Origin of the sequence: Streptomyces sp. NPDC052042, from assembly GCF_044548345.1 — a bacterium.
Taxonomy (GTDB): domain Bacteria; phylum Actinomycetota; class Actinomycetes; order Streptomycetales; family Streptomycetaceae; genus Streptomyces.
The window spans coordinates 1-56,298 of sequence record NZ_JBIUBU010000018.1; the positions used below are offsets into that span (position 1 = coordinate 1).

Here is a 56,298-nt window from a genome sequence, read left to right on the forward strand (position 1 = left end):
CTCGGAACTGCATGCCGCCTTGCAGGTCAGAGGGTCTTCACCCTTCTGACCTGCTACAGCTCAGGGCCCCATGTTGTTCATGGCGCTCAACCTATTCCCGTGGGGGCCCGGGGGTGCCGGTACCCACGCCGACGACTTAGTGGAATATTCAACCATCACTCCTGGTTGCAGCAACTGTCACGACGGCCGGACCTTCCCGGTCCGGGGCTGGACGGGGCCGGGACACTCCACGAACGGTCCGTGAACGAGGAGATCACATGAGCAACAGCTATTTCGAGTACGGGACGGCCGCGGACCGCTGGGACCGCGCGCAGATGTTCTTCGAGTCCAAGCAGTACATGACCGCCGCCCGGATCCTCGAAGGGCTGGTCGAGGAGGTGCCGGAGCAGGTGTCGCCGCGGCTGCTGCTGGCCCGCGCCTACTACCACTCGGCGCGGCTGCGCAGGGCCGAGGAGGAACTGCGCGCGGTTCTGGAGCGCGACCCGGTGGAGCCCTACGCCCGGCTGATGCTCGGCCGCACTCTGGAGCGCCAGGGGCGGGACGCGGAGGCGTCCGGCCATCTGCGGATGGCGGCGGCGTTCTCCGGGGAGTTCGAGACCGAGCCGGACCGCATCGGCCGCTGAGCGGCAGCTGAGGCTCGGACAAGGACAGCGGACGGACGGCGAGGAACGAGGGCATCGGACGCGCCGCAAGGGGTGGGGGCGGGACGCGGAGGCGGATGACGCCTCCGCGTGCGGCCCGGCACCGGCTGTGGTGCGGCGCGGGAACGGACACCGGAGCCCGCCGGGAGAACCCGGCGGGCTCCGGTGTCCGTCTGCGGCGAGGGCTGGGCCGTCAGCCGGCCGCCGTGGCGGTGCGGCCCGGCCCGGCGCCTCCGGCCCTGGCCGCGTCGGCACCCGGAGCGAGGAGCCGTTCGGTCAAATGCCCGAAGACCAGTCCGAAGACGACCCAGAGGGTGGTCTGCACGGCGAGGGTCGCCAAGCGGAACTCCCACAGCAGGGTCGCCGGGAAGTCCGCTCCGACCTCGTCGAACGAGGGCAGGAACGCACAGGCGATCCCGATCAGCGCCACGTACGCGGCGGACCCGGCGACCGTCGCGTTCCAGTTGCCCAGGCGCGGGGCCAGCCGCCTGGCGAGGATGAGCGCGGCGACGGCCAGCAGCACACTGAGCGCGACCATCAGGAAGAACAACCCGGTGCGTCGGCCGATGGTGTCGGGGTTTCCGACGGCCGGCGGGTTGGCCGGGTACTTCAGGAACGGGACGACGTACACGGTCAGCAGGGCCGCACCCGCGATCAGCGCGGCGGTGGCGCGCGGCCCGAACCGGCCGGTCCGGCCGAGGGCGTAGCAGAAGACGAGAGCGGCGATACCGCCGATCGCCACGCCGAAGACCAGCACCCCGGTGGCGAGTCCGGCGGTGGACTGGAGGGTGCGGCTGACGAGTTCCTCGCCGCCGTGGTCGTGGCTGTGCGCCTCTTCGAGCGCGATGGCCGCGTCCACTCGGGACTCGCCGAGGAAGTACGCGACGGCCAGCGCGAGCGCCCCCGCGACCAGGCCGGCCAGCATGCCGCGGACGAGGAGGGCTCTGACGGATATGGAGTTCATGTGGGCTTCCCCTGGTTCGGACAGTGCGTCAGTGGCAGGGGAAACCGAGGAGGTGGCGTCCGTCGTGGACCCACTCGTGAACGCCTTCACCGGAAATGAGCGAGGTGGCGCCCTGCTCCGCGCCGACGAAGTACAGCAGGACGAGCATGAGGATGCCGAAGAAGACCGCCCAGGGGGCGATGGCCTTCAGGGAGATGGGGGTGATCGCCGGTGCGGCGGTGGTGGGAGCGGCAGCCGTCTGTGCCATGGCAGAACCTCCTGGGGGAACACGCGTCCCGATCGTGGTGCCGAGGCGAAGGTGCCGGGTCTGACTTCCCGTACGGGTACGGGTACACAGTGGCGCGACCGTGCCGGACTCTCACCGGACTTCCGTCACACCTTCGTCATGTCCCTGGGACGATACCGCCTGGGAGCGGGCACGGCCATGGGCCTCAGAGGATCGGGAACGGCTCGTTCCTGGACCGGGAGCGGCCCCCGCCCAAGGCCGGGGTAGGCCCCGACCGAGGCGGGAAGCGGCCCCTACCCGAACGGCCGGGCCCCTCATGTCATGGTGTGCGCACTCGACGTCCATGGTTCAGGGGGATCGTTCCGGTCATGACGGTGCATTTGATGTCGGTCTCACCGGCTCTCAATCCCGCGCTGCGCGAGGCCCGTTTCGACGGCGACTCCCCGCTCGACGCTGCCGGAGTCCGGCAGGCCCGGGAAGCCGCCGCGGCGGTACCGGCCGCCGACCTGTATGTGCGCACACCGTCGGAACGGTGCGCCGGCACCGCCGACGCCCTGGGGCTGCGGGCCGATCCCGAACCCGCCCTGCGCGGCTGGGACCTGGGCCGTTGGAGCGGACGGCAACTGGCGGAGGTCAGCGGGCGCGAACCCGAAGCGGTGTCCGCGTGGCTGACCGACGCCTCGGCGGCCCCGCACGGCGGTGAGTCGTTGACGGGGTTCTGCACCCGGGTGGGCGACTGGCTGGAGCACGTGGCCGACCGTACCGGCGGCGGGGGCGTCCGGGTCCTGGCGGTCGTCGACCCCTCGGTGGTCCGGGCGCTGATCGTCCGGGCGCTCGGCCTGCCGACCGAGTCGTTCTGGCGGCTGGACGTCGCCCCGCTGACTCTGACCGGACTCAGCGGCCGGGCCGGGCGGTGGAACCTGCGGTGCGGACGGCCGCTGTAGCCGACCGTCCACCACGCGGACGGCTCATGGCCGGAGTTCGAGGTGGCCTTCGGCTCGTGGCAGAGCGCGACACCGGACGTGGGCACGGCCGTCGGCGTCGCCGCGGCGGGCGCCTTCGCGCGCCCGGAGACCGGGCCGGCGGTGGTGGGCGGCGGGCCGGCGGTGCCGACCGGTATCGCCGCGCCGCACCCGGTGCGACGGCCGTGCTCCGCCCGGGCACAGGCCATGGAGTTCCCCGGCGCGCCGGGATCGACGGCCGGGTCCGAAGGTGCCGGCCGTCCCAGCCGAAACCGGTGCCGCCGCTCCGGGTGACGACCCGGCACCCGCCACCCGGGGGCTACGCGTCCCGGTACGCCTCCAGCAGCCGCAGCCAGACCTCGCTGATCGTCGGGAAGGAGGGGACGGCGTGCCACAGCCGGTCGATGGGAACCTCACCCGCCACGGCGATCGTCGCTGAGTGGAGCAGTTCGCCGATGCCCGGTCCGACGAAGGTGGCGCCCAGCAGGACCCCGCGGTCGAGGTCGACGACCATGCGGGCCCGGCCCCGGTAGCCGTCCGCGTACAGGCCGGCGCCCGCCACCGCGCCGAGGTCCTGGTCGACGGCGCGTACGCGGTGACCGGTCCGTTCGGCCTCGGCGAGGCTGAGACCGACCGAGGCGGCCTCCGGGTCGGTGAAGACGACCTGGGGAACGGCCGCGTGGTCGGCCGTGGCCGCGTGGGCGCCCCAGCGGCCGGTGTCCGTCGGTGTGCCGTGGGCACGGGCGGCGATCGCGGCACCCGCGATGCGCGCCTGGTACTTGCCCTGATGGGTGAGGAGCGCCCGGTGGTTGACGTCACCGGCCGCGTACAGCCAGGTGAAGCCGTCGACGCGGCAACTGTCGTCGACGGTGAGCCAGGAGCCGGGGGCCAGACCGACGGTGTCGAGCCCGAGGTCGTGGGTGCGCGGGGCTCGGCCGGTGGCGAAGAGGATCTCGTCGGCCACGACGCGCTTCCCCGTGCCCAGTTCCACGGTGACCGGGCCGTCCGGGGCGGGGCGGCGCACGGCGGTCACCGAGGTTCCGGTGCGGATGTCGGCACCGGCCTCCGTCAGGGCCCGTGCGACGAGTTCGCCCGCGAAGGGTTCCATCCTCGGCAGCAGTGCCCGGCCCCGGACCAGCATCGTCACCTGGGCACCGAGGGCCTGCCAGACGGTGGCCATCTCCGTGCCGACCACACCCCCACCGACGATCACCAGGCGACCGGGCACCTCCTTGGCGCTGGTCGCCTCCCGGCTGGTCCAGGGATGGGCCCCGGCCACACCGGGCAGGTCGGGCACCAGGGCGCGGCTGCCGGTGCACAGGGCCACGGCGTGGCGGGCCGTGATCCGGTGCTCGGTGCCGTCGGGTGCGGTGACGGAGACGGCCCGCTCGCCGGTGAGCCGGCCCCGGCCGCGGAAGATGTCCGCCCCGATCCCCTCCAGCCAGGTGACCTGTCCGTCGTCCTTCCACTGCGAGACGTACTCGTCCCGGTGGGCGAGGACCGCGTCGGTGTCGAGCGGTCCCCGCACGGCGTCGGCGAGGCCGGGGGCGCGGCGGGCATCGGCCCGGGCGACGACGGGGCGCAGCAGCGCCTTGCTGGGAATGCAGGCCCAGTACGAGCACTCTCCACCGATGAGTTCCGACTCGACGACCGCCGTGCTCAACCCGGCCGCGCGTGTCCGGTCGGCGACGTTCTCGCCCACCGGCCCGGCTCCGATCACCACGACGTCGTACTCGGCGTTCAGGGAGGGATCTGTCATGGGGACAGTGTGGGCGCGGGTGTGGGCGGCGGCCACACGGGCAAGCGGAATAGGACCCGCACCGGTGCCGTTGTGCGGGGCAGATCCGAGCCGTACAGGAAGAAGGGCAGAACATGAGCACCATCGAGCTCACCAAGGAGAACTTCGACCAGGTCGTCAGCGAGAACGACTTCGTGCTGATCGATTTCTGGGCCTCCTGGTGCGGCCCGTGCCGTCAGTTCGCGCCCGTGTACGACGCGGCGTCGGAGCGCCACGAGGACCTGGTCTTCGCCAAGGTCGACACGGAGGCGCAGCAGGAGCTGGCCGCCGCGTTCGACATCCGTTCCATTCCCACGCTGATGATCGTCCGGGAGAAGGTCGCGATCTTCGCACAGCCCGGGGCACTGCCGGAGGCGGCGCTGGAGGACGTCATCGGTCAGGCGCGGAAGCTGGACATGGACGAGGTCCGCAGGTCGATCGAGGAGCAGCAGCAGAAGCAGTAGCGGGGGCGGTGAGGCTCCGTGCCCGCGCGAGCGGGGTGAGGCGGCTCGGCCGGTCGGCGGTCGGGCCGTCTTCTCGCGGCAAGGACGGTCGGTGCCCTGTGCGGGTGACCGGCGTCCGGCCCGGTGCGGGCGTCCGGTCCGGCGCGGACGGCGAGGTCGCTCAGTCGCCGGCCCGGCTTCCGGGGGCGTCGGCGGACTTCTCCTTGACACGGACGGAGAGCCCGTAGTCCAGTTCCGCCCCGTCGACCAACAGGGCCTCGACCGTGCGTGTTGCCGGGTCGATGTCCGCCACGACGCCTTCTCCCGCGTACCGCGGGTAGCCAGACGCCCCCGTCTCACCGGTCGCCGCGACGACCGCCGAACGGAGGACGACGATGTCGTTTCCCACGGCATCGTTCCCCGCGGTGTCGTTCTCGGATGTGCCGGTTCCGGAGTTTTCGGTACCGGCGGCGCCCTCCCCGGAAGTTCCCGTCCCGGCCGTGCCGGCCACTGCCTGGGCGAACCCCGGGACGAGCAGGATCTCGTAACTCTGCGGATGGCTCATGGTCACGACGCTAGGCAAGCGGCACGCGGTGCGCATGTCGCCGCCCGCGCGGGCCCCACGACGCTCCCCCGGGGCCCGCGCGCGGTGGGCCCCGGGGGAGCCCGGGAGGTTCAGCTGGACTCGCGGTGGACCACCGCGGCCCGGAGCAGGTCATGGTGCTCGGGTGCGGCCCCCGGGCGCCGCACCAGCCGGTCGACGAGATCCGCGAGCGGCTGGTCCGTTGCCGGCTCCGTCCGCACGGTGCTGAGCCGGGGCCGCAGCAGTCTGCCGAGCACCAGGTCGTCGGCACCGATCACGGCCGTCTCGCCCGGCACATCGACCCCGGCGTCCTCAAGCGCCCGCATCAGGAGCATGGCGTACGTGTCGTCGTACGCGAACACGGCGTCGAACCCCAGGTCGCGCCAGCGGGCGGCGAGCCCGACGGCCGCGTCCTCCTCGTACCGCAGCGGCACCGGCTCGACGAGGGCCGCGTGGTTCCGTGCGCCGTCCCGGGCCCCGGCCAGCCGGGGTTCGGCGTACGGGCCGAGGCCCCGCTCCTCGGGCATGATCACGCCGATGCGGCGGCGGCCCCGGGCCAGCAGGTGGGCCACGGCCCGTCCGCCGATCTCCCGTTGGTCCATGACCAGCGCGTGGGCACCGGTCACCGGCCGCGGCCCGAGGGTGATGACGGCTCTGGCCCCCGAGCGCCGGAGCGTGGATATGCCGCGCGGGGTGAGGGGGATGGTGCCCGGCGCGACGACGGCCACGGGGCGCAGTTCGGCCCAGGCGCGGGCCGCCTCGTCGGCGTCCAGGCCGGTGCTGCCGTACTGGACCACGGTGTAGTCGAGACCACGCAGTCCTGATTCGAGTTCGTGGAGGAAGTGGTGGTGGAGCGGGCCGGCCGGGAGGTCGACGGTGGGCAGCAGCACCGTGCGGCTGTGGCCGGCGCGCAGACTGCGGGCGGCCGCGTGCGGCACGTAGCCGAGTTCGGTGGCCGCCGCCCGGACCCGGCGCCGGGTGGGTTCGCTGATCCGCACGGTCGTGCTGCCGCTCATGACGTACGACACGGTGGCGCGGGAGACGCCGGCGAGTCGTGCGACGTCGGCGCTGGTGGGGACGGGGCCCTCGGTGGGTTGATTCGGTAACTGGCTCATGGCGTCGGGCAGTCTCCCAGACCCGGGCGGCGTCGATGTCCCGATCGCGCCGAACCGGTGCCTGGTGGGACACCGGATTGCTCCCGAACGGCCGTCAACCCGACCCGCCTGCCGGGTGGTTCCGTTCGGCCTCTACGGTGTGGGGATGAACACGCGACACCCTGACGACACCGACGGCGCGGCCTTCGTCCCCGGTCAAAGCGGTCCCGCCGCGACCCGTGAGGCCGACCCGCGCGACGTGGGCCCGGTCCGCACCTCGTACGCCCCCGACCGGGACGGGACTCCGGACCCCGGGGAGATCGTCTGGACCTGGGTGCCGTTCGAGGAGAACGACGGGCGTGGCAAGGACCGCCCCGTGCTGGTGGTCGCCCGGGAGGCGACGGGCACCCTCCTCGCCGTGCAACTGTCCAGCAAGCAGCACGACATGGACCGGGAATGGGTGGCGCTCGGGGCCGGGCCGTGGGACGGCTCGGGTCGCCCCTCGTGGGTCAACCTGGACCGGGTGCTGCGGGTCCACGAGAACGGAATGCGTCGCGAGGCCTGCGCCCTGGACTGCGAGCGGTTCGACCGGGTCGTCGGCCGGCTGCGGGAACGCTACGGCTGGGGCTGACCGCCGAACACCCGGGCGAACGCGGACCGGGTGGCGGTAGCCGGGCCGCGGTCGAGGATGCCGAAGACGATCTGCTCGAAGTGCCCGGCGAACCGCCCGCCGTCGAGGAGCAGCGACCGGAACACCCGGGCCACCTGCTCCGGATCATTGCGGAACACCCCGCACCCCCAGGCGCCCAGAACCAGCCTGCGGTAGCCGCGCACCGCCGCGACCTCCAGGACCCGTTCGGCACGGGACGCGAGCGCGGCGGGGATGCGATGGGCCTCCCTGGGGGTGCGGTCGCGGACGACCCCGGCGTTGGGCGCCGGAGAGGTGAGGAAGCCGACGGTGTACGGGGTGTCGAGCAACCGCCCCCGGTCGTCGCGGAAGACCGGCACTCCCGGTGAGTGGATCACCCGGTCGGTGTAGAAGGCGCTGCGCTCCGCGCGGTGACGGGCGTAGTACTCGGGCGCGCGCAGCAGAGTGGCGTACAGGGCCGAGGACCGGCACAGGGCCTCCTCCTGGGCCTGTGCTCCGTTGAGGTAGCCGCCACCGGGGTTGCGGGCGGAGGCGTAGTTGAGGACGGCGATCCTGCCGGGACCCTCGCCCGTCATCCGGTGCGCCGCTCCCAGGCTGCTCTCGCCGGTCACCTCAACGGCGGGGACGCGGTCGTTGTCGAGCACCGCGACGGGCACCGGCTCCGGGCCGTAGAGCCTGGTCCCGGAGAGCGCGGACGTCAGCGCGCGCTCGATGCCCACCTCGCGCCCGCCCGGTGTGCGGTAGCGGCCGGCCGCCACGATGCCCTCGGTCTCGCGCGCGATGGCGCGCAGCCGTGCGCTCATCGATACTCCCCCGTGTGGTGCATACCCGGCATCGTCGATGGGCCGACGGCACCCGCGCAACCGGGTTTCCGCTGCGGAAGGGCGCCCTTGTGTGATCCCCCCGCAGGGGTTTGGGTGGTACGGCCGACCGAGCAGAAGGAGGTCCCGACATGTCATCCGACGGCGTATCGGTGGACCACGGCCCGCCTGTCCATGCCCCGCCTCTCGACGAGGTCGGGGCGGAGGACTTACTGCGCTGCATCTGTTTCAAGACCGGGCCGCCCCGCAGTGTCGGGGTCGAGCTCGAATGGCTCATCCACCACCGGGACCGGCCCCGCGTCCCGGTACCGCACGAACGTCTCGACGCCGCCCGGGCGGCGCTCCGGGAGCTGCCGCTGAACGCGGCGCTCACCTTCGAACCCGGCGGCCAGCTGGAACTCAGCTCGTGCCCCGCGGACTCCCTGATGGCCTGCGTGGACGCCATGGCCGCCGACCTCGCCACGGTGCGCGACGCCCTGGACCGGCTTGATCTCGCGCCGGTCGGTTACGGTCTCGATCCCTGGCACCCCCCGCGCCGTCTGCTGCGCGAGCCCCGCTATGACGCCATGGAGACCTCCCTGGACCGGTCGGGACCGGCCGGGCGCGCCATGATGTGCACCACCGCGTCCGTCCAGGTCTGTCTGGACGCCGGGGAGGAGGAGCCCGGCCCGCTCGGCTACGGGCGACGCTGGCGGCTGGCGCATCTGCTGGGCGCGGTGCTGGTGGCGGTCTTCGCCAACTCGCCCCTGCGCCGCGGCCGGCCGACGCCGTGGCGGTCCGCCCGGCAGGCCCTCTGGGCCGATCTCGATCCGCGGCGGTCGCTGGCACCGGCCGGGCATCCGCCGCCCCGCGACGCCTGGGCGCAGCACGTCCTGGACACGCCGGTGATGTGCGTCCGGGACGACACCGGACCGTGGGCCGTGCCGGACGGTCTGACCTTTCGTGACTGGATCCGCACCGGCGCTCCGAGACCACCGGTGCGCGCCGATCTGGACTACCACGTCAGCACCCTCTTCCCGCCCGTCCGCCCGCGCGGGCACCTCGAACTGCGCATGATCGACGCGCAGCGCGGCCCCGACGGGTGGCTGGTGCCGCTCGCCGTCACGGCCGCCCTGTTCGACGATCCGGAGGCTGCCGAGACCGTGTACCGCGCCGTCAAACCACTGGCCGAGACGGCGGGCCCCGGTCCCGCTCCGCGTAATCCGCTGTGGTCGGCCGCCGCCCGCGACGGGCTGACCCACCCGGAGCTGCGGGCCGCGGCCACCACCTGCTTCCGGGCCGCACTGGAGGCTCTGCCCCGGATCGGGGCGACCAGGGCCGTACGGGACGCGGTCGCGCAGTTCGACGACCGCTACGTCGCACGGGGCCGCTGTCCGGCCGACGATCCGCCCGAGCTGCTCTCGCCGCAACCGGCTCACGGCTCCGGCCACTTCGAGGGGTTCCGCTCATGACCCACTCCCCCGCGTCCGACTCGTCCCGTCCCCCCGCCTCGGCGCAGCCCGGCGCGTCCGGGCCCGGATCCCCGGTACGGGGCGCCGCGCACCCGACGGACCCCGAGGCGCTCCGGCAACGGGCCCTGGCCGCGCTGCTCGCCGCCCGGGAACGGACCACACTGCTCACCGACAGCGTGGATGACCGCGAACTGGCCGCTCAACACTCGTCGTTGATGTCCCCGCTGGTCTGGGACCTCGCACACATCGGCAACCAGGAGGAGCTCTGGCTGCTGCGCATGGTGGCGGGACGGGAGGCGATGCGCCCGGAGATCGACGGGCTGTACGACGCCTTCCAGCACTCCCGGGCGTCCCGCCCCTCGCTGCCGTTGCTGCCGCCCGCCGAGGCCCGCTCGTACACCGCGGAGGTGCGGAACCGCGCGCTGGACGTCCTCGACGGGACGGCACTGCGCGACGATCTGCCCCTGCTCCGGTCCGGATTCGCCTTCGGCATGATCGCCCAGCACGAACAGCAGCACGACGAAACCATGCTGATCACCCATCAGCTCAGGTCCGGCCCCGCGGCGCTCACCGCGCTTCAGCCGCCCGCGCCCACCGACTCGGGGCTCCTGCCCGCCGAGGTCCTCGTCGACGCCGGCCCGTTCACCATGGGCACGACGACCGAGCCATGGGCCCTGGACAACGAGCGCCCCGCCCATGTGCGCGACGTTGCGGGGTTCTTCATCGACACCACCCCGGTCACCTGTGGCGCGTACCTGCGCTTCGTCGAGGACGGCGGGTACGCCGAGCGGCGCTGGTGGAACCCCGAGGGCTGGGCGATGGTCCGCGAGCACGAACTGACCGCCCCGCTGTTCTGGCGCCGAGAGGCCGGGCAGTGGCTCAGGCACCGCTTCGGGGTGACGGAGCCGGTGCCCGAGCACGAGCCGGTGCTCCACGTCAGCTGGTACGAGGCGGACGCGTACGCCCGCTGGGCGGGACGCCGGCTGCCCACGGAGGCGGAGTGGGAGAAGGCGGCGCGCCACGACCCGGCGTCGGGACGGTCGCGGCGCTATCCGTGGGGCGACGGGGACCCGTCCCCCGAACACGCCAACCTGGGCCAGCGTCATCTGCGTCCGGCCCCGGCGGGCGCCTACACGGCCGGCCAGTCCCCCCTCGGCGTACGGCAGTTGATCGGCGACGTGTGGGAGTGGACGGCGAGCGACTTCCTGCCGTATCCGGGCTTCTCCGCGTTCCCGTACCGCGAGTACTCCGAGGTGTTCTTCGGACCGGCCCACAAGGTGCTGCGCGGCGGTTCGTTCGCCGTGGACCCCGTTGCGTGCCGGGGGACGTTCCGCAACTGGGACCTGCCGGTACGGCGCCAGATCTTCTCCGGGTTCCGCACCGCGAGGGATGTCTGATGTGCCGTCATATTGCTTACCTGGGAGCCCCGGTGGCGCTGGGCGAAGTGCTGGTCCGGCCGCCGCACGGCTTGGTGCGCCAGTCCTGGGCGCCACGCCGTCAGCGGTACGGCACGGTCAACGCGGACGGTTTCGGGGTCGGCTGGTACGCGGACGGCGATCCGGTGCCGGGACGGTACCGGCGCGCGGGCCCCGTCTGGGGCGACGAGACGTTCGCCGATCTGGCCCGGGTGGTGCGTACCACCGCCCTCCTCGCCGCGGTGCGCGACGCGACCGAGGCGGGTGCGGACGGCGAGGCCGCCGCCGCGCCCTTCACCGGCGGCAACGTGCTCTTCAGCCACAACGGCGCGGTGACGGGCTGGCCCGGATCCCTGGCACCGCTCGCCGCCGTGCTGCCTCCGGCCGAGTTGCTGTCCCTGGCGGCCCGTTGCGACTCGGCCCTGCTCTGGGCCCTGGTGCGGCACCGTCTGGCCGACGGGGACGCGCTGCCGCAGGCGGTGGCCGACACCGTGCTCGACGTGGCGTCGGCGGCGCCCGGTTCACGACTGAACCTGCTGCTCACCGACGGCGCCTCCATCGTGGCCACGGCCTGGGGCGACACCCTGTGGTATCTGACCGGTCCCGGTCCGCGCACGGTCGTGGCCTCGGAGCCGTACGACGACGACCCCCGCTGGCGCGAGGTCCCCGACCGGACGCTGCTGACGGCGGGCCGCGCCGACGTCCTGCTGACCCCGCTCAAGGAGCCGACCCAGTGAGCCCCTTTCTGCTGACCCGCACCCTGCCGGAGGACGCCACGGAAGCGGCGCTGCGCGCCGACGTGCTGCACGGCCTGACCCGGCACCCGAAGACACTGCCGCCCAAGTGGTTCTACGACGCGCACGGCAGCGCGCTGTTCGAGGAGATCACCCGGCTCCCCGAGTACTACCCGACCCGTGCCGAACGGGAGATCCTCGTCGACCGCGCCGAGGAGATCGCCCGGGCCTCCGGCGCCCGGACCCTGATCGAGCTGGGGTCGGGGTCGTCGGACAAGACCCGGCACCTGCTGGACGCGCTGCCCGCCCTGCACAGTTACGTGCCGGTCGACGTCAGCGAGAGCGCGCTGCGCGGCGCGGCCGAGAAGCTGCTGGTCCAGCGGCCCGGCCTCTCGGTGCACGCGCTGATCGCCGACTTCACGGGCGGTCTTGCGCTGCCGGGAACCCCGGGGCCGCGGCTGGTCGCGTTCCTCGGGGGCACGATCGGCAATCTGCTGCCGGACGAGCGGTCGGTGTTCCTGAGGTCGGTGCGCTCGTTGCTCTCCCCCGGGGACACGCTGCTGCTCGGCACCGATCTGGTGAAGGACGAGGAGGTGCTGGTCGCCGCGTACGACGACGCGGCGGGGGTGACGGCCGAGTTCGACAAGAACGTGCTGCGGGTCGTCAACCGGGAGCTGGGGGCGGACTTCGACCCGGCGGACTTCGAGCACGTGGCTCTGTGGGACCCGGAACGGGAGTGGATCGAGATGCGGCTGCGGGCCCGTTCGGCGCTGAGCGTGAAGATCCCGGCCCTGGATCTGGTGGTGCCCTTCGAGGCGGGCGAGGAGATGCGCACGGAGGTGTCCGCCAAGTTCCGCGAGGAGGGTGTCCGGGCCGAACTCGCCGGGGCCGGGCTGAGGCTGGATCAGTGGTGGACGGATTCCGGTGGGCGGTTCGCGCTGTCGCTGGCGACGGCGGTCTGAGCGAGGCGGGCCAGGGTGCGGCGGTCCGACCGGTCGCCCGCCGGCATCGGCGGCAGCAGGTGGATCTCCGCGGTCAGTCCGGCGGACCTCACCACCCGCCACAGGGAGGCGGTGAGCGGGTCGTCGCCGACGAACGCGGCGGCACCGGCCGGGGCGGCGCGCTGCGCCGGTCCGGGGCCGCCGGGCCTCCGGACCGGTCCGCCGTGTCCCGACGTGCGCGGCGGCCCGCTCCGGTAGCCGATGCGGATCGGCCGGACCTCGGCTTTCGCGTCGATCGCGGCCTGGAACACCGCGGGGCCGAACCGGCCGCCGCCGCGCCCGCACCAGGTCGTGCCCTCCGGGAAGGCGACCACCCGCGAGCCGGTGCGCAGCACCGCCGCGATCTCGCACACGGTGCCGGGCAGGGCCCGCAGCCGGTCGCGTTCGACGAAGAGGGTGCCGCCCGCGGCGGCGAGCCGCCCGAGCAGCGGCCAGTTCCCTATCTCCCGCTTGGCGAGCATCCGGCCGGGAAGGGCGGCTGCGACGAGAGGGATGTCCAGCCACGAGACGTGGTTGGCGACGACGAGCGTGCCCGGTTTCCCGGGCGCGGGGCGGGGCGGTACCGGATCGCCGGTGACCCGCACGCGAACGCCGAAGGCCCGGACGATCGCGTGCGACCAGCGGCGGATCAACCGCTCCCGCCATGACGGGCCCAGCAGCAGCGCGAAGGGCGCGCACAGCGCTCCCGCCACGAGGAGGGCGCAGCCGGCGCACAGCAGGCCCACGGCCCGTGGGCGCGAACGGCTCGGGCCGTCGTGTCCGGCGCAGGCGCGCGGTGTGCAGGGCGCGGCCGGCAGCCAGGGGTTCACCGCGGGGCGAGGGAGAGAAAGTGGCGCAGGTACCGGGGGTCCGTGCTGCTCAGCGACAGCAGGACGTACAGGTCGGCAACATTGAAGTCGGGGTCGAGGGCGGGCGCCCCGCACACCCGCGCGCCGAGCCGCAGATAGCCGCGGAGCAGGGGCGGGAGCGTGGCGAGCCCGGTGGGGAGGTCCGCGCGCCCGGTGACGGCCTCGTCGGCCTGCCAGAGGCGGTGCGGCGTGACCCAGTGGTCCTCGGGCGCCAGGTACTTCGTCCGTACCGTCTCCCACGCCCCGGCCGCCGCGACACCGCCGTCGGCAAGGGGTATGGAGCAGCAGCCGGCCAGCCAGTCGTGCCCGGTGCGCTCCATGTAGCGGGCGAGCCCGGCCCAGATCAGCGCGATGACGGCGCCGTCCCGGTGGGCCGGGTGGACGCAGGACCGGCCGACCTCGACCAGGTCGTCGCGGATCGGAGCCAGTCGCGCGAGGTCGAACTCGCCCTCGGCGTAGAGTCGTCCGGCGACGCGCGCCCGGTCGGGCGGCAGCACGCGGTAGGTGGCGACGACTTCACCGGTGGACTGTTCCCGTACCAGCAGGTGGTCGCAGTAGGCGTCGAACGCGTCGCTGTCCAGGCCCGGTTCGGAGCCTTCCAGTCGGGCACCGAGTTCACCCGCGAAGACGAGGTGGCGCAGCCGCTGGGCGGCGCGCACCTCCTCCTGGTTCGCGGCGAGGGACACCCGGTAGCGCGGTGCGGGCGCAGGAGCGGGCTGCGCCGGAACGGCCGGGGCGATGGGCGGGGAGATGACAGGCAGCGCGTTCATGACGGACTCCGGGGACGGATCGGCAAGGGCGGCCGCCGGGCCGTCGCACCACTGCGAGGACCCGGCCCCTTACTTCTTCCGTGGCCGGCTGGATTCGACATGACCGGACGGGAGAGCCCGGATGTGCGACACCTGAATCCCGGGTGCGGCCGGATCCGTGCGCCTGCCTGCCGGGCGTGCCCGGGGGTCTGCCACACGCGCGCAGGCGGACCGGGTGCCACGGCCGGGCCCGCCGGTACGCGGGACGGCGACGTGCGCACCGCCGGACGGTCGGCCCCGGGCGTACGCGCCGGGGACGCGGGGACCGGGTGGCGTGCGCCGCATCGGTCCGGGTGGTCCCGGCGGCGTCCGGCCCGATGGCGCGCGCCGGTCAGCTGCCCGCGAGCAGTTCGGAGATCTTCTCCGAGGCCTTCCTCGCCGCCTTCTGCGGGTCGCCGCCCTCCAGGACGACCGTCATGTACGGCTTGATCGGGTTGTCGGCCTCGACATCGGCCCATTGCGGCGAGTTGGGCGTCGCGCGACCCTTCGTCGCGCCGCGTGCCATCGCAGCCGTGCCCGGCTGTCCTTCGATGACGTGCGCGAGCTCCGGCTTGTTGGGCACGTAGCTCATCTCCCTGGCGACCTCCTCCTGCCAGGCGCGGCTCGCCAGTGCCTTGACCACCTCGATGCCCGCGGCCCGCTGACCCGCCTTCTGCGGAACGATCAGATCGGATCCGCCGGTGAACACCGAACCGGGGGTCTTCGCGGTCTTGCCGGGAATCGGGAAGTATCCCAGTTTCCCCTTCAGTTCCGGGTTGAGCCGCTCGATCTGCTCGGCGTCACCGGGCACCGCGATGATCTGTCCGACGTCGCCCTTGGCGAAGACCTCGGCCTGGGGGGGCTTCGCCTCGTCCGAGTTCTTCGGTCCGTCACCGAGTGCCTGGAGCTCCTTGTAGAAGCTCATGCCCCGCAGCGCCTCGGGGCTGTCCAGAGTCCCCTTCCACTCCCCGGTTTCGTCCTCGGCGAGTTCACCGCCCTCGTCCCAGATGAATCCGGCGAGGACGTACCAGTTCTGGCCCGCGAGGTAGATCCCCTGGTTGCCGTTCTGGTTGAGCTTTTCGCTGTCGGCGATCCACTCGTCCCTGGTCTTGGGCGGCGAGGCGATGCCCGCCTGCTCGAAGAGTTCCTTGTTGTAGATCACCACGCGGTTGGCCGCGTACCAGGGAATTCCGTACTGGACCCCGCCGATGCTGCCCGGGTCGGCGAGTCCGGGCAGCCAGTCCCCGCCGCCCAGATCGCGTACGGACTCCAGCGTGAGGTCGCGCAGACCGCCGCTCTGCGCGTACTGGGACACCTGGGTGTTTCCGACCTCGATGACGTCGGGGGTGTCCTTGCCGTTGAGCGCGTCCATGACCTTCGGGCCGATGCCGGTCCAACTCTGGATCTTGAAATCCAGCTTGACGGAGGGGTGCTCGTCCTCGTACGCCTTCTTGAAGCGCTTGAGGAAATCGGCTGACACGCTGTTCTTCATCAGCCAGATCGTGACCTTCTTGTTTCCGGATCCCTCCGCGCCTGAGAACACTCCACACCCGCTCAGCGCGACGGCTGAAACGAGCGCGACGGCTCCGACGAACATGCGGTTCTTCACCAGGTCCACCTCTGTGAATCGGCACGACGAAATCCAGAACCCGGTGTGGGGGACTGCGGGCTGCGCTCGCACGGGCGTGGCTGGATTTTGGTATGGACCACTGGTTCGGTCAAGCCCCGTTCGTCACATTCTGCACACCAATCTCTCGCGTACTCGGGCAGGGTGGGGCACCTTGGGAGAAACGAGGAGGCGACAAGACATGTCAAATCACACATATCGGGTCACCGAAATCGTAGGAACCTCCCATGAAGGCGTCGATGACGCCATCCGCAGGGGCATCGCGAGGGCTTCGGAAACGTTGCACAATCTCGACTGGTTCGAGATCACCGAGGTTCGCGGAGACATCCGCAATGGCCGGATCGAGCACTATCAGGTGGGACTGAAAGTGGGATTCCGGCTCGACGAGCCGGGCTGAACCGCCGCGGCTCCGGGACCGGGGCGGCACCCGCGCGCCACTCGGCCGCACCGTCCGCGGCCCGGCAGCGCGCCCGGCGACCGCGGAGACCAGGAGCGCCCCTCATGCCCCTGCGCGACCTCGAACGGGGGCAACACCGCGGACCGACGTGCCCCGACCGCCGCGAAGCCGGCCCGTTCCGCCGCCTCGCAGACGCGTGCGTCCTCGTCCACCAGCATCCGCACCTCGCGTTCACGTCCCAGCCGCTTCAGGACCTCCGGCTCGGTGTGCCGGGCCGGCCTGCGGTCGTCGTTGCGGCGCATGTGCAACGCCCCCTCGGGCAGCCCGCGTTCCACCAGCCAGGCCCGGGGGTCACGGCGGCACCGTTCGGGCCTCCCGGTGAGCTGACCGATCTCGCACTCGTCCGCGCCGGCCAGGAGGAGCCATATGCCCTCGGGAGGCGGCGGGTTGTCGACGGCCGCGGCGAAGAAGGCGTTCCAGTCGCGCCGGGGCCTCTCCGGATGATGCCGACGACGGCCGGCGTCCGCGAGCGTGCCGTCCAAGTCGAATACGGCCAGGGGCCGGTGGTCGTCTCCCACCGCTCCATCACATCAGACGGCCGGCACGCCGGGGCGAGCCAGGACGACCACCACGGCCGGCGCCGCGACGACGGACGGCGGACGGCGGACGCGCCTCCCCTCCGGGACCGCGCCCCGTGCTTCCGGGACGGCCGGCAGTCCGGTCCCGGCGGCGGCTGATGTGCCGGGCCGCTTCGAACCGACCCCGGACCCACGGATCTTCCGCATCAAACCGGGCGCGCCCGCGAGGGGATGCGCGATCCTGTACGTTCGTTCCGTACCGTTGGCAAAAAGTTGTACAGGATGCTTATGGAACCTGACGCATTCGTAAAGCTATATTCAGGTTTGTGGCATCCAACGTTCAACATGTGAAGCGAATACTCCTGCGTTCCGGGAAGAGTCCGTACGACGTCGTCTCCGTCGAGCGCGCTCTGCATGAGGACGTGTTCGCCACCAACGCGGGGAACCTGATCTTCAGTGATGCCGCGCACAAGATCCTGGAGACGCCCCGGGCCGAGGTGGTGTCGAACGGCATCTCCACCCGGGTCGCCGACGCCGAGCTCATCAACAACGAGTACGACGCGTTCGTCGTCCCGCTCGCCAACGCCTTCCGGCCCTCCTTCGAGCGGCAGTTGGCGCGGTTGACCCAACTCATCACGAAGCTGAGGATCCCGGTCGTCGTGCCGGGCGTGGGCGCCCAGACCGGGGTCAACTACTCCGCGGAGCGGCTGCGCCCGATGAAGGAGACGGTCTACGCGTTCGTGTCGGCGGTGCTCGACCACAGCGCCTCCATCGGCGTGCGGGGCGAGTTCACCGAACGGTATCTGCGGGACATGGGCTTCCGCGACGTGGAGGTCATCGGCTGCCCCTCGTTGTTCGCCAACGGCCCCCGGCTGGACATCCGGGAGAAGGACGCGCCGCTCGGCCCCGGGGCACGCATCGCCGTCAACGGGTCGCACGACGCGGTACGCAAGCACAAGCTCGGGCAGATCATCGACCGCGCCCACGCGCGCTACCCCCACCTGCGGTTCATCGGCCAGAACCTGTCCGACGCGCGCCAGCTGCACTGGCGTGACCTCTCCCACCCCAACGCCGAGATGACCGGCATCCCCACCCACCCGGACCACCCCATGTACGGGGAGGACAAGGTGCGGGTCTACATCGACCCGGTCACCTGGGTGGAGGACCTGCGCGGCTTCGACTTCTCCTTCGGCTCGCGGATCCACGGGAACATCGCGGCACTCCTCGCCGGCACCCCCGCCACCGTGCTCTGCGGCGACTCCCGGACCCTGGAGCTGTGCCGATACTTCGACATCCCGCACCGGATGCTGCCGAAGCTGCCCGGCGACACCGACCCCGCCGACCTCTACGAGGAGGCGGATTTCGGCCCGCTGAAGCGCGGCCACCAGGAGCGCTTCGACCGGTTCATGGGCTTCCTGGAGAAGAACGGGCTGGAGAACACCTTCTCCCATGGCGACGGCGGCGCGGCGTTCGAGGCCCGGATGAGCGCGCTGGCCTTTCCCCCGGGCGTCCGGCCGTGGATCGGCGAAGACGCCGCCGCGATGGGGCAACGCCTCAACTGGTTGCAGACGCGACTGGCGGAACTCGGCGCGCAGAACACCGAGCTCAAGCGGCTGCTCGCGAAGCGGACGGTGCCCAACCAGCGCTCCACCTACCAGCGCGCCCGCAGCGCTGTCGGGCGCCCCATCAAGCGCGCACTGCGCGGGGCGCGCTGACGGCGCCCCGCCCCGGCCACCGGCACGTCCCGGGCCCTCGCGCCGGACGCCGGAGGCCCCGACGCCGTTCGAGGACGGCCATCGGGCCCCCGTGTGCATGGCCTGACACGGGGGCCACGCGTTCCCGCGTGGAATCCGCATCTACCTAGAATCAGAGTGTTTGCCCCTGCACCAGCTTTGATCCGATGCGTACGGAGTTCCGCGCCATGACCACCCCCCACGATCCGTACGTCCGGGTGCGCGGCGCCCGCGAGCACAACCTCCAGGACGTGTCGGTCGACATCCCGCGCGACACCCTCACCGTGTTCACCGGCGTCTCCGGCTCCGGGAAGTCCTCCCTCGCGTTCGGCACCATCTACGCGGAGGCGCAGCGCCGCTACTTCGAGTCCGTCGCGCCGTACGCCCGGCGGCTGATCCACCAGGTCGGCGCGCCCGCGGTGGGCGAGGTCACCGGGCTGCCGCCCGCCGTGTCGCTGGAGCAGCGCCGCTCGGCCCCGGGCGCGCGCTCCTCCGTCGGGACGGTGACCACGCTCTCCAACTCGCTGCGCATGCTGTTCTCGCGGGCCGGTGACTATCCGGACGGTGCCGAGCGGCTGGACTCGGACGCGTTCTCGCCGAACACGGCCGCCGGGGCGTGCCCGGAGTGCCACGGTCTCGGTCTGGTCCACCGCACCACCGAGGAACTGCTCGTGCCGGAGCCGTCGCGGTCGATCCGGGACGGCGCCATCGCCGCCTGGCCGGGGGCCTGGCAGGGCAAGAACCTGCGCGACGTGCTGGACGCGCTCGGGTACGACATCGACCGGCCGTGGCGCGAGCTGGACGCGCGGGACCGAGAGTGGATCCTGTTCACCGACGAACAGCCGGTGGTGACGGTCCATCCCGTGCGCGAGGCCGGACGCATCCAACGCCCTTATCAGGGCACGTACATGAGTGCCCACCGCTATGTGATGCATACCTTCGCCGACTCCAAGAGCCGCGCCCTGCGGGCCAAGGCCGAGCGTTTCCTGACCAGTTCGCCCTGTCCGGCGTGCGGGGGCAGCCGACTGCGCCCCGAGGCGCTGGCCGTCACCTTCGCGGGCCGTACGATCGCGGAACTCGCCGCTCTCCCGCTCGGTGCGCTCGCCGGGCTCCTGCGCATGGCGGACGGCGGGGACACGGCACGGGTGCTGACGGCCGATCTGCTGTCTCGGATCGAGACGGTCACCGAGCTCGGCCTCGGCTATCTCAGCCTCGACCGCACGGCCCCGACGCTGTCGTCCGGCGAGCTCCAACGACTGCGTCTGGCCACGCAGTTGCGGTCCGGCCTGTTCGGTGTGGTGTACGTGCTGGACGAGCCGTCGGCCGGTCTGCACCCGGCGGACACCGAGTCGTTGTTGACGGTCCTGGGCCGGCTGAAGGAGGCCGGGAACTCGGTGTTCGTGGTGGAGCACCAGATGGACGTGGTGCGCCGGGCGGACTGGCTCGTGGATGTGGGGCCGCTGGCGGGCGAGCACGGCGGCCGGGTGCTGCACAGCGGTCCCCCGGCGGGCCTGGCGGACGTTCCGGAGTCGGCGACCCGGCGCTTCCTGTTCGGCCGTGGGCCGGCCCCTGCCCGGAGGCGACGCACACCGTCGGGGTGGCTGCGGCTGAACGGGGTCGACCGCCACAATGTGCGGGACGTGGACGCCGCGTTCCCGCTCGGTGTGTTCACGGCCGTCACCGGTGTCTCCGGCTCGGGCAAGTCGACGCTGGTGGGCCAGGTGCTGGCCGGAGTGCTGGCCGAGCGGCGATCGGCCGCCGACGCGCCCGCCGGCCTCCCCGCGCCCGGTTGCGTCTCGGCCGAGGGCCTGGATGCGGTGGACCGGCTCGTGCAGGTCGACCAGAGGCCGATCGGCCGTACCCCCCGGTCCAATCTGGCCACGTACACGGGGCTCTTCGACGTGGTGCGGAAGCTGTTCGCGGCCACGGACACGGCACGTGAGCGCGGCTACAGGGCGGGGCGGTTCTCCTTCAACGTGGCGGGCGGTCGGTGCGAGACCTGCCAGGGCGAGGGGTTCGTCTCGGTGGAGCTGCTCTTCCTGCCCAGTACGTACGCCCCCTGCCCGGACTGCCGTGGCGCGCGGTACAACCCGGAGACCCTGGAGGTCACCCTGCGCGGACTCGACATCGCGCAGGTGCTGGACCTGACGGTGGAGTCGGCGTCCTCCTTCTTCGCCGGAACGCCTGCCGCCGAGCGCAGTCTGCGCACGCTGCTCGACGTCGGTCTCGGCTATCTGCGACTCGGCCAGCCCGCCACCGAACTGTCGGGCGGCGAGGCGCAGCGGATCAAGCTCGCCGCCGAGCTCCAGCGGACCCGCCGGGGCCACACCGTGTACCTGCTGGACGAGCCGACGACGGGACTGCATCCCGCCGATGTCGAGGTGCTGATGCGGCAGTTGCACGGCCTGGTCGACGCCGGTGACACCGTCGTGGTCGTGGAACACGACATGGCGGTGGTGGCGGGCGCCGACCACGTGATCGACCTGGGCCCCGGCGGCGGCGACCGGGGCGGCCGGATCGTGGCGGCCGGCGCACCCACCGAGCTCGCCCACGCCGAAGGCAGCCGCACGGCTCCCTACCTCGCCGCCGCGCTCGGAATCCGCTGAGCACCCAGCTCGACTCAACTCCCGCCTTTTCACACTGAGTTGCTGCTTCAGGCAAGCAATCGGAAATGAAACGGCAAAGAACATTGACCCCAAGCTGGTCCAGACCAATCATGGGCATGCCCCGCGGCCGATCCTCGCCGTGCGGCTGTGACCCCGGCCGGGACTCACAGGAACGGACCGCGCCCCTCGCCGGGTGCGGCAGAGCCTTGCGATCCGCCCGTTGTCTCACCCCCGCTGGGAGCGAACCCCCATGAGACGTCCACGCGCACTCGGTGCGTTCCTGAGTGCCCTGGCGACGACCGTCGCGTCCGCCGGCCTGGTCCTCGGATCGGGAGGCGGCGCGCAGGCCGCCGCGACCGCCGCCACTCCCCTGCCCGCGCACGTCTTCGCCCCGTACTTCGAGGCGTGGACCGGAGAGAGTCCGGCCGCGCTCGCGCAGCAGTCCGGTGCGAAGTACCTGACCATGGCCTTCATCCAGACGGAGGCCCGCGGCTCCTGTACGCCGTACTGGAACGGCGACCGGAGCCAGCCCATCGCACCGTCCGAGTTCGGCGCCGACTTCACCACCATCCGTTCGCGCGGCGGCGATGTGATCCCGTCGTTCGGCGGCTACACCGCCGACAACGGCGGCACGGAGATCGCCGACAGTTGTTCCAGCGTCGACTCGATCGCCGCGGCGTACGAGAAGGTCATCACGACCTACGACGTCTCCCGCCTCGACATGGACATCGAGGACAACTCGCTGGAGAACAGCGCCGGTATCGACCGGCGCAACAAGGCGATCAAACAGGTGCAGGAGTGGGCCGCCGCCAACGGCCGTCCGCTGGAGATCTCCTACACCCTGCCCACCACCACGCGCGGTCTCGCCGACAGCGGTCTGGCGGTGCTGCGCAACGCCGTGTCCAACGGCACCCGGGTCGACGTCGTGAACCTGATGACGTTCGACTACTACGACGGTGCCCCGCACGACATGGCGGAGGACACCAAGACGGCGATCAGCGGCCTCAAGGACCAACTGGCCCGGCTCTACCCGTCGAAGACCGAGGCGCAGTTGTGGGGCATGACCGGGATCACCGAGATGCCCGGCATCGACGACTACGGTCCCGCGGAGACGTTCACCACGGCCAACGCACCGGTGGTGTACGACTGGGCCAGGTCCAAGGGTGTCAACACCCTGTCGTTCTGGGCGCTCCAGCGCGACAACGGAGGCTGCCCGGGGACCGGCGGCAGCGACTCCTGCTCCGGCATCGCGCAGGACACGTGGTACTTCACCCACACCTTCGCGCCCTTCACCAGCGGCTCCGGTCCGGTGACGGACGACTACTCGGTGGCCGTGGCACCGGGTTCCGCCGCCATCGCCCCCGGTGGTTCCACCACGACGACCGTGAACACGGCGGTGGTCTCCGGCAACGCCAAGACCGTCACGCTCACGGCGAGCGGGGCGCCCTCGGGTGTGACCACGACGCTCAGCCCCGCATCGGTCACGGCGGGCGGCGCCTCGAAGCTGACGGTGACCGCGTCGGCGACCGCCGTGCCCGGCACGTATCCGATCATCGTCACCGGCACCTCGGGCACGCTCAGCCACTCGGCCACGTTCACCCTCACGGTGTCGGGCCCGGGCGGCGGCAACGGCTTCCTGGTGAACGGCGACTTCGAGACGGGCTCGCTGAACCCCTGGACCTGCGAGTCCGGCGGTGCGGTCGTCTCCACGCCCACGCACGGCGGCGGGCACGCGCTCGCGGTCGCGGCCACCGCGTCGCAGACGGGCGAGTGCACGCAGACCCTCGCCCTGTCGCCCAACACCGCGTACACCCTGAGTGGCTGGCTCCAGGGCGGCTACGGCTACCTCGGGGTGCGCGGCGACGCCTCGGCGAGCGTCTGGGGTTCGTCGAGCGGCTACGCCAAGCAGTCGGTCGGGTTCACGACCGGCTCGACCGGCGAGGTGACCGTGTATGTGCACGGCTGGTACGGGCAGGGCACGGTCTACGCGGACGATCTCGCCGTGACGTCCTGACCCCTCGGGGCGTCCGGTGACCTCCCGGTCCCGGAGGTGGGCGGCCTCCGGGACCGGGAATGCGACGCGTCTCCAAGGGATGCGGGACGCCCCTCAGCGACGCGCCTTGCGGGTCGCCCGCAGCCACTCCTTGTTCATGGCGGCGATCGACGGCAGCGGAATGCCCTTCGGGCAGGCGGTGGCGCATTCCCCCGTGAGGGTGCAGCCGCCGAAGCCCTCGCTGTCCATCTGCGCGACCATGTCGAGGACCCGGGTCTCGCGCTCGGGGGCGCCCTGCGGCAGGACGTTCAGGTGGTTGATCTTCGCCGAGGTGAAGAGCATCGCCGAGCCGTTGGGGCAGGCGGCTACGCAGGCGCCGCAGCCGATGCACTCGGCGTGCTCGAAGGCGAAGTCGGCATCCGGCTTGGGCACCGGTGTGGCGTGCGCCTCGGGGGCGGTGCCGGTCGGGGCAGAGATGTAGCCGCCCGCCTGGATGATCCGGTCGAAGGCCGTGCGGTCCACCACCAGGTCCTTGACGACCGGGAAGGCGGAGGCTCGCCAGGGCTCGATGTCGATGGTGTCGCCGTCCCGGAACGACCGCATGTGGAGCTGACAGGTGGTGGTGCGCTCGGGGCCGTGGGCGTCGCCGTTGATGACCAGGCTGCACGCCCCGCAGATGCCCTCGCGGCAGTCGTGGTCGAAGGCGACGGGGTCGTCACCGGCCAGGATGAGCCGCTCGTTGAGGGTGTCGAGCATTTCGAGGAACGACATGTCCGGCGAGATGCCGTCCACCTCGTAGGTGGACATGGCACCGGGGGCGTCGGCGTTCTTCTGGCGCCAGACGCGCAGGGTGAGCTTCATGCGTAGCTCCGCTGGGTGGGGTGGACGTACTCGAAGACGAGGTCTTCCTTGTGCAGGAGGGGCGCCTCGCCGGTGCCGGAGAACTCCCAGGCGGCGGCGTAGGAGAACTCCTCGTCGCGGCGGGCGGCTTCGCCGTCCGGGGTCTGGGACTCCTCGCGGAAGTGGCCTCCGCAGGACTCGGTGCGATGCAGCGCGTCGAGGCACATCAGCTCGGCGAGCTCCAGGTAGTCGACGATGCGGTTGGCCTTCTCCAGGGACTGGTTGAGCTCCTCGCCGGAGCCCGGGACCTTGATCCGGCGCCAGAACTCCTCGCGGATCTCCGGAATCCGCGCGAGCGCGGTGCGCAGCCCCTGTTCGTTGCGGGCCATGCCGCAGTACTCCCACATCAGTTCGCCGATCTCGCGGTGGAACGAGTCGGGAGTGCGGTCGCCGTCGACGGAGAGCAGCAGGTTGAGCCGGTCCTCGGTCTCCGCGACGACCTCCTCGACGGCGGGGTGCGAGGGGTCGACCTCACCCTGGTCGGGGTTGCGGGCCAGGTAGTCGTTGATGGTGGAGGGCAGGACGAAGTAGCCGTCGGCGAGGCCCTGCATCAGCGCGGACGCGCCGAGGCGGTTGGCGCCGTGGTCGGAGAAGTTGGCCTCGCCGATGGCGAAGAGGCCGGGGATGGTGGTCTGGAGGTCGTAGTCGACCCACAGCCCGCCCATCGTGTAGTGCACGGCCGGGTAGATCCGCATCGGCGTCTCGTACGGGTTCTCCGCGGTGATCCGGGCGTACATGTCGAAGAGGTTGCCGTACTTCTCCTCGACCTTGGCGCGGCCCATGCGCCGGATGGCCTCGGCGAAGTCCAGGTAGACGCCCTGGCCGCCGGGTCCCACGCCGCGCCCCTCGTCGCAGACGTTCTTCGCGGCGCGGGAGGCGATGTCACGCGGCACGAGGTTCCCGAAGGAGGGGTAGATGCGCTCCAGGTAGTAGTCGCGCTCGTCCTCGGGGATCTCGTTCGCGGGGCGGGTGTCTCCCTTGGCCTTCGGCACCCAGATCCGGCCGTCGTTGCGCAGCGACTCGCTCATCAGCGTCAGCTTGGACTGGTGGTCGCCGGTGCGCGGGATGCAGGTCGGGTGGATCTGGGTGAAGCAGGGGTTGGCGAACCAGGCGCCCCGGCGGTGGGCCCGCCAGATCGCGGTGGCGTTGGAGTGCATGGCGTTCGTCGACAGGTAGAAGACGTTGCCGTAGCCGCCGCTGGCCAGGACGACCGCGTCGGCGAAGTAGGTCTCGGTCTTCCCGGTGACGAGGTCGCGGGCGACGATGCCGCGGGCCCGGCCGTCGACGACGATCAGGTCGAGCATCTCGGAGCGGGAGTGCATCTCGACGTTGCCGGCGGCGATCTGCCGCGACAGCGCCTGGTAGGCGCCGAGCAGGAGCTGCTGTCCGGTCTGGCCGCGGGCGTAGAAGGTGCGGGAGACCTGGACGCCGCCGAAGGAGCGGTTGTCGAGCAGACCGCCGTACTCGCGGGCGAAGGGGACGCCCTGGGCGACGCACTGGTCGATGATCTCCACGGAGATCTGGGCGAGCCGGTGGACGTTGGACTCGCGGGCGCGGAAGTCGCCGCCCTTGACCGTGTCGTAGAAGAGGCGATGGATCGAGTCGCCGTCGTTGCGGTAGTTCTTCGCGGCGTTGATGCCGCCCTGGGCGGCGACGGAGTGGGCCCGGCGGGGTGAGTCCTGGAAGCAGAACTGGACGACGTGGTAGCCCTGTTCGGCGAGGGTCGCACCGGCCGATCCACCGGCCAGGCCGGTTCCGACGACGATGACGGTGTGCTTGCGGCGGTTGGCCGGGTTGACCAGCTTCGCCTGGAAGCGGCGGGTGTCCCAGCGCTCGGCGATCGGGCCCTCGGGGGCCTTGGTGTCGACGACGGGCGTACCCGTCTGGTAGTGCGTGTAGTCGGTCATGTCAGCTCACGGCTCCGGTCATGACGGCGACGGGTACGGAGACGAAGCCCACCGTCAGCGCCAGGGCGAGGATGTCGGCAAGGGTCTTGAGGAGGCGGTCGCGGGCCGCGTTGCCCGCGCCGAGCGTCTGGGCGGCGCTCCAGAAGCCGTGCCGGACGTGGAACCCGAGAGCGACCACGGCGACGATGTAGATGACGTTGCCGTACCAGGTGGAGAAGGTGTCGACGACGTTCTGGTAGGGGCGGCCCGCCTGGAACCCGCCGGAGTGGACCGTGCCCGTCGTCAGGTCGAGGATGTGCCAGACGATGAAGAGGCCGAGGATGATCCCGCCCCAGCGCATGGTCCGGGTGGCGTAGCCGGCGCGCGGCCGCTTGTGGACGTACGCGACGGGGCGGGCCCGGATGTCGCGGCGGCTCAACTGGTACGCGGAGACGGCGTGCAGCACCACGGCGGCGACGAGGAGGAGACGCATCAGCCACAGCGCCCACTCGTGACGAAGGACGGGGTCGCCCATGGTCCGCAGCCAGTGCGCGTAGTGGTTGAACTCGTCGGCCCCGAAGAAGATCTTCAGATTGCCGACCATGTGGGCGACCAAGTAGAGGAGCATGATCAGGCCGCTCACGGCCATGATCGTCTTCTTGCCGACGGTGGAGTCCCAGAGCGTACGCGTCATGGACGGCCGTCGATCCGTCCCTGTTGCCGATGCCATGGATCCGACGCTAGGGCCGGACGACCTTATCAGTCCAAGACATGAAACAGCTCATCTTCATAGGCTTTGGCTATTGCTGGCGTTATGGTGCGTGTATGCAGTTCCAGCAGTTGGTGTATTTCGTGGCGGTCGCCGAGACCCTGCACTTCACCCGTGCCGCCGAGGCGGTGCACGTCTCACAGCCCTCGCTCTCCCAGCAGATCCGGGCGCTGGAGACCGAACTGGGTGCGGAGCTGTTCAGCCGGGCCCGCGGCAACATCACGCTCACCGACGCGGGCGAGGCTCTGCTTCCGCTGGCCCGCCGCATCCTCGCGGACGCCGACACGGCACGCCACGAGGTGCAGGAGCTGGCGCAGCTACGACGGGGCCGGGTGCGGCTCGGGGCGACGCCCAGCCTCTGCACCGGCCTGCTCCCCGACGTGCTGCGTACCTTCCACGACCGGCATCCCGGCATCCGGCTGCTCCTGGAGGAGGGCGGTTCCCTGGACCTGGTACGGGAGCTGGCGCGGGGCGCGCTCGACCTCGCCCTGGTGGTGCTGCCGCTGCCGGCCTCGTCGCCCGCGCTCACCACCGTCGAGCTGCTGCAGGAGGACCTCGTCGTGGTGTCGTCGGCACACGGCCCGCGGCCCGGCCGGGGCGGAAGCGTGGCCATCGCCGATCTCCAGGGCGAACCCCTGGTGATGTTCCGGCACGGCTACGACCTGCGCGAGCTGACGGTCGCGGCCTGCCGCGCGGAGGGCTTCGAGCCCTCGTACACGGTGGAGGGCGGGGAGATGGACGCGGTGCTCGGCTTCGTCCGGGCAGGACTGGGCATCGCGGTGGTGCCGAGCATGGTCGCCGGACGGGCCGGCCACGGCATGCGGACCACTCCGCTGGCCCGGCCGGGACTGCGGCGCACGATCGCGCTCGCGCACCGCAGCGACGTGGCGCCGCCGCGCGCCGCCCGCGAGTTGCAGAAGGTGCTGCTGGCCAGCCGGACGGGCGCCTCGCACCCGTCCGACGGCTGAGCGGGACCGTCGGCCCGCCCGGCCCCGGGCCGTCCCGCCCGCGTCGCCTCCCCACCGCCTCGCGGCCGGCGTGCGCGCCGCGCCGTTCACACCGCGTCGGCCAGCAGCAGCGAGTGGATGCGGTCCGGGGCCCCGGGACGCGCGTAGTACCAGCCCTGGGCGGTGTCGCAGCCCAGGTTCCGCAGGTGCTCGGCCTGGGCCCCGGTCTCCACGCCCTCCACGGTGACCGCGAGGTCCAGGCTGTGCGCCAGCGAGACGATGCCTTCGACGATCTTCAGGTCGACGGGGTCCGCCGGATGCCGCTGCATCCCCTGGGTGAAGGAGCGGTCCAGCTTGAGCACGCTCACCGGGAGCCTGCGCAGGTTCGCCAGGTTCGAGTAGCCGGTACCGAAGTCGTCGAGCGCTATGTCCACGCCCATGTCCGCCAGCTGGCGCAGTGGCTTGAGCAGGTCGTCGTCGGCTCCGATGAGCGCGGACTCGGTGACCTCCAGGCACAGCGCCCGGGGTTCCAGCCCCGACCGCTCCAGCACGTCGACGGTCTCGGCGACCAGACCCGGGTGGTGCAGCTGGGTCGGGGACACGTTGACGTTGATCCGCAGCGGCCCTCCGTCGCTGTGGCGTTGCTGCCAGATGTTGGCCTGCCGTACGGACTCCTCCATCACCCAGCGGCCGAGCGGCACGATCAGCCCCGTGTGCTCGGCGAGCGGGATGAAACGGTCCGGGCCGAGTACCCCGTGCTGCGGGTGGCACCAGCGGACCAGGGCCTCGGCGCCGTGCACCGTTCCGTCGTCCAGGTGCACCAGCGGCTGGTACTCGATGAAGAACTCGCCGCGTTCCAGGGCCGCCGGCAGCGCGGTGGTCAGCCCGTGCCGGGTGATGGCGCGGGCGTCCGCCTCGGCGTCGGCGAACTCGTAGCGGTTGCCGCCGGCCGACTTGGCCCGGTACATCGTGATGTCCGCGCTGCGCAGCACCTCCGCGGCGCCGCGCTCCCCGGCCGGGCCCTCCACGACCCCGATGGATCCGCGTACGGTCAGTTCGCGTCCGTCCAGTCGGATCGGGACGGCGAGCACGCTGAGGATGCGGCCGGCGAGCTCGTCGACCTCCTTCTGGGTGTCGGGGCCGGTGGTCAGCGCCACGAACTCGTCACCGCCGAGCCGCGCCACCATCTCGCCGGGGGCGGTCGCGCAGCTCTGCAGCCGGTCGGCCACCTCGACCAGCAGCCGGTCCCCCGCCGCGTGCCCCAGGCTGTCGTTGACCGCCTTGAAGCCGTCGAGGTCGAGGTAGCACAGGCCGAAGCGGCTGCCGCCCTCGGCGCAGAGCGCCTTCTCCAGCCGTTCGAAGAACAGGGACCGGTTGGGCAGCCCGGTGAGCGCGTCGTGGGTGGCCTCGTACCGCAGCCGCAGATTGAGCAGCCGGCGCTCCGTGGTGTCCTCCAACAGGGTCAGCTGGTACGCCGGCCGGCCCTCGGCGTCGCGCAGCAGTGACACCGTCAGATTGGTCCACAGCACCGTGCCGTCGTGGCGGTAGTACGGCTTCTCGACCTGGTAGTGCTCGCGTTCGCCGCGGACCAGCTCGTCGTAGTACTTCCACACCAGGGGCGTGTCCTCGGGGTGGACCCACTCGTCGACCCGGCGGCTGCGCACATGGCGCTCGATTCCGCCGAACATCCGGGTGAGGGTGTCGTTGACCTCCAGCAGATTGCCCTCCAGGTCCGCGATCCCGATGCCGATGGCGGCGTCCTTGAAAACGGCGCGGAAGCGGGCCTCGGTGGCGTGCAGGGCCTGTTCGGCGTCGGAGCGGGCGGTGAGCGCCGAGCGGGCGATCGCCTCCTGCTCCGCCAGGGTCCGCTCGCGCAGTGCCTGGGCGAAGCCGCCGGCGAGGGCGTGCTGGATCCGGGCGCAGCGGGCGCGGCCGTCGTCGGTGGACAGCGCGGCCGGGCCGTTGCCACCGCAGTAGAGCACCAGATATGCCTCGACGACGCCGAGGGTGCTGCTGAGCGCCTCCGGGTCCGTGCAGTGGGCGGCGACGAGGGCTTCGCCGACCCCGCTCGCGGGCGAGGCGTCGAAAGGCCGTGCGTGCAGGGTGTCGCTGAGCCGGCGGGCCAGCGGCAGCAGATGCTGTTCGAACTCGGTGCGCGTCAGGGAGGTGGCCGTCGAGGGGAAGATGGCCCGGCTCCAGATCGTGGCGAATCTGCGGAGCCGGTCCTCGGCGCCGTCCGCCTCCGCGGCGGACGTCCCGGACGACTGGGCGGGGATGCTCACGCCTTGCGTCCCACTCCGCCGAAGCCCGAGAAGGCGAACGGATCTTCCTGCTCCGGCGCAGTGCCGCTGTCCGGCCGCCAGTACGGCATCGCGACGAGTCCGGGCTCGACCATCTCGTACCCCTCGAAGAACCGTGCCACCTCGTCGCGGGAGCGCATGATCAGGGGGCTGTTGATGTCCTCGTAGACACCGACGGCGCCGCCCGCCTGCTCCTTGCTGATCGGAATCCCCTCGTAAGAGGCATGGGTGATGACGAGGAGGCTGCCGGGCGCGAGTGCCTCGCTCAGTGCGGCGACCGCGGCCTGCGGCTCGTCGGCGTCCTCGATGAAGTGGAGGACGGCGACGAGCAGCAGCGCCACCGGGCGGTCCAGGTCCAGCAGTCGGGAGACCCCGGCGTTCTTCACGATCTCCTGCGGGCGGCAAAGGTCGGCGGCCGCGACCACCGCCCGTTCGTTTCCCCGGAGTACGGCCTGGCTGTGCGCGACCGCAACGGGATCGTGATCGACATATGCCACACGGGCCTCGGGATCGGCGGCTTGGGCGACTTCGTGCACATTGCCGAAAGTCGGTATTCCGGAGCCGATGTCCAGGAACTGGGTGATGCCCTCACTCACCGCGTAGCGCACGGCCCGGCGCATAAACGCGCGATTCGCCTGCATGATCTTGGGGGTTCCCGGCATGAACTCCATGGCCTTGCGAGCCGCTTCCCGGTCCACCTCGAAATTGTGCGATCCGCCCAGATAGAAGTCGTACATGCGGGCCACGCTCGGCACCGAAATGTCTATGCCTCGCGGTGCCCAGGCGGGACGCTCCATCGATGTCTCCAACAAGTCGCCACGGCGAACCGGCCATGTTCATGGTCGGTGTGGACCAGAGGCTACTGATCGACCGCCAAGAGAGCGAGCGGAAACGGAAATTAGCCGTCCGTTATTGGTCACACACCAGTGGCATGTGCAACCGATCCGTCGCTGCCTGTGACATTCACAGGTCTCTTCGCCTCCGTCAAGTAACGCTAGCCGATGGGGAACCGCCCACCCGCGGAGGGCTGGAAGCGGACGCGTCCACATGCACTCGCCGCCCGACCGCCCGCGTTTACCCGGGCCCCGCTCCCCCGCATCGCCGCTTCACGCATCGACACGGCACCAAAAGGTACAGACCCGACGTCCAGAACAGGTACGGACCATTACGGCGAACCGTTCCGACTTGTTCCCGCGGACCGAATGAGTGCCGTAAATCCCTTACCCGCGGCGCCTTTCCCACTGCCTTTTGCTGCGAGGGCGGCGATCGGCCGCCCCGAGGGGCGTACGCGCGGCGCCCCGCAACGGCGAGGCGTACCGTTCCGGAACGGCGGCCTCCACGCCCTTCGCGCGATCGGCACGACTTCGCGCTCCGCCCCCCCGGAGCGAATACCCGGGAACGGCGGCCGCGTTCGAACCGAACGAGCCCCAGGTTTCGACCACCGGTCCAGACCTTCCGCACGGAGAAGCCCCGTTCGGCGGCCGACGCCGGAACGGCGCCGACGCGATCAGTACACTCCGCCGAAATCCCACAGCCGCTTCACCCGGTCGCCATCGCAATGCGACGCGATCTACGACGAGCACCATCGATAAATGGTATCCCAAATGCTTTGCCACTGAGCACGGTTGGAGTCCGTCGCGCGGACCACACTCGCACCGGGTACGCAAGACAGCGACAAGCCGCCCGCCGCACGGCGCCGTTCAGGGAATTCCCCGGCCGCGCAAGCGCTCTGCGCCCACGTCCCACCATCAGGGGAATTCCGGCTCTTTCACGGCGTGCCGAGCATGCGGCCGGAACATGCTCCGGGGCGTGTACGGATCACTCATAGCCCGGCTCGCCGGGGCCATGCTGCTTCTCTGGCTGGCGTCCACCCCGGCGCCCGCGGTGGCGGACAGCTGCGCGTACGCCACCCTCGGGGAAGGCGGAGGGACTTCGGCCGTCGCCGTGGCGGGCGGCCCCTGTCGCACGAGCCCGCCACCCGCAGCGCCCCCGCGGCCCGCGCCACCGCATCCTCCCTCGCCCTCCCCGTCGCCTCCCCCGGCGCCCCCAGGGACCGCCTCTCCGCTCCCGGCGCCGCCTCCACTCCCTCGTCCCGATCCACCGCGCCGGGAACCGCCTCGGCCCGAACCGCCTCGGCCCGAACAACCGGAAGCTGTGCCGCCGCCCCCGTCGCCCGCGCCCTCCGCACCCTCCGCACCCTCCGCGCCGCCCGCGCCGCGGCCCGTGGCCTACCCGGACTACCGCAGGCCGTCCCACAAGGTTCCCCGGCACGGCCCGTCCCTGGTCACCCTGACCCTGCTGATCACGGTCCCCGCGGTGTTCGCCGTCGCCGTGCTCCGCCCCCGCTCCCGATGACCTCCGGAGAGACATCCATGTCGGAATGGCTCGTTCTCGCCCTCGCCATGGCCGCGGTCAGCGCCGTGGTCCTGACCATCGCCGTGCTCAACAACCGCCGGATCAAGGCGGACGACGACCCGTCCCAGACCCCCGACGTCATCGAGTACATGGTGATGATGATCGGCGTGGTGTACGCGATCGTGCTGGGCCTCGCGATCGCCGGTGTCTGGGAGGGCCGCAGCGCCGCCCAGGAGTACGTACGCCAGGAGGCCCAGGCCCTCCACGAGGTGAGCGTCCGCTCCTCCGTCTACCCGGCCGAGGTCCACCGACGCATCCGAGCCGACGTCGACGCCTATGTCGCCCACGTCGTCCACCGCGAGTGGCGGACGATGGCCGAGCACGGCTCCCTCGACGCCGAGGGCGCCCGACTCCTCGCCCGGGTGCGCGCCGACGTCACCGACTACCGTCCGGCCGACGACCACGAGGCGGAGTCCTATCAGCCACTGGTCGATCGGGTCGCCGCGGCCGACGACGCGCGCGGCGCCCGCGGGCAGAGCGCCGGTGCGACCATGCCGGGTGTGGTCTGGTTCGGTCTCGTCATCGGCGCACTGGTGACCGTCGGGCTGGTCTTCACGCTGCAGATCCGCAGAACCTTCCGCGAACTGCTGCTGGCCGGTCTCTTCAGCTCCTTGATCGCTCTGCTGCTCTTTCTGATCTGGGACTTCGACACGCCGTTCGGACGGGGCATCTCGGCCACCGCGGAGCCGTTCCTGGACCTGTTCCCCGGCGTGGCGGGGACCTGAGGCCGGCGCTGGTCGGCGGCGCCGCCGGAACATGACGGCGCGCCGCTCGGGCCGGACCGGGGAGCGGGCGGATGTTCCCCCTGGGGGACGGCCGCCTCGCGGTTCACCCCGGGGCGGCTTTGACGGTGCGGTCAGCGGCGTTGCGGCACCGTGATCCGGTAGCCGTGGTCGAGCAGTTCCGGCAGATAGCGGCGGAGGGCGGCCACGCTCTGCGAACGGTCGCCGCCCGCGTCGTGCGACAGCACCACGGCACCGGGTGCCGCCCCCTGCCGGACTCTGCGCACGATGGTGTCGGCGCCGGGCTCGGTCCAGTCCAGCGTGTCGACGCTCCAGGCCATCGGTTCCATGCCGAGTTCGGCGCCGATCTCGAAGGAGTCCCGGTTCCACGCCCCGTACGGGGCCCGGTACCAGACGGGCGGCGTGCCGGTGAGGCCCTCGATCACCTCGCTGGTACGGCCGAGTTCGTCGCGCACCCCGGCCCGGGACAGCTTGGTGACCAGGGGATGCGCCCAGGAGTGGTTGCCGACGGTGTGGCCGTCGTCGGCGATCGCCCGCACCAGGTCCCTGTGGTCGTCGGCCATCTCGCCGCACAGGAAGAACATCGCGCGGACATCGTGTTCACGGAGAACGGCGAGGACCCGCGGGGTGTAGTGCGGATCGGGGCCGTCATCGAAGCTGAGCACCATGGCGTGCCCGACCTCCGGCAGATGTTCGAAGGGCCGGGTGCGGACCGGAGGCGCCGCGGGGCGGAAGCGGGGCGGGGCGTCCCCCGTCATGGGTGTCAGCCGATAGGAGGGGGGTGCCCCCCGGAGGGCCGGGGACGGGCCGGCGGCTCCGGCCCGGTCGAGGGCGGGCGGCCGGAACGGCGTCCCGGCCGGATCCGCGGCGATCACACGCACGACACCTGCGGTGCCCAGCCCGGCGGTCAGCCGCAGCAGCGTCCGGCGCCCCGGCAGCATCTGATCATTTTTCATGACCAACTGCTCGCACGTCCGCCGCCGTTTACCGAGCAGCGACACCGGCCACCGATCGTTTTTTACCTGATGGACGGAATCCCCTTACTGCGGTCGGCACTCCGGTCCGGACCGCACCCCAGCGACGGAACCGAGGCCAGTGCGGGCCGGCCCCACTGCCTCCACGCCACAGCGCGCCCCGGAGCACGCCACGCCCCGTGCCGCGCCGCCGCTCGCTCCCGGCGCCGGCACCGGGAGCGGATAGCCTCGCTGCCGTGACAGACCAGCAGCGCCATGCGTTCGAACGTGGCACAGACGGACCGAAAGTGATCGTCGCCGGACTCGACGGGTCCGATTCCTCCATGCGTGCCGCGGCATACGCTGCGGGGCTCGCCCGCCGGCAGGGGGCCAAGCTCTCCCTGGTGTACGTGCAGCCCGTGTTCCCCGCGGGAGCCGCGCTGGGTGCGCCGGTCGCCGACGCGGCCGAGGAGGTCGCGGAGGGCTTGGCGAACGAGATCCGGGACGCGACGGAACGGTTGAAGGACATATGGAACGTGCGGTGGGAGTTCCACACGGTCCGCGGGGATCCGTACAACGGCCTCGTGACGGCGGCGGACGACCTGAAGGCGGACGCCGTCGTCGTGGGCGCCTCGGAGTCCGCCGGTCACCGGTTCATCGGGTCCGTGGCGGTCCGGCTGGTGAAGGCGGGCCGTTGGCCCGTCACGGTGGTCCCGTAGCCGTCGCGGAATCCTCACTTCCGCGCGACGGCACGCCGTCTTTCGAGCAGGCGGCGGCTGGGCCATCATGAGCGCCCGTCAGCGACATCCGTCAGCGGAGAGGTGACTCATGGCCAAGCTTCGGATGGGCGAGGGTGTGCTGCGCCGCAAGCCGATCGAGCAGATCCACGAGGAGAGGCCGACGGGGGACGTCACCACTCAGCTCACCAGATCGCTCGGCCTGTGGCAGCTCACCGCGATCGGTGTCGGCGGCATCATCGGCGCGGGCATCTTCACCCTCGCCGGTACGGTCGCCAACGGCACGGCCGGACCTGCGGTGCTCATCTCCTTCCTGATCGCCGGCGTGGCGAGCGCCGCCGCGGCGTTCAGTTACGCGGAGTTCGCGGGCCTGATCCCGAAGGCCGGTTCCGCCTACACCTACGGCTACGCGGTGCTGGGCGAGCTGGTCGGCTGGTTCATCGGCTGGGACCTGCTGCTGGAGTACACGGCGATCGTCTCGGTGGTCGCGATCGGCATCTCCGGCTACTTCGGCTTCCTGCTCGGCGAGATGGGACTCGATCTGCCGAAGTGGATGCTGGGCGCGCCCGGCACCGGGGACGGCCACCGGGTGGACCTGTTCGCCGCGCTGCTCTGCCTCCTCGTGGCGTATCTGCTGACCCTCGGCATCAAGAACGCGGCCCGCTTCGAGACCGTCGTGGTGGTCCTGAAGGTCCTGGTCGTCCTGCTGGTGATCGGCGTCGGGGTGTTCCACGTCAACACGGCGAACTACCATCCGTTCTTCCCGTTCGGGGTGAGCGGGGTCTTCACCGGAGCGGCCACGGTGTTCTTCGCCGTGTTCGGCTACGACGCCATGTCGACCGCGGCCGAGGAGTCCAAGGACGCCCAGCGGCACATGCCGAAGGCGATCCTGTACTCCCTGGCCATCTCGATGGTGCTGTACGTGGCGGCGTGCCTGGTGCTGACGGGCATGCAGAGCTACAAGGACATCGACCCGGAGTCCGGCTTCTCCACGGCGTTCAAGTCGGTGGGACTCAGCAGCCTGGCCGATGTGATCGCGGTGGGCGCGATCATCGGCATCCTCACCGTGATGTTCACCTTCATGCTCGGGGTGACCCGGGTGTGGTTCTCGATGAGCCGCGACGGTCTGCTGCCGAAGTGGTTCGCCAAGACGCACCCGACCCGGCACGTACCGACCCGGGTGACCTGGATCGTCGGCGGGGCCTCGGCGGTGATCGCCGGGTTCCTGCCGATCGGCGAGGCGGCCGAGCTGACGAACATCGGCATCCTGCTGGCGTTCGTCGTGGTGTGCATCGCGGTGATCGTGCTGCGGTACAAGCGCCCCGAACTGCCGCGCACGTTCCGCACCCCCGGCATGCCGTTCGTACCGGCGCTCGGCGTGGTGTTCTCCCTCTGGCTCATCACGTTCCTGCAGTGGCAGACCTGGGTGCGGTTCCTCGTGTGGTTCCTGGTCGGCCTGGTGATCTACTTCGGCTACTCGTACCGGAGGTCGGAGATGGCACGGACGCCGGGGACCGGCACGGACCGCACGGACTGACCCCCGGCAGGACCGTGCCACGGCCGCCGGACGTGCGCACGAAGCCGCCCGTCGTCCGTTCGTCGGACCGTTCACCGCACCATTCGCCGCACTGTGCGACCGCTCGTCGCACGACATCGCCCGCCTCCTGTTCCCCGGCGTCCCGATGGGTTCGGATACGCCCGTCGGCAACGAAGCGGCAGGGGCGGCGCGGCGAAGGGCGTTCACGATGACCACGATGACGACGGACGAGCGGGCCCTCGCGGACCTCCAGCGGGAGCACGGCCCCGCCCTGTTCCGCTTCCTGCTCGGGCTGACCTTCGGCGATCGGCAGCGGGCCGAGGACCTGCTCCAGGAGACGCTGGTGCGGGCGTGGCAGCATCCGGAGGCGTTCGACGCTCCCTACGCGTCGATGCGGCCCTGGCTGTTCACGGTCGCCCGGCGCCTCGCGATCGACGCGCGGCGGTCGAGACAGGCGCGCCCGGCCGAGGTCAGCGATGTGGTGCTGGAGGGCACCGCGGGCGAGGACGACACCGCCGAGGCCGCGGTCTCGGCGCTCGACGTGCGCGAGGCGGTGCGCGCGCTCAGCCCGGAACACCGTGCGGTCCTCGTCCAGATGTACTTCCGCGGGCTGAGCGTCGGCGAGACGGCCGCGGTCCTCGGCATCCCCGCGGGCACGGTCAAGTCGCGGTCCTACTACGCGCTGCGGCGGCTCTCCCGCAGCCTGCCGGGCTACTCCGACAGGTCGTCCTCGGACAGCAGCGCGAGCAGCGAGGCGGCCTGAGCGACCTCCACGTAGTCGGCGGCGCAGACGTCGCAGGTCCTGAGGTGGCGGACGACCGCACCGGTCTCGTCGGGCGTGAGCGCGTCGAGGACATGGGCTCCGAGCAGCTGCCGCACGTGCGGGCCCTTGCGGGGATCGACGGTCATCGCGTCCTCGTGTCGTGAGCGGGTCCGTTCGTGACGGATCCTGTCCTTCTGGCCACGCGGACCGCGTCGCCCCGGTTCAATGCTCGTGAAGCCCGTGCCGAGAAGGAAAAGAGGCGAGACGGGATGCGCCCGGAACGTCAGGAAGGAACCAGTGACGGAACCGGCGACGGAACCGGTGGGGACGGGCTGCTGGTGCCGATGGCCTGGATGTGCGCCGAGTACGTGGCCGACGAACTGCTGCGGACCGGTGGTCTGATGGATCCGTGCACGCTGGAGTACCGAGCGGGCCGCGACGCGCTCGCGCTCACCGTCTTCCTCTCCGTCATCGCGCACCCGTGCTACGGCCTGCGTCCCCCCGGCGACGGTCCGGAGGGTGTGCTGCCTGCGGCGCGCCTCGACGAACTGCGGCTGCTGACGGCGTACGGCACGGTCTGGCGCGACTGGGTCGGTGAACGGCTCGGCGCTGGGGCGCCGGGGTCGCCGCCCGGCGGCACGGACCCGGACACGGCGCTGGCGCGTGCGGCCTGGCGGTGGCTGGAGGAGACCGAACTGCTCGCGGCCGGCCTCGACGGGATCGGTGTGCCGCCCCCGGACCCGGACGAGGGCACGCAAGCGGCGGAGGAGGGCGCCCGGGTGTGGACGCCGGCCTGGCGGCTGGGCCTGCCGCTGGGTCATCTGGCGATCCACCTCCACTGAGTGCCGGCCCGTCCGCCGGTCAGCCGTGTACCCCCGCACGGTACTTCGGCAGCCGCACCGTGATCTTCATCCCCGCGCCGATGCCCGTCTCGATGACGAGGCCGTAGTCGTCCCCGTACACCTGGCGGAGCCGTTCGTCGACGTTCACCAGGCCGATGCCGACGGAGCGGCCGCCCTCGCCGCGCAGGATGCGGCGCAGGAGCTGCGGGTCCATGCCGGCGCCGTCGTCCTCGATGACGACCTCGGCCTCGGCTCCGGCGTCGAGGGCGCGGATGGTGATGTGCGTCGGGGTCTCCCTCGTACCGCGGTCGGCGGCCCCTTCGAGACCGTGCTTGACGGCGTTCTCGACCAGGGGCTGGAGGCAGAGGAACGGCAGCGCCACGGGCAGCACCTCGGGGGCGACCTGGAGGGTGACCGAGAGTCGTTCACCGAACCGGGCCCGTACCAGTGCGAGGTACTGGTCGATGGAGTGAAGTTCGTCGGCGAGGGTGGTGAAGTCCCCGTTGCTGCGGAACGAGTAGCGGGTGAAATCGGCGAACTCCAGCAGGAGTTCGCGGGCCTTCTCGGGGTCCGTGCGGACGAACGAGGCGATGGCGGCAAGGGAGTTGAAGATGAAGTGCGGGGAGATCTGGGCCCGCAGTGCCCTGATCTCGGCCTCGATGAGGCGGGTGCGGGAGCGGTCCAGTTCGGCGAGTTCGAGCTGCACGCAGACCCAGCGGGCCACTTCCCCGGCGGCCCTGGCCAGGACGGCGGACTCGCGCCGGGCGTAGGCGACCAGGGTGCCGAGGACCCGGTGGTCGACGGTGAGGGGGACGGCGACGGCCCAGCGCAGCGGGCAGTCGAGATCGTCGCACTGGCTGGGGAAGGCTGTGTCGCGTCCGCTGTCGAGGAGGCCGCGCACCTGTTCCATGACGTGCCGGCCGTGGTGCTCGCCCGCACCGTCCCAGACGAGGACGTGGTCGCGGTCGGTGAGGCAGAGGGCCTCGGTGCCGAGCAGGGAACGGAGTCTGCGGGCGGCCTTGCGGGCGCTCTCCTCGGTGAGCCCGGCGCGCAGCGGGGGCGCGGCGAGTGAGGCGGTGTGCAGGGTCTCGAAGGTGGCGTGCTCGACGGGGGTTCCGACGTCGCTGGGGCGGACGGTGCGGGTGGCACGGCGGCCGAGCAGGAATCCCGCGACGGGCAGCAGCAGGGCGAGCACGGCGAGTACGGCGTAACCGGGCCCGGTCATCGGTGTCTTCCCGAGGTCAGTGACTCCGGCAGGTGGAAGCGGCTCATGGCGGCGTTCGTGCCGGGCGGTATCCGGCCGGGCGTGGCCAGGGACACCAGGATCATGGCGAGGAATCCGACCGGGACCGACCAGACGGCGGGCCAGGCGAGCAGGGCGTGCGTCCAGCCCGGCGGGCGCACCGCGCCGCTGAAGGTGACGGCGACGGACAGGAAGGCGGAGCCGCCGCCGAGCAGCAGTCCGGCGGCCGCTCCGGGCGGGGTGAGCCGTCGCCACCAGATGCCGAGAACGAGCAGCGGGCAGAAGGAGGAGGCGGAGACGGCGAACGCCATGGCCACCGAGTCGGCCACCGGCACGCGGCTGACCAGCAGCGACCCGGCCAGCGGCACGGCCATGGCGAGGACGGTGGCCAGCCGGAAGTGGCGTACGCCCCGGGAGGGCAGCACGTCCTGGGTGATGACCCCGGCGACGGCCATGGTCAGGCCGGACGCGGTCGACAGGAAGGCGGCGAAGGCACCGCCCGCGATGAGCGCGCCGAGCAGGTCCCCGCCGACTCCGCCGATGAGCCGTCCGGGCAGCAGCAGCACGGCGGCGTCCGCGTCCCCGCCGTGGACGAGGTCGGGGGCGTAGAGCCTGCCCAGGGCCCCGTAGACCGGCGGCAGGAGGTAGAAGAGGCCGATGAGCGCGAGCACGGCGACGGTCGTGCGCCGGGCGTCCCGGCCGTTGGGGCTGGTGTAGAAGCGGACGACGACGTGGGGCAGGCCCATGGTGCCGAGGAAGGTGGCGACGATCAGTCCGTAGGTGGCGTAGAGCGGGTGGTCGGCGCGGAAGACGGAGAGCTGGTCGTCGAAGGTGACTCGGGGGCGGCCGTCGCCCTGCCAGGCGAGGACCAGGAAGATCGCGGGGACGAGGAGGGCGGTCAGTTTCAGCCAGTACTGGAACGCCTGAACGAAGGTGATGGAGCGCATGCCGCCCGCGGCGACGGCGATGACGACGACCGCCGCCACGAGGACGTCGCCGAGCCGGCCCGGCGCCCCGGTGAGGATCTTGAGGGTGAGTCCGGCGCCCTGGAGCTGCGGTACCAGGTACAGCCAGCCCGCGGCCACGACGAAGACGCTGACCAGCCGGCGCACCTGTAGTGATTCCAGCCGCCCTTCGGCGAAGTCGGGCAGGGTGTAGGCCCCGGAGCGGCGCAGAGGCGCGGCGACGAAGACGAGGAGGACCAGATAGCCCGCGGTGTAGCCGACCGGGTACCAGAGCATGTCGGGTCCGTGCACGAGCACCAGCCCGGCGATGCCGAGGAAGGAGGCGGCGGAGAGGTACTCGCCGCTGATCGCCGCGGCGTTGAGCCGGGGGCGTACGGTGCGCGAGGCCACGTAGAAGTCGGAGGTGGTGCGGGAGATGCGCAGCCCGAAGCCGCCGACGAGGACGGTCGCGGCGACGACGACCGCCACGGCCGCCATCGCGTACGTACGGCTCACTGCGTGGGGCGGCCTTCCACGAGCCGGGCGAAGTCGCGCTCGTTGCGCTCCGCCCTGCGTACGTACCAGTGGGCGGCCAGGGTGAGCGGCGGATAGGCGGCGAACCCGAGCACGGCCCAGACCGGCGCGTCGGCGCGCAGGGCCTCGAAGACCAGGGGCAGGGTGCCGACGACGACCGCGAGCAGTACGAACACCATGAGCCCGGCCCTCAGTTGACTGCGCATCAGTGACCGTACATAGGCACCGCCGAGTGCGGTCTGCTCGTCTATCTCCGACTGGGTGCGGTAGCGCGGCAGCGGGCGCACCCGGCGGGACTCCCCCGTCACCACTTCGCGCCGGGGTGTTGGCTCTGCGGACATGGGCTCGGAGTGTACGCAGAGCAGGACGGCCGTGGGAAGGGTCGCGACTCTGGTCGCCCCTGGTCAGCGGCTGGTCCGGCGCATCAGCAGATCGCGCAGCGCGCGGCTGTGGCGGCGGCTCACGGCGAGTTCGGCGGTGCCGATGCGCACGGTCATGCTGCCCGCGTCGAGGCGGAGTTCGTCGATCCGGCCCAGTGCCACGAGGTGGCGGCGGTGGATGCGTACGAAGCCGCGGGAGCGCCAGCGTTCCTCCAGGGTGGTGAGGGGGACGCGGACGAGGTGGCTGCCGGTCGCGGTGTGCAACCGGGCGTAGTCGCCCTGGGCCTCGGCGTAGGCGATCTCGTCGATCGGGACGAACCGGATGACTCCGCCGAGCTCCACGGGTATCTGGTCGTGGGAGGTGTCGAGCACGGGCGCGGAGCGGTCGCCGACCTGTTCGGCGACGCGGCGGACCGCTTCGGCGAGGCGTTCGCGCCGGACGGGTTTGAGGACGTAGTCGACGGCCTTGAGGTCGAACGCCTGGACGGCGAAGCCCTCGTGGGCGGTGACGAAGACGATGAGCGGGGGCGCGGCGAACCCGGCCAGCAGCTGCGCGACGTCGAGACCGGTGAGCCCGGCCATGTGGATGTCGAGGAAGACGACGTCGATGCCGGCGGGGTCGTCGGGGGCGGCGTCGACGGCACCGCCGATGCGGCGCAGTGCCTCGGTGGCACCGGAGGCGCCGTCGGCACTGCGGATGCGGGGATCGGCGCGCAGGAGGTAGAGGAGTTCCTCCAGTGCGGGTTCTTCGTCGTCGACGGCGAGTACGCGCAGCATGGGCGGAGTGTAGAACGTGCGCGGGGTCGCGGGCCGGGCCGAGGCGGGCACGCCGGGACCGTCCGGGGTTCCCGGCCGGGCCGCCCGGTCGCCCGGACGAGCGGGCTATCTGAGGAGCCGGGAGAGCCTGCGGTCGGCCAGCGGCCTGCCTCCGGTCTGGCAGGTGGGGCAGTACTGGAGCGAGGAGTCGCTGAACGTCACCTCGCGGATGGTGTCCCCGCAGACGGGGCATGCCTCGCCGGTGCGCCCGTGGACGCGCATCCCGCTCTTCTTCTCGGCCTTGAGTTCTCCGGCCGCCAGTCCGGCGGAGCGTACGACCGCCTCGCGGAGCGTGTCGCGCAGCGCGGTGTGGAGGCGGGTGATCTCGTCTTCGGTGAGGCTGGTGGTGGGCTTGTAGGGCGACATCTTCGCGGTGTGCAGGATCTCGTCGCTGTACGCGTTGCCGATGCCCGCGATCAGCGACTGGTCACGCAGAGCCCCCTTGATCCGGTGGTTCTCCCGGGTGATCAGCGCGGCGAACGCGTCGCGGTCGAAGGCGTCGTCGAGGGGGTCGGGGCCGAGGCGGGCGATGCCGGGCACCTGGGCCGGGTCGTGCACCAGGTGCACGGCGAGGCGTTTGGTGGTGCCCGCCTCGGTGAGGTCGAAGCCGTCGCCGCCGGTGAGGACGGTGCGCAGCGCGAGCGGTCCCTTGCCGGGGCGGGGCGGGGCCGCGGGGAAGCCGTCCCTCCACCGCAGCCAGCCGGCCCGGGCGAGGTGGGTGACCAGGTGGAGAGGTCCCGCTTCGACGTCCAGGAACTTGCCGTGCCGGGCGATGCCCGTGACCGTGGCGCCGTGCAGGGCGGTGAGCGGCGGGTCGTACGTCTTGAGGACGCTGACGGCGAGGGGCAGCACGCGGTCGATCTCCCTGCCGACGAGGCGGTCGTCGAGGAAGATCCGCAGCGCTTCGACTTCCGGCAGTTCGGGCACGGTTCCAGGGTGCCGTAAGCACCGCCCGGCCGCCCGCCGGAGGCCGTGTGCCGGTCGGGCCGCGGCTCGCCGCCGTCCGGCGGCCGGTCAGGTCCCCGCCAGCAGGGCGCGCAGCTCCCCCACCTCGTCCCGGGTGCCGGCCGCCAGCCGGTCCAGGTCGGGCAGCGCCTTGCCGTCGGCCACGAGTCCGAGGTGCACCCGGCCTCCGTACACGGACAACGCGACGGCCAGGGCCTGGCCGCGGGCCAGCGGCGCCATCGGGTAGACGGCACGCAGCGGGCAGCCGCCGAGCGAGAGCGCCGAGCGCGGCAGCGGCACGCTGGTGACCAGCAGGTCGAAGAGCATCCGGGCCGCGCCGCCCGCGATCGGTGCCCCGAAGCGATGGGCCAGCGAGGGCAGTTGGTCGGCGAGCACCGCGACGGCTCCGGCGCCGCGGAGCGGACCGGCGGCCTTGTTGCCATCCATGGCCGTACGGACGCGCAGCAGCCGTTGCCGGGGATCGGGTTCGCCGACGGGGAGCGCGAGCAGGTAGGCGGAGAGCTTGTTCCCGGACGTGACCGGCCGGCCGGGCCTGCGGCGGGAGACCGGGACCAGGGCACGGGGGTCGTCGGCGGGCAGTGTCTCTCCCCGTTCCAGCAGCCAGCGGCGCAGCGCTCCGGCGACGACCGCGAGCAGGACGTCGTTGACCGTGCCCCCGGCGGCCCGCCGGATCTCCTGGACGGTGGCGAGGTCCAGGTCGGCGGTGGACAGCCGCCGGGTTCCGCTGGATCGCGCGGTGAGCGCGGGCGTGCCCCGCGGGTCCAGACGGCTGGCCCGCACCAGGGAGGCGCCGACCCCGAACGCCCGCCCGAGATCCTCGATCCGGCCCAGGGCCAGCCCGGCGACCTGGCGCGGCCCCGGCATCCAGGAGCGGGGCGGCACCGCGCACGGCCGGGCCGGGGACGCTCCCGCCGGGGCGCGCCTGGCGAGGGGGGCGATCTCGTCGAAGATCCCCGCGCCGATGGCGACCGCGCGCATTCCGTCGGCGAGCGCGTGGTGGAGCTTGACGAGCACGGCGAACGGGCCGCCGTCCGCTCCGCCGATCACGTACATCCGCCACGGCGGCCGGCCCCGCTCCAGCGGTCGCTCCATCAGCTCACCGGCGAGCCGTGTGGCACCCGCCATGAACCCGGCGTCCCCGGCCCGTGCTTCCTCCCCGCTCAGCCGCACGCACTCGATGTGGCGACGCACGTCGAAGTCCTTGTCGACGAACCAGGCCGCACCGCCGACCGGCAGCAGCACGTCCCTGACCCGCATCCGCAGCCGGGGAATCGCGGCGGCGCGCGTGGCCAGCAGGTCCAGGACGGTCCCGGTACCGACGCCGCCGGTCGCACCGGGATCCGGTGAGAAGACGGCGAGAGCGCCCAGGTGCATGGGGTGGGCTTCGGATTCGAGGTGCCAGAAGGCCAGGTCGAGAGGTGCCAGCAGCTCAGTACCCACCGCGTCCCCAGGTCGTCGAAGGTCGGAGGAGAGGAAGAAGGAGAAGGTGAAGCAGGGCGAAGAACGACGAACGGTCGATGCGGACGGACGGGCGCGACGGACAGGTGAGCAAAACGCGAACGAGCAGAGCCGAACGAGCGGGCGGAGACCAGCAGAATCGCGGTCAGTCACCTTCGATCGCTTCTGGTCAAGGAATAGCCCATCACATTCAGTTACCGTCGGGTAGCGCCTGATCGGCGGTCAGTCGCGCCCCGGAATCACGAATTCGCACCACACGCACTTCCCGGTGCCGCGCGATTCCACGCCCCAGAGGTCCGTGAGCCGGTCCACGAGCATCAGCCCCCGGCCGGACACCCCGGTCTCCCCCGCGTCCCGGCGGCGGGGCAGTGCGCTGGACCGGTCCTCGACGTCGATCCGCAGGCGCCGCTCGGGCCCCGTGAGCACCCGGATGGTGACGATGGCACCACCGTCCGTGTGTATCAGCGCGTTGGTCATCAGCTCGTCGGCGGCCAGTTCGACCTCGTCGGCACGGTTCCCGGCACCCCAGGCCCGTACGGCGGCGCGGATCATGTGCCGCGCGGCGCTCAGCGCGGCCGGATCGCCCTGGGGGACGTGCTGCTGGAGCCGGCCGCCCGGCTGGGGCGCGTGGGCGGCCTCGCGGCCCAGCAGCAGGACCGCCACGTCGTCCTCGCCCCCTCGGTCGTCGACCTCCTCGCAGAGCCGGTCGGCCAGTTTCTGCAGGTCGCACGGACCGTTGCGCACGAGGGAAGCCAGCAGGCGCATGCCCTCGTCCAGGTCGGTATCCGGCAGCTCCACCAGTCCGTCGGTGAAGAGCACCAGGGTCTGCCCGGGGTCCAGGTCCACCGTCCCGACCGGGTATTCCAGCCGCCCGAACTCGGCGGAGAGCCCCAGCGGCAGCCCGCCCTCCACGGGGAGTCTGCGGCAGTCGCCGTCGGTGTCGCGGATCACCGGGTCGACATGCCCGGCTCGGACCAGCTGGACCACCCCGGTCGTCAGATCCGCCTCGGCGTAGGTGCAGGTCGCGAAGCGGTCCGTGTCGAGTTCATGCAGGAAGACGGAGGCACGGGCCATCACCGCGGCCGGGCTGTGCCCCTCGGCCGCGTACGCCCGCAGCACGATGCGCAGCTGCCCCATCACTGCGGCGGCGTGCGTGTCGTGCCCCTGCACGTCGCCGATGACGGCCCCCACCCGGCCACCGGGCAGCGGGATGATGTCGTACCAGTCGCCCCCGATGTCCCGGCCCAGCCGGGCCGACCGGTAGCGCACGGCGACCTGGGCTCCCGGCACCTCCGGGATGCGGCGCGGCAGCATGGCCTGCTGGAGGCCCTCGGCGAGATCGTGCTCCTGCTCGTAGAGCATCGCCCGCTGGAGGCTCTGGGCGATGGAGCTGCCGAGCGCGACCAGCAGATTGCGTTCGTCGGCCGTGAAGCCGTCCTTCCCGCTGTACAGCAGCCCGAGGGCGCCGATGGGCCGCGCGTGGGCAATCAGCGGCAGATAGGCGGCGGAGGTGATCCCGAGATGGCTGATATGGGGCCACAGAATCGGGTACGACTCCGCGAAATCGGCCGCGGACTCGATGAAGCGGGGCGCGAGCGTGCTCACCACCTCGCTCATCGGGTACGGCTCGTCCGTCCGGGTGTACCGGGTGCCGGGAACGAACGAGCCCTCCGGCCCGTCGGCCACCAGATGGATGCGCCCGGCCTCCATCAGCCCCACGACCAGGCTCGTTGCCCCGAGGTGGGCCAGCCCCTGAGAGTTCTTGAGGACCTCGATGACATCGCGTACCGACAGGGCGTGGGCCAGCGCGGCCGTGGCCCCGTCCACCAGACTGGTACGCCGTCGGCGTTCCTGGTCCAGTTCCCGGCGGGCGGTGGAGTCGGCCAGTTCCTGGGTGGCGTCGCGGACGATGCCGATGACGCGTCGGGGCCGGCCGGCCGCGTCGCGCCGGATGAAGCCCTGGGTGTGGGCCCAGCGTATGGTCCCGTCGCGGCGCAGCATCCTGAAGTACGCCCCGTAATTGCTCCGCCCGCTCTTGAGGGCCTGCGCGACCATGGCGTCCAGCCGCACCCCCTCGTCCGTCGGCACCCGCGGCGCGAGCGCCTCCGGCCGGTTGTCGTACTCGTCGGGCCGCAGATCGAACACGTCGAGTGCGGGCCGGTCCATGTGCATGAGGCCACTGTCGAGGTCCCAGTCGAAGCTGCCCATTCGGTTCAGGGCAAGACTGAGATCCGGGTGGGCGGGCCAGTCGTCCGGGAGTGACAGGGCACCCGCTACCCGATCATCCATGACCGTCACTCTGCCATTATTTGTCCGTTTATTCGAGCGAAGCCCCTGCCGACGGGTCGATCCATCGGCGTGTCACCCGAGCTCCGGACCGCCATGACCGGCAGCGTTCGCCGGGAAGGGGCGTCCTCCGGTCCGCGCCACCACAGGGCGGTCCGAGGCCCCTGGACGGGGCCTTCCCTGCTGGAACGAAGCCGAGGGCCGGGGGGAACACGCCCACACCGGTCCGCATCCCGTCGTGCCCCACCCGCACCTTCATCATCAGGCTGCGCGCCTCGCGGGCGGGGCTCCGGCCCGCACGCGAAGGGCGGCTCCGTCCGCTTCGACAGAGCCGCCCTGCCCACGGCACACACGCGGATCGGGGCCGGACCCGTTGGCCGGAGCCCGACCCGATGGCCGCAGGAGGACCCTGCGGGCACGCCCGGCCGGACCGGTGCATCACTTCCGGTCCGGTGGGTCACTCCGGGTCGGTGGAGGAACCCGGGTCGGTGGATCGATCCGGCCTCAACGACCCTGCAGCGCCTTGACGTTGTCGCCGAAGGTCCAGCCCTTGGACCCGTCCCAGTTGAGCGACCAGGTCATCAGCCCCTTGAGCCTGCCGCCGTACTGGTTCCACGCCTGGGCGACCTGACCGGTCGCCATGTGTCCGCCACCGGCGCCCGGCTGGGCCGGGAGCCCGGGAACCTGCTTGTCGTAGGGGACCTTGATCGTGGTGCCCTGGACGACGAGCCCCTTGTCCAGGCAGTCCGTCTGGGCCGTGAAGCCCTGAACCGTGCCCGCCGCGTACGAGTCGCCCGAGCAGCCGTACATGCTGCCGTTGTAGTACTGCATGTTCAGCCACCACAGGCGGCCGTTGTCCGCGTACTTCTTGATGATCGGCAGATACGCGCCCCAGATCGAGCCGTAGACGACGCTGCCACCGGTGACGTACGCGGTCTCCGGGGCCATGGTCAGGCCGAAGTTCGGGGGCATCCGGTCCAGCACGCCGTCGATGATGCGGATGAGGTTGGCCTGGGAGGCGGACAACTGGTTGATGTTGCCACTGCTGGTCAGACCGGTCTCGATGTCGATGTCGATGCCGTCGAAGTTGTACTTCTTCAGGATCGGCACCACCGTCTCGATGAACCGGTCGGCGACCGCGCTGGAGCTGAGGTCGATGCCCGCGGTCGCGCCACCGATGGACAGGAGGGTGGTGAGCCCCGACGCCTTCGCCTGGCACATCTCGGCCGGGGTGGGGACCTTGACCGTCGCATCCATGCCGTCCTCCCACAGCACGGTGCCGTCCGAGCGGATGACGGGGAAGGCGGCGTTGATCACGTTGTAGCCGTGCGCGGTGATACGGCTGTCGGTGATCGGGATCCAGCCGAGGGGCGGGTGCACGCCGTTGGCCGCGCCGTCCCAGTTCTCCCAGTACCCCTGGAGCACCTTGCCCGCGGGCTTCGACTTGACCGCGCAGGTGTCCTCCTGCGCGACAGCGGGCGTGGCCCCGACCAGCAACTGCACAACGCCTGCCACCGCGAGGCCGAGCCCCAGCAGGCGCGATGTCCGACCGCTCATGTTGCGTCCCCTTCCGGACGAATCGAACGATAAATGTCGTGATCCTGACAAGCGCTCGACTGGAATCGACCGCGAGCTCCACACACCACGGCGCGCTCACCGTAAGTTGGTCCAGACCTTTCGGTCAAGAGGTCTGGACCAAAGGCGGATATCGACGCATCGAGCATGGAACATCGCAAGCCGGGTCGGTCACGGCCGGGGAATCTCCCACCCCAGCCCCAGCTCAGCCCCCGCCAAGAACTCCCCCGCCACCACCAGGTCCGGCTCTCGACACGCTCGCGCCCGGGGCCCAGCGGCACCCCGCCCGGCTCCTCCTTGAAGGCGTTCACAAGAGATCGTAGAGTCACGCCCAAGGAACTTGAACACGTTCAAATCCGTTGCTCCGGATCCGTGTCCAGACGAAGGCAGGCCCGCATGAGCACGCTCACCTACGCCGAGGTCGGCGCCACCCGCCTCGGCCCGCTCCCCGACGGCTACCACCACCTCCACCACCGGGCCCTCGTGGGTCGCGGCCGGGCCGATTTCGAGGCGGCGGGGGCGGCGGTCACCGGCTGGGGCATGCACCGCCGCAGCGGAGCCCGGGTCAGCGCCTCGGTCGCCCGGGCCGAGCCCGGGGCGCGTGTCCGGGTCTCCCTGGGCATGGGCCCGCTCCGGTTCAACGCGCCCTGCCGGGTCGTCTGGACCGCGGACGAGCCGGAGCGCATGGGCTTCGGCTACGGGACGGAGGCCGGGCACCCGGAATGCGGCGAGGAGTGCTTCGTGGTGGATCTGGCGGACGACGGGACGGTGTGGTTCACCGTCATGGCGTTCAGCCGCCCGGCCGCGTGGTACGCCCGGCTCGCCGGGCCCCTGGTGCCGGTTGCGCAGCGGTGGTACGCCCGCAGGCTCGGTAGCACGCTGCGCCGCGTCGTCGCGGAGGGCCGGAGCGCGGCAGGCTGAAGTCCCGCGGCGGGACCGGTCTCGGGCCGCCGGGGCAGGCCGCCCCGAGCGGCTGCCGGGCGAAAACCGCCCGAAGGGCCGTGCCGTGCCCGGTTGAAGGGCCGAGAGGCGCACTCGGGCCGATACTGGAGGTGATGCAGTGGTTCACCGCGGACGGGTACTGGCTCAGTCGGCTGATCTTCCAGCGGGCCCTGGCCGGTGTCTACCTGTTCGCCTTCCTCGCCGCCGCGCTCCAGTTCAGGGCGCTGATCGGTGAGCGCGGCATGATGCCCGCACCCGTTTTCCTTCGGCGCACGGACTGGCGCGAGACGCCCGGACTGTTCCGGCTCCACTACTCCGACCGCTTCTTCGCCTTCGTTTCTTGGACGGGCTGCGCGCTCGCCGCCGCCCTGCTCGCGGGTGTGGACTCACTAGTTCCGCTCTGGGCGGCGATGGTGCTCTGGGCGCTGCCGTGGGCGCTGTATCTGTCGATCGTCCAGATCGGCCAGACCTGGTACGCCTTCGGCTGGGAGTCGTTGCTGCTGGAGACGGGCTTCCTCGCCGTGTTCCTGGGCAACGCCGGCACGGCACCGCCGGTACTGGTCCTGTGGCTGCTGCGCTGGGTGCTGTTCCGGGTGGAGTTCGGCGCCGGGCTGATCAAGATCCGGGGCGACGCATGCTGGCGCAAGCTGACATGCCTGTACTACCACCACGAGACACAGCCGATGCCGGGCCCGCTGAGCTGGTTCTTCCACCGGCTGCCGAAGCCCCTCCACCGGGCCGAGGTGGCGGCGAACCATGTCACCCAGCTCCTCGTGCCGGTGCTCCTCTTCACCCCGCAGCCGGTGGCGAGCGCCGCTGCGGGGCTGATGGTCCTCACCCAGCTGTGGCTGGTGGCCTCGGGGAACTTCGCCTGGCTGAACTGGCTGACGATCACGCTGGCCCTGTCCGCCGTCGACTGGTCCCTGTTCACCGAACCGCCCGCCGTGGCCGCTCCGGCTCTCTGGTACGAGATCGTCGTCATCGCCGTCACCGCGCTGGTGCTGTTCCTCAGCTACCGTCCGGCGCGCAATCTGGTCTCCCGCCGCCAGGTGATGAACTGCTCGTTCGATCCGCTGCATCTGGTCAACACCTACGGCGCGTTCGGCAGCGTCAGCCGGGTCCGCCTGGAGGTCGCGGTCGAGGGCACGGACGAGAAGACGCTCCACGAAGGAACGGTCTGGCGGGAGTACGGCTTCCGCGGCAAGCCGGGCGATCCGCGGCGGCTGCCCCGCCAGTTCGCCCCGTACCATCTGCGGCTCGACTGGCTGATGTGGTTCGCGGCGCTCTCCCCCGCCTACGCGGGCCCCTGGTTCGGGCCGTTCGTGGAACGGCTGCTGGAGAACGACCGGGACACTCTGCGGCTCCTGCGCCACAACCCGTTCCCGGACGCCCCGCCCGTCCACGTCCGCGCCCGGCTGTACCGCTACCGGTTCACGACCTGGCGCGAGCTGCGGGCCACCGGACGGTGGTGGCACAGAACGTTCGTCCGCGACTTCATGCCGCCCGTGTCCCTCGGCCCCGCCGGGCTCGGGCGGACCGGCCGGCTCTGAGCAGCCGGGCACGGCTCCCGACCCGGGTACGGCACCACCGGCCGATACGCCGGGTGCCGGGGAACGCGACAGGCACCAAAACGCCATGCGGGTGACGGTGACCGGGCCGCCACCTCCGGACGGGTCCGCGCCCGCACGCCGGGGCTCCGGGGCCGGCTGCCCGGCAGCGCGGAGCGGTCAGTCGATGCCCTGCAGGATGTGCGGCTCGGCGAGGTCGTCCTCGTAGCCGGCCAGCCTGATCGGTGCGGACCTGGCCCAGACCTCGATGTTCCGGAGCTTCTCGGGCCGCTGCGCCCGTTCTCCGTACCGTTCGGCCGGTCGCTTCTCTTGCTTCGTCAGCTCTGATGTCGTCACCGCGCACTCCTTCGTGTCGCGTAAACCCGGGGCGCCGCCGACTTCCCAGCCTCGTTTCCGGGAGTCGACCACCCGAGAGGGGCAGGGAACGTTACGGATCGGTCGCGGTGGCGCCGTATGCGGGGGCGGGACGGCGGCTCGGTTGACGAGCCCGCCCCAGGACGGTCGGCGAGAACTTTGTGGACTCCCCGATGACGCCCGTTCCCCTCAGAGTAACCAAATGAGCACGTCCACGCTCGATGGATCATGTGTCATGGGTCACTTTCAGCCAATCGTTGCAGAAAGACCCGGCCAGGAGCGAGGTCCCGGCCGGGTCCAAGGCCTCCGGTGGCCCCGGTTACCAGTTGGCGGGCTCGTAGTCCTTGAGGAAGCACCCGTACAGGTCCTCGCCCTCCTCGCCACGCACGATCGGGTCGTAGACCCGGGCGGCGCCGTCGACCAGGTCGAGCGGGGCGTGGAAGCCCTCCTGCGCGAGGCGGATCTTGTCGGGGTGCGGGCGCTCGTCGGTGATCCAGCCGGTGTCGACGGCGGTCATCAGGATGCCGTCCTTCTGGAACATCTCCTGGGCGCTGGTCCGCGTGAGCATGTTCAGCGCGGCCTTGGCCATGTTGGTGTGCGGGTGGCCCGCACCCTTGTAGCCGCGGCCGAAGACGCCCTCCATGGCGGAGACGTTGACCACGTAGGCGCGCTTGGCCGCGGTCGCCGCCATGGCCGGGCGGAGCCGGCTGATGAGGATGAACGGCGCGGTGGAGTTGCAGAGTTGGACTTCCAGCAGCTCGATCGGCTCGACCTCGTCGACCGTCTGGACCCAGCTGTTGCTGTCGTGCAGGTCGGGCACGAGACCGCCCGCGTCGATCGCCCGGCCCGCGGCGATCCGCTCCAGCGAGGCGGATCCGGAGACCAGGGCGAGTTCGGTGACGTCCTGCGCGGACAGACCGTCCCGGCGTGCGGCCGGGAGGGCCGCGACACGGTCGACGGAACCGCTGCCGAAGGTGCCGATCACCTCGGAGGCGGGCAGCTCGCCCGCCGGGAGCGGGGCGGACTCGGCGCCGACCAGTTCGCTGTACGCGTTGGCCGAACGGCGCACGGTCTGCGCCGCGTTGTTGATCAGGATGTCCAGCGGCCCCTCCGCCGCGACGGAGTCGGCCAGCGCGACGACCTGCGCGGGGTCGCGCAGGTCTATCCCGACGATCTTCAGCCGGTGGATCCACTCGTCGCTGTCCGGCATCGCCTTGAAGCGGCGGATGGCGTCATTGGGGAAACGGGTGGTGATGGTGGTGTGCGCGCCGTCGCGCAGCAGCCGCAGCCCGATGTACATGCCGATCTTGGCGCGGCCGCCGGTGAGGAGCGCGCGCCGTCCGGTGAGGTCGGTGCGAGCGTCACGCCGGGCCCGGTTCTTCTTGGCACAGGGCTGGCACAGCTGGTGGTAGAACGCGTCGACCTCGACGTACCGGGCCTTGCAGATGTAGCAGGACCGGGGGCGCTGGAGGACCCCGGCGATCTCGGACGCGGCGGTGGACGAGGGCAGGATGCCGTTGGTCTCGTCGTCGATGCGGTCGGCCGAACCGGTCGCGGTGGCCTCGGTGACGGCCTTGTCGTGCGCGGTCTTGGCGGCGCGCCGCTCCTGGCGGCGACGCTGCTTCACGGTCCGGTAGATCCCCGCCGTGGCTCGGCGCACGACGATGGCGTCGGGGTGGTCGACCTCGATCGACTCGAGCTCTTCCAGCACGCTCAGGCAGACGGCCAGCCGCTCCGGGTCGATGCCGGGACCGAACTCCTCACGGCCGGAAGCGAGCTCCGGGCCGTCCTCTGTCACCGTCACTGCCATTCCTCTGTCACTCGTGGCGGAGACCGCCGCGCCTGCTCCTACCGGGCGAAACACCCGGGTCAAGTCTGCCATGCACCGGATGCTGCTCCGTTCGCGTGATCCCGCCGATCCCGCGCGCGTGGCCCGGGGGCCCCGGTCGGCGCGCGCGAGGACCCGAGCCGCTCCCCGGGCGCAGTTGCGACCGTCTGCGCCGGGCAACGGTCAGGGCCCTGTCGTCCAGGCCGGTCCGCTCCCGTCCCGGCCCCGTCCCGAGCCGGGCGTGCCCCGGTTTCCGTCCCTGTTCCGCCCCGCTCCGCCCCCGTGGTTCCGGCATGAACGGGTCACATATGCTTCCCTCCGATGCGACCGGGTCGAGGCCCGGACGTATCGGCCGCGGAAGCCGCACGCCCGCCACGCCGTCGAGGAGTTCCACCCCCGGCGGGGAGCACGCCGGGCCCGGGGAGAAGCGGTCCGGCACCTTCCGGAGTGAGACCGTTCGTCGCGGGTAGGCGGAGGTCGACAAGGCATCACCGAACACCCCTGCGTCGCCCTGGCTGGAGCACATGAACGAACAGGTCACCGCACGGCCGGCCGACCCTCCTCGCCCGGACCGTCCCGTCGAGGTTCCGTACAGCCCCACCGAGGTCCTCCACAGCGCCGAGGTGTTCGACGGCGAGCCAGGCTGCATCGCGCGGGCCCGCGCCCTGGCCGACGGATTCCTGGCCCGGCTGGCGGCCGAATGGCTCGCGGTGTTCGGCGAGCGCACCCGCGGCGATCTGATGCTGGCCGTCAGCGAGCTGGTCACCAACGCGGATCGCTATACGCAGGGGCCCTATCTGCTGGAGCTGGAGGGGACCGCGGAGCGCGTCAGCGTCACGGTCTACGACAGCAGCACGGCGCTCCCGCGGTTCTTCTCGCCCGACCCGGCGCGCCCCGGCGGCCACGGCATGGAGATCGTCGTGGCGCTGTGCGACCGGCTGACCGCCGAGCGCGTGCCGGTGGGCAAGCGCATCCGCGCCGAGTTCGAGCTCAGCAGCTGAGCTGTGGGGCGGGCGGGACGCGTTCGCCCCACGACCATGCCCACTCCGTTCGTCCGGGCATCGATCGGGTCGGACGCGTCGGACATGACAGCGCGTCAGCTGCCTCGGGCCTGTCAGATCTGCCAGGTGCTTCAGGGTGTCGTGTCAGAGGTGCCAGGTGTTTCAGGTGGCTTCGAAGACGCAGTCCCCGCACAGTCCTCCGGCGGGGCAGCGGTAGTAGAGGCAGCAACTGCGGCGCCGGAACGCGGTGCCGTGCGGGGCTCCGGTGTTCCGCAGGTCCGGGTGGTCGAAGAGCTCGGCGGTCAGCGCCCGGGCCCGCGCTGCCGCGTCCGGGCGGTCGTTCACCCGGGCCCAGTCGACGAGTTGACGCAGGGCCCCCGCCAGCGCCGAGCCCGCGTTTCCCCACAGCAGCCGGTCCGACAGCGGGCCGTCGCGGTGGATCGCCTCGGCCAGCGGCACGAGATGGCCGCGCTGCACCACGTGCCGGATCCGGTCGGCGGTGGCGGGCAGCGTCCGGGTGGTGCTCAGCCACAGGTCGTCGGGGCTGCTCGCCCGCGGGTCCCAGTACAGGGCATCGGGCGGCAGGTCGGGGAAGCGGCCGGTCAGCGCCGCCGGGCCGAGCGTGATCGACCAGAGTCGGGCCGCGAGCCCCAACTGCGCGATGGAGGCCGCGACCCTGCGTTCACGCGTCCGGTGGCGAGCGGCGACCAGGTCGATACGAGCGGTCAGCGCCGCCGTCTCCCCCGCGTACAGCGGGGCCAGCGGCCGGTGCGCGCCCTCGGGCGGCGCGGTGGTGCGCAGGGCGAAGAACCCGCCCAGGGGGACCGCCGTCGACTCGTCCGTCACCGCGTGCTTCCCCCTTCACCGCCGGTTGTTCGTTCATGGCCGCCATGGGCAAGCCCTGGGCCGTCGCGCGGCCTGTGCCTGCCGTGGCCGAAGTCCACGGTACCGCCCGGGAGCCGCGCCCCCTCGGGCCGATGTCCGGAGGTGCTGTGCGGGAAGGACGGTCGGCGCAAGAGGGACACCGGCGCCACGCCCGTACGACCGGAGCAGTGCACGTCATCGCCGGCTCCGGTACGACGTCGCGGCGGCTCCGGGAGACGGGGCGGTGCGCATGAGTGCCCCGCGCTGTCCGCGCTCCTGCCGTCGGCTTCGGTGGCCATCTGCGCGGCCGGGACGCTCGTCCAGCAGTACGTGGCCGAGGCCGGGGACGACCGGAACGGTCGGCGACGCGGGACGCCCCGGTCCGACACCGTCGGACCGGGGTTGGTCAGACGCCGGCGCCGCCCGCTCTGAGATAGGCCAGCGGATCGATGTCCGAGCCGTAGCCGGGACCGGTACGGATCTCGAAGTGCAGGTGCGGACCGGTGACGTTGCCGGTGGAACCCGAGCGCGCGATCCGCTGTCCCGCCGAGACGTCCCGCCCCTCGCGCACATGGACCGCGGACAGATGCGCGTACTGGCTGTACTTGCCGTCGGCATGCCGGATGACGACCTGGTATCCGTACGCACCCGCCCAGCCCGCCGAGACCACGGTGCCGGAGCCGATCGCCCTCACCGATGTCCCGGTCGGGACGGGGAAGTCGACACCGGTGTGGTAGCCGCTGGCCCAGGCGCCTGCCCGGTGGTACGGGGTGCCGACGCCCGCCGCCACGGGGGCGACGAGGCCCGGGCGCTTCTCGGCGCGTGCCGGGTGGCGCGCCTCGGTCTTTCGCGGCTGCGGCTGCGGCTTCGGCTTCGCGGCCGGGCGCGGTGGCTTCGCCGTCTCGTGCCGCTCCACGGTCCGGCGCTGCGGCTCGGCGGCCCGGCTCCGGGCCGCTGCGGCCCGTTCCGTGGAAGCGCCGGCCCGGTCCGTGGACGCGTGGGTCCGGTCCGTGGACGCGTCGGTCCGTTCACGTGCCTCCGCGGCCTGCTTCCGCGGCTCGGCGGGCCGTGGCTGGGACTTTGCCGCCCGCGCCTGCGGCGGTACGGACCGCTCATGGGGCTTCGCCTCCTGGCGCTGCGGCTTCGCCCTGGCGTGCGTTTCGGCCGCCGCCTTCGCCTCCGCGTTCGCCTTCGGCACAGGCTTCGGCTTCGCCGCCGGGCTTGCGCCCGTGCCCGTTCGCGGCGCCGGGGCCGCGTCGAGAATCAGCCGCTGGCCGGGGAAGATGAGATCCGGGTCGTCGCCCACGACATCACGGTTGCCCGCGTAGAGACGCTGCCAGCCGCCCGCGACGCGCTCGCTCTCCGCGATCGCGGAGAGCGAGTCGCCACGGGCCACGGTGTACGACTCGCGCTGGC

50 protein-coding genes and 1 pseudogene (1 of these 51 only partly in view) are annotated in these 56,298 nt (G+C 71.8%); 22 read left to right on the plus strand and 29 right to left on the minus strand.

Annotation, left to right across the window (positions count from 1 at the left end):
* Positions 1–257: 257 nt before the first annotated feature.
* Positions 258–623, plus strand: a complete 366-nt coding sequence (locus tag ACIHCL_RS25655) for a tetratricopeptide repeat protein (RefSeq protein WP_399865183.1) — start codon at positions 258–260, stop codon at positions 621–623.
* Positions 624–834: 211 nt separating this feature from the next.
* Here ACIHCL_RS25655 and ACIHCL_RS25660 read toward each other — a convergent pair whose 3' ends face one another.
* The gene (locus tag ACIHCL_RS25660) at positions 835–1,605 is read right to left on the minus strand and encodes a CbtA family protein (RefSeq protein ID WP_399865184.1); all 771 of its coding nucleotides are present in this window, start codon (positions 1,603–1,605) and stop codon (positions 835–837) included.
* A 28-nt stretch (positions 1,606–1,633) separates the two neighbouring features.
* Positions 1,634–1,852 (minus strand): CbtB-domain containing protein, encoded by a 219-nt coding sequence (locus tag ACIHCL_RS25665; RefSeq protein WP_399865186.1) that lies wholly within the window; start codon positions 1,850–1,852, stop codon positions 1,634–1,636.
* Between the two features lie 347 nt (positions 1,853–2,199).
* Here ACIHCL_RS25665 and ACIHCL_RS25670 point away from each other — a divergent pair, with 347 nt between their 5' ends.
* Positions 2,200–2,775 carry a histidine phosphatase family protein gene (locus ACIHCL_RS25670; protein WP_399865188.1) on the plus strand — a complete coding sequence of 192 codons (576 nt, stop codon included), beginning with the start codon at positions 2,200–2,202 and terminating at the stop codon, positions 2,773–2,775.
* 337 nt (positions 2,776–3,112) lie between these two features.
* Here ACIHCL_RS25670 and ACIHCL_RS25675 read toward each other — a convergent pair whose 3' ends face one another.
* Entirely contained in the window at positions 3,113–4,552 is a 1,440-nt protein-coding gene (locus ACIHCL_RS25675; protein WP_399865190.1) for a dihydrolipoyl dehydrogenase family protein, read from the minus strand.
* Between the two features lie 113 nt (positions 4,553–4,665).
* Between ACIHCL_RS25675 and trxA the strand changes: the two genes are divergently transcribed.
* Positions 4,666–5,034: a thioredoxin gene (trxA, locus tag ACIHCL_RS25680; protein WP_399865191.1), complete on the plus strand. Its 369-nt coding sequence runs from the start codon at positions 4,666–4,668 to the stop codon at positions 5,032–5,034.
* A gap of 160 nt (positions 5,035–5,194) precedes the next feature.
* On the opposite strand, the gene ACIHCL_RS25685 is transcribed toward trxA, so the two are convergent.
* Positions 5,195–5,578, minus strand: coding sequence for a hypothetical protein (locus tag ACIHCL_RS25685; RefSeq protein ID WP_399865192.1), 384 nt, complete (start codon positions 5,576–5,578; stop codon positions 5,195–5,197).
* 110 nt (positions 5,579–5,688) lie between these two features.
* Positions 5,689–6,711, minus strand: coding sequence for a LacI family DNA-binding transcriptional regulator (locus ACIHCL_RS25690; protein ID WP_399865194.1), 1,023 nt, complete (start codon positions 6,709–6,711; stop codon positions 5,689–5,691).
* Between the two features lie 145 nt (positions 6,712–6,856).
* Between ACIHCL_RS25690 and ACIHCL_RS25695 the strand changes: the two genes are divergently transcribed.
* A complete protein-coding gene (locus ACIHCL_RS25695) occupies positions 6,857–7,321 on the plus strand; it encodes a type II toxin-antitoxin system PemK/MazF family toxin (protein WP_399865196.1) in 465 nt (154 codons plus the stop codon).
* On the opposite strand, the gene ACIHCL_RS25700 is transcribed toward ACIHCL_RS25695, so the two are convergent.
* A complete protein-coding gene (locus ACIHCL_RS25700; RefSeq protein WP_399865198.1) occupies positions 7,306–8,142 on the minus strand; it encodes a TIGR02452 family protein in 837 nt (278 codons plus the stop codon). The genes ACIHCL_RS25695 and ACIHCL_RS25700 overlap by 16 nt on opposite strands.
* A 149-nt stretch (positions 8,143–8,291) precedes the next feature.
* Here ACIHCL_RS25700 and egtA point away from each other — a divergent pair, with 149 nt between their 5' ends.
* From egtA to egtD, 4 genes are read left to right on the plus strand one after another with little or no spacing between them, the layout of a single operon-like run.
* A complete protein-coding gene (egtA, locus tag ACIHCL_RS25705; protein ID WP_399865199.1) occupies positions 8,292–9,611 on the plus strand; it encodes an ergothioneine biosynthesis glutamate--cysteine ligase EgtA in 1,320 nt (439 codons plus the stop codon).
* Positions 9,608–11,008: an ergothioneine biosynthesis protein EgtB gene (egtB, locus tag ACIHCL_RS25710; protein ID WP_399865202.1), complete on the plus strand. Its 1,401-nt coding sequence runs from the start codon at positions 9,608–9,610 to the stop codon at positions 11,006–11,008. The genes egtA and egtB overlap by 4 nt, the downstream gene beginning before the upstream one ends.
* Positions 11,008–11,763, plus strand: coding sequence for an ergothioneine biosynthesis protein EgtC (gene egtC / locus ACIHCL_RS25715; RefSeq protein ID WP_399865205.1), 756 nt, complete (start codon positions 11,008–11,010; stop codon positions 11,761–11,763). Before egtB ends, egtC begins: the two co-directional genes overlap by 1 nt.
* Positions 11,760–12,722: an L-histidine N(alpha)-methyltransferase gene (gene egtD / locus ACIHCL_RS25720; RefSeq protein ID WP_399865207.1), complete on the plus strand. Its 963-nt coding sequence runs from the start codon at positions 11,760–11,762 to the stop codon at positions 12,720–12,722. Before egtC ends, egtD begins: the two co-directional genes overlap by 4 nt.
* On the opposite strand, the gene ACIHCL_RS25725 is transcribed toward egtD, so the two are convergent.
* From ACIHCL_RS25725 to ACIHCL_RS25735, 3 genes are all read right to left on the minus strand, one after another.
* A complete protein-coding gene (locus ACIHCL_RS25725; protein WP_399865210.1) occupies positions 12,665–13,570 on the minus strand; it encodes a lysophospholipid acyltransferase family protein in 906 nt (301 codons plus the stop codon). The two genes, egtD and ACIHCL_RS25725, sit on opposite strands and share 58 nt — an antisense overlap.
* Positions 13,567–14,379, minus strand: coding sequence for a GNAT family N-acetyltransferase (locus ACIHCL_RS25730; protein ID WP_399865212.1), 813 nt, complete (start codon positions 14,377–14,379; stop codon positions 13,567–13,569). The genes ACIHCL_RS25725 and ACIHCL_RS25730 overlap by 4 nt, the downstream gene beginning before the upstream one ends.
* 370 nt (positions 14,380–14,749) lie before the next feature.
* Positions 14,750–16,006 (minus strand): extracellular solute-binding protein, encoded by a 1,257-nt coding sequence (locus tag ACIHCL_RS25735; RefSeq protein ID WP_399865213.1) that lies wholly within the window; start codon positions 16,004–16,006, stop codon positions 14,750–14,752.
* A gap of 199 nt (positions 16,007–16,205) precedes the next feature.
* Between ACIHCL_RS25735 and ACIHCL_RS25740 the strand changes: the two genes are divergently transcribed.
* Positions 16,206–16,421, plus strand: coding sequence for a dodecin (locus ACIHCL_RS25740; RefSeq protein ID WP_399865215.1), 216 nt, complete (start codon positions 16,206–16,208; stop codon positions 16,419–16,421).
* 92 nt (positions 16,422–16,513) lie between these two features.
* Here ACIHCL_RS25740 and ACIHCL_RS25745 read toward each other — a convergent pair.
* Positions 16,514–16,999: pseudogene (locus tag ACIHCL_RS25745) on the minus strand (hypothetical protein); the annotation flags it as partial.
* Positions 17,000–17,346: 347 nt separating this feature from the next.
* On the opposite strand from ACIHCL_RS25745, the gene ACIHCL_RS25750 reads away from it, so the two are divergent.
* The 3 genes from ACIHCL_RS25750 (at position 17,347) to ACIHCL_RS25760 (ending at position 23,352) form a co-directional block, all read left to right on the plus strand.
* On the plus strand, positions 17,347–18,714 hold the full coding sequence (locus tag ACIHCL_RS25750; RefSeq protein WP_399865218.1) for a polysaccharide pyruvyl transferase family protein: 1,368 nt from the start codon (positions 17,347–17,349) through the stop codon (positions 18,712–18,714).
* A 206-nt stretch (positions 18,715–18,920) separates the two neighbouring features.
* Complete coding sequence (gene uvrA, locus ACIHCL_RS25755; RefSeq protein ID WP_399865220.1) at positions 18,921–21,338, plus strand: excinuclease ABC subunit UvrA; 2,418 nt, start codon at positions 18,921–18,923, stop codon at positions 21,336–21,338.
* A gap of 250 nt (positions 21,339–21,588) precedes the next feature.
* On the plus strand, positions 21,589–23,352 hold the full coding sequence (locus ACIHCL_RS25760) for a glycosyl hydrolase family 18 protein (protein ID WP_399865222.1): 1,764 nt from the start codon (positions 21,589–21,591) through the stop codon (positions 23,350–23,352).
* Positions 23,353–23,445: 93 nt separating this feature from the next.
* Here the strand turns inward: ACIHCL_RS25760 and ACIHCL_RS25765 are convergent, their stop codons facing one another.
* Genes ACIHCL_RS25765 through ACIHCL_RS25775 form a run of 3 tightly spaced genes read right to left on the minus strand, consistent with a single transcriptional unit; the run spans position 23,446 to position 26,847 of the window.
* Positions 23,446–24,192 carry a succinate dehydrogenase/fumarate reductase iron-sulfur subunit gene (locus tag ACIHCL_RS25765; RefSeq protein ID WP_399865225.1) on the minus strand — a complete coding sequence of 249 codons (747 nt, stop codon included), beginning with the start codon at positions 24,190–24,192 and terminating at the stop codon, positions 23,446–23,448.
* Positions 24,189–26,138 (minus strand): fumarate reductase/succinate dehydrogenase flavoprotein subunit, encoded by a 1,950-nt coding sequence (locus ACIHCL_RS25770; RefSeq protein WP_399865227.1) that lies wholly within the window; start codon positions 26,136–26,138, stop codon positions 24,189–24,191. Before ACIHCL_RS25770 ends, ACIHCL_RS25765 begins: the two co-directional genes overlap by 4 nt.
* 1 nt (position 26,139) lies before the next feature.
* Positions 26,140–26,847, minus strand: coding sequence for a succinate dehydrogenase (locus tag ACIHCL_RS25775; protein WP_399865228.1), 708 nt, complete (start codon positions 26,845–26,847; stop codon positions 26,140–26,142).
* A 95-nt stretch (positions 26,848–26,942) separates the two neighbouring features.
* On the opposite strand from ACIHCL_RS25775, the gene ACIHCL_RS25780 reads away from it, so the two are divergent.
* Complete coding sequence (locus ACIHCL_RS25780; protein ID WP_399865229.1) at positions 26,943–27,854, plus strand: LysR family transcriptional regulator; 912 nt, start codon at positions 26,943–26,945, stop codon at positions 27,852–27,854.
* 86 nt (positions 27,855–27,940) lie between these two features.
* Here the strand turns inward: ACIHCL_RS25780 and ACIHCL_RS25785 are convergent, their stop codons facing one another.
* Together ACIHCL_RS25785 and ACIHCL_RS25790 are read right to left on the minus strand one after the other, a co-directional pair.
* A complete protein-coding gene (locus ACIHCL_RS25785; RefSeq protein WP_399865231.1) occupies positions 27,941–30,115 on the minus strand; it encodes a putative bifunctional diguanylate cyclase/phosphodiesterase in 2,175 nt (724 codons plus the stop codon).
* Positions 30,112–30,930 carry an SAM-dependent methyltransferase gene (locus ACIHCL_RS25790; RefSeq protein WP_399865232.1) on the minus strand — a complete coding sequence of 273 codons (819 nt, stop codon included), beginning with the start codon at positions 30,928–30,930 and terminating at the stop codon, positions 30,112–30,114. Before ACIHCL_RS25790 ends, ACIHCL_RS25785 begins: the two co-directional genes overlap by 4 nt.
* Positions 30,931–32,356: 1,426 nt before the next feature.
* Here ACIHCL_RS25790 and ACIHCL_RS25795 point away from each other — a divergent pair.
* Positions 32,357–32,488, plus strand: coding sequence for a hypothetical protein (locus ACIHCL_RS25795; protein ID WP_399865234.1), 132 nt, complete (start codon positions 32,357–32,359; stop codon positions 32,486–32,488).
* A gap of 17 nt (positions 32,489–32,505) precedes the next feature.
* On the plus strand, positions 32,506–33,273 hold the full coding sequence (locus tag ACIHCL_RS25800; protein ID WP_399865235.1) for a hypothetical protein: 768 nt from the start codon (positions 32,506–32,508) through the stop codon (positions 33,271–33,273).
* 131 nt (positions 33,274–33,404) lie between these two features.
* On the opposite strand, the gene ACIHCL_RS25805 is transcribed toward ACIHCL_RS25800, so the two are convergent.
* Positions 33,405–34,247: a polysaccharide deacetylase family protein gene (locus ACIHCL_RS25805; RefSeq protein WP_399865236.1), complete on the minus strand. Its 843-nt coding sequence runs from the start codon at positions 34,245–34,247 to the stop codon at positions 33,405–33,407.
* Positions 34,248–34,501: 254 nt separating this feature from the next.
* Between ACIHCL_RS25805 and ACIHCL_RS25810 the strand changes: the two genes are divergently transcribed.
* The 3 genes from ACIHCL_RS25810 (at position 34,502) to ACIHCL_RS25820 (ending at position 37,281) form a co-directional block, all read left to right on the plus strand.
* Complete coding sequence (locus ACIHCL_RS25810) at positions 34,502–34,963, plus strand: universal stress protein (protein WP_399865238.1); 462 nt, start codon at positions 34,502–34,504, stop codon at positions 34,961–34,963.
* Between the two features lie 109 nt (positions 34,964–35,072).
* Complete coding sequence (locus ACIHCL_RS25815) at positions 35,073–36,518, plus strand: amino acid permease (protein WP_399865240.1); 1,446 nt, start codon at positions 35,073–35,075, stop codon at positions 36,516–36,518.
* 208 nt (positions 36,519–36,726) lie between these two features.
* Positions 36,727–37,281 (plus strand): sigma-70 family RNA polymerase sigma factor, encoded by a 555-nt coding sequence (locus ACIHCL_RS25820; protein ID WP_399865243.1) that lies wholly within the window; start codon positions 36,727–36,729, stop codon positions 37,279–37,281.
* On the opposite strand, the gene ACIHCL_RS25825 is transcribed toward ACIHCL_RS25820, so the two are convergent.
* Positions 37,230–37,427 (minus strand): zf-HC2 domain-containing protein, encoded by a 198-nt coding sequence (locus ACIHCL_RS25825; protein WP_399865245.1) that lies wholly within the window; start codon positions 37,425–37,427, stop codon positions 37,230–37,232. The two genes, ACIHCL_RS25820 and ACIHCL_RS25825, sit on opposite strands and share 52 nt — an antisense overlap.
* Positions 37,428–37,550: 123 nt before the next feature.
* On the opposite strand from ACIHCL_RS25825, the gene ACIHCL_RS25830 reads away from it, so the two are divergent.
* Positions 37,551–38,123 carry a hypothetical protein gene (locus ACIHCL_RS25830; RefSeq protein WP_399865246.1) on the plus strand — a complete coding sequence of 191 codons (573 nt, stop codon included), beginning with the start codon at positions 37,551–37,553 and terminating at the stop codon, positions 38,121–38,123.
* A 19-nt stretch (positions 38,124–38,142) separates the two neighbouring features.
* On the opposite strand, the gene ACIHCL_RS25835 is transcribed toward ACIHCL_RS25830, so the two are convergent.
* The 8 genes from ACIHCL_RS25835 to ACIHCL_RS25870 form a co-directional block, all read right to left on the minus strand.
* Positions 38,143–39,348 carry a sensor histidine kinase gene (locus ACIHCL_RS25835; RefSeq protein WP_399865248.1) on the minus strand — a complete coding sequence of 402 codons (1,206 nt, stop codon included), beginning with the start codon at positions 39,346–39,348 and terminating at the stop codon, positions 38,143–38,145.
* Positions 39,345–40,808 (minus strand): cation acetate symporter, encoded by a 1,464-nt coding sequence (locus ACIHCL_RS25840; RefSeq protein WP_399865445.1) that lies wholly within the window; start codon positions 40,806–40,808, stop codon positions 39,345–39,347. The genes ACIHCL_RS25835 and ACIHCL_RS25840 overlap by 4 nt, the downstream gene beginning before the upstream one ends.
* 14 nt (positions 40,809–40,822) lie before the next feature.
* Positions 40,823–41,185 (minus strand): hypothetical protein, encoded by a 363-nt coding sequence (locus ACIHCL_RS25845; protein ID WP_399865250.1) that lies wholly within the window; start codon positions 41,183–41,185, stop codon positions 40,823–40,825.
* 63 nt (positions 41,186–41,248) lie between these two features.
* Positions 41,249–42,001, minus strand: coding sequence for a LytR/AlgR family response regulator transcription factor (locus tag ACIHCL_RS25850; protein WP_399865253.1), 753 nt, complete (start codon positions 41,999–42,001; stop codon positions 41,249–41,251).
* A gap of 105 nt (positions 42,002–42,106) precedes the next feature.
* Positions 42,107–42,967, minus strand: a complete 861-nt coding sequence (locus ACIHCL_RS25855) for an Fpg/Nei family DNA glycosylase (RefSeq protein ID WP_399865256.1) — start codon at positions 42,965–42,967, stop codon at positions 42,107–42,109.
* An 87-nt stretch (positions 42,968–43,054) separates the two neighbouring features.
* Entirely contained in the window at positions 43,055–44,446 is a 1,392-nt protein-coding gene (locus ACIHCL_RS25860) for a wax ester/triacylglycerol synthase family O-acyltransferase (RefSeq protein WP_399865258.1), read from the minus strand.
* Positions 44,447–44,686: 240 nt separating this feature from the next.
* Positions 44,687–46,753 carry a SpoIIE family protein phosphatase gene (locus ACIHCL_RS25865; RefSeq protein ID WP_399865261.1) on the minus strand — a complete coding sequence of 689 codons (2,067 nt, stop codon included), beginning with the start codon at positions 46,751–46,753 and terminating at the stop codon, positions 44,687–44,689.
* A 501-nt stretch (positions 46,754–47,254) separates the two neighbouring features.
* Positions 47,255–48,307, minus strand: coding sequence for a chitinase (locus ACIHCL_RS25870; RefSeq protein ID WP_399865264.1), 1,053 nt, complete (start codon positions 48,305–48,307; stop codon positions 47,255–47,257).
* Positions 48,308–48,721: 414 nt separating this feature from the next.
* Here ACIHCL_RS25870 and ACIHCL_RS25875 point away from each other — a divergent pair, with 414 nt between their 5' ends.
* Both ACIHCL_RS25875 and ACIHCL_RS25880 read left to right on the plus strand, forming a co-directional pair.
* Positions 48,722–49,246, plus strand: a complete 525-nt coding sequence (locus ACIHCL_RS25875) for a DUF1990 family protein (RefSeq protein WP_399865266.1) — start codon at positions 48,722–48,724, stop codon at positions 49,244–49,246.
* A 134-nt stretch (positions 49,247–49,380) separates the two neighbouring features.
* Entirely contained in the window at positions 49,381–50,817 is a 1,437-nt protein-coding gene (locus ACIHCL_RS25880; protein WP_399865267.1) for a lipase maturation factor family protein, read from the plus strand.
* Positions 50,818–50,994: 177 nt separating this feature from the next.
* On the opposite strand, the gene ACIHCL_RS25885 is transcribed toward ACIHCL_RS25880, so the two are convergent.
* Together ACIHCL_RS25885 and ACIHCL_RS25890 are read right to left on the minus strand one after the other, a co-directional pair.
* Positions 50,995–51,171, minus strand: a complete 177-nt coding sequence (locus tag ACIHCL_RS25885; RefSeq protein ID WP_399865269.1) for a hypothetical protein — start codon at positions 51,169–51,171, stop codon at positions 50,995–50,997.
* Positions 51,172–51,508: 337 nt separating this feature from the next.
* Positions 51,509–52,993, minus strand: coding sequence for an SDR family NAD(P)-dependent oxidoreductase (locus ACIHCL_RS25890; RefSeq protein ID WP_399865272.1), 1,485 nt, complete (start codon positions 52,991–52,993; stop codon positions 51,509–51,511).
* A 548-nt stretch (positions 52,994–53,541) separates the two neighbouring features.
* Here ACIHCL_RS25890 and ACIHCL_RS25895 point away from each other — a divergent pair.
* Positions 53,542–54,018: an ATP-binding protein gene (locus tag ACIHCL_RS25895; protein ID WP_399865273.1), complete on the plus strand. Its 477-nt coding sequence runs from the start codon at positions 53,542–53,544 to the stop codon at positions 54,016–54,018.
* Positions 54,019–54,180: 162 nt separating this feature from the next.
* On the opposite strand, the gene ACIHCL_RS25900 is transcribed toward ACIHCL_RS25895, so the two are convergent.
* Positions 54,181–54,864 (minus strand): (2Fe-2S)-binding protein, encoded by a 684-nt coding sequence (locus tag ACIHCL_RS25900; RefSeq protein ID WP_399865276.1) that lies wholly within the window; start codon positions 54,862–54,864, stop codon positions 54,181–54,183.
* A gap of 424 nt (positions 54,865–55,288) precedes the next feature.
* Positions 55,289–56,298 carry the 3' portion of a transglycosylase family protein gene (locus ACIHCL_RS25905; protein ID WP_399865277.1) on the minus strand. It continues 520 nt past the right edge of the window, so the window shows 1,010 of its 1,530 coding nt (coding positions 521–1,530); its start codon lies off the right edge, out of view — the gene reads right to left on this strand; it ends in the stop codon at positions 55,289–55,291.

Coding starts and splice junctions, on each gene's coding strand:
- ACIHCL_RS25655 (WP_399865183.1), top strand. CDS start 258: ATGAGCAACAGCTATTTCGAGTACGGGACGGCCGCGGACCGCTGGGAC.
- ACIHCL_RS25660 (WP_399865184.1), bottom strand. CDS start 1,605: ATGAACTCCATATCCGTCAGAGCCCTCCTCGTCCGCGGCATGCTGGCC.
- ACIHCL_RS25665 (WP_399865186.1), bottom strand. CDS start 1,852: ATGGCACAGACGGCTGCCGCTCCCACCACCGCCGCACCGGCGATCACC.
- ACIHCL_RS25670 (WP_399865188.1), top strand. CDS start 2,200: ATGACGGTGCATTTGATGTCGGTCTCACCGGCTCTCAATCCCGCGCTG.
- ACIHCL_RS25675 (WP_399865190.1), bottom strand. CDS start 4,552: ATGACAGATCCCTCCCTGAACGCCGAGTACGACGTCGTGGTGATCGGA.
- trxA (WP_399865191.1), top strand. CDS start 4,666: ATGAGCACCATCGAGCTCACCAAGGAGAACTTCGACCAGGTCGTCAGC.
- ACIHCL_RS25685 (WP_399865192.1), bottom strand. CDS start 5,578: ATGAGCCATCCGCAGAGTTACGAGATCCTGCTCGTCCCGGGGTTCGCC.
- ACIHCL_RS25690 (WP_399865194.1), bottom strand. CDS start 6,711: ATGAGCCAGTTACCGAATCAACCCACCGAGGGCCCCGTCCCCACCAGC.
- ACIHCL_RS25695 (WP_399865196.1), top strand. CDS start 6,857: ATGAACACGCGACACCCTGACGACACCGACGGCGCGGCCTTCGTCCCC.
- ACIHCL_RS25700 (WP_399865198.1), bottom strand. CDS start 8,142: ATGAGCGCACGGCTGCGCGCCATCGCGCGCGAGACCGAGGGCATCGTG.
- egtA (WP_399865199.1), top strand. CDS start 8,292: ATGTCATCCGACGGCGTATCGGTGGACCACGGCCCGCCTGTCCATGCC.
- egtB (WP_399865202.1), top strand. CDS start 9,608: ATGACCCACTCCCCCGCGTCCGACTCGTCCCGTCCCCCCGCCTCGGCG.
- egtC (WP_399865205.1), top strand. CDS start 11,008: ATGTGCCGTCATATTGCTTACCTGGGAGCCCCGGTGGCGCTGGGCGAA.
- ACIHCL_RS25730 (WP_399865212.1), bottom strand. CDS start 14,379: ATGAACGCGCTGCCTGTCATCTCCCCGCCCATCGCCCCGGCCGTTCCG.
- ACIHCL_RS25740 (WP_399865215.1), top strand. CDS start 16,206: ATGTCAAATCACACATATCGGGTCACCGAAATCGTAGGAACCTCCCAT.
- uvrA (WP_399865220.1), top strand. CDS start 18,921: ATGACCACCCCCCACGATCCGTACGTCCGGGTGCGCGGCGCCCGCGAG.
- ACIHCL_RS25760 (WP_399865222.1), top strand. CDS start 21,589: ATGAGACGTCCACGCGCACTCGGTGCGTTCCTGAGTGCCCTGGCGACG.
- ACIHCL_RS25765 (WP_399865225.1), bottom strand. CDS start 24,192: ATGAAGCTCACCCTGCGCGTCTGGCGCCAGAAGAACGCCGACGCCCCC.
- ACIHCL_RS25770 (WP_399865227.1), bottom strand. CDS start 26,138: ATGACCGACTACACGCACTACCAGACGGGTACGCCCGTCGTCGACACC.
- ACIHCL_RS25775 (WP_399865228.1), bottom strand. CDS start 26,847: ATGGCATCGGCAACAGGGACGGATCGACGGCCGTCCATGACGCGTACG.
- ACIHCL_RS25780 (WP_399865229.1), top strand. CDS start 26,943: ATGCAGTTCCAGCAGTTGGTGTATTTCGTGGCGGTCGCCGAGACCCTG.
- ACIHCL_RS25790 (WP_399865232.1), bottom strand. CDS start 30,930: ATGGAGCGTCCCGCCTGGGCACCGCGAGGCATAGACATTTCGGTGCCG.
- ACIHCL_RS25800 (WP_399865235.1), top strand. CDS start 32,506: ATGTCGGAATGGCTCGTTCTCGCCCTCGCCATGGCCGCGGTCAGCGCC.
- ACIHCL_RS25805 (WP_399865236.1), bottom strand. CDS start 34,247: ATGAAAAATGATCAGATGCTGCCGGGGCGCCGGACGCTGCTGCGGCTG.
- ACIHCL_RS25815 (WP_399865240.1), top strand. CDS start 35,073: ATGGCCAAGCTTCGGATGGGCGAGGGTGTGCTGCGCCGCAAGCCGATC.
- ACIHCL_RS25820 (WP_399865243.1), top strand. CDS start 36,727: ATGACCACGATGACGACGGACGAGCGGGCCCTCGCGGACCTCCAGCGG.
- ACIHCL_RS25825 (WP_399865245.1), bottom strand. CDS start 37,427: ATGACCGTCGATCCCCGCAAGGGCCCGCACGTGCGGCAGCTGCTCGGA.
- ACIHCL_RS25830 (WP_399865246.1), top strand. CDS start 37,551: ATGCGCCCGGAACGTCAGGAAGGAACCAGTGACGGAACCGGCGACGGA.
- ACIHCL_RS25835 (WP_399865248.1), bottom strand. CDS start 39,348: ATGACCGGGCCCGGTTACGCCGTACTCGCCGTGCTCGCCCTGCTGCTG.
- ACIHCL_RS25840 (WP_399865445.1), bottom strand. CDS start 40,808: ATGGCGGCCGTGGCGGTCGTCGTCGCCGCGACCGTCCTCGTCGGCGGC.
- ACIHCL_RS25845 (WP_399865250.1), bottom strand. CDS start 41,185: ATGTCCGCAGAGCCAACACCCCGGCGCGAAGTGGTGACGGGGGAGTCC.
- ACIHCL_RS25850 (WP_399865253.1), bottom strand. CDS start 42,001: ATGCTGCGCGTACTCGCCGTCGACGACGAAGAACCCGCACTGGAGGAA.
- ACIHCL_RS25865 (WP_399865261.1), bottom strand. CDS start 46,753: ATGGATGATCGGGTAGCGGGTGCCCTGTCACTCCCGGACGACTGGCCC.
- ACIHCL_RS25870 (WP_399865264.1), bottom strand. CDS start 48,307: ATGAGCGGTCGGACATCGCGCCTGCTGGGGCTCGGCCTCGCGGTGGCA.
- ACIHCL_RS25875 (WP_399865266.1), top strand. CDS start 48,722: ATGAGCACGCTCACCTACGCCGAGGTCGGCGCCACCCGCCTCGGCCCG.
- ACIHCL_RS25880 (WP_399865267.1), top strand. CDS start 49,381: ATGCAGTGGTTCACCGCGGACGGGTACTGGCTCAGTCGGCTGATCTTC.
- ACIHCL_RS25895 (WP_399865273.1), top strand. CDS start 53,542: ATGAACGAACAGGTCACCGCACGGCCGGCCGACCCTCCTCGCCCGGAC.